Origin of the sequence: Gordonia sp. N1V, from assembly GCF_029269935.1 — a bacterium.
Taxonomy (GTDB): domain Bacteria; phylum Actinomycetota; class Actinomycetes; order Mycobacteriales; family Mycobacteriaceae; genus Gordonia; species Gordonia polyisoprenivorans.
In genome coordinates this window covers 457,398-503,602 of record NZ_JARJDD010000001.1, presented here as the reverse complement: position 1 = coordinate 503,602, position 46,205 = coordinate 457,398, and the positions used below count along the sequence as shown (strand labels likewise).

The following is a 46,205-nucleotide window of genomic DNA, read 5'->3' as shown; positions in this document are numbered from 1 at the left end:
AAAAACACCCCGGTCGGGGCGGCGACACCGAACCCGAAACGCACCAACGCACTCCACGACGTCGGGGCCACCTATGCCGACGCGCTGGCCCGTATCCGCGCGGAGTTGCATCCACCACCCGACCCGACACAGGGTGATGCCGATACCGATCTCGCCACACGCGACGACCGGGACTCGATGCTGCCCACCGACCGAATCCGCCGCACCCGAGTCCCGCTCGGGCACGGATACTACGACCTCGTCGAAATCCTCACCCCCGACCCTGGCCCGAATTCGCCGGTCGACACCCGACTCGCCCACCTACTCGGTGACCGCGGACTCTAGACCCGGGCGTGCTTCCGTTCGGGGGCGGAACCAGCAGCGGCGCAACAGGTCTCGAGGCTCGTCGCTGGCGCTCCTCGGCACCTCGACCAGCGACTAAAAGGGATCCTCCGCCCGGTAAGGAAGCCCCCTCCCGATGGTCAAGGCCTCGACACCCCCGACGGCCGAGACCGGCATCGCACGCTGCGCACATGTTTGCCGGAACGCTCGAGGAGAACTGTCGGGGTGTTTCGATACGCTCGGTGGGTGGCAGAAGCAGATCAGGTGGCAAACGACGGTCCGTCCGCCGACGTGCGAGAACAGTGGTCGACGTTGGCCGAGGAGATCCGTGAACATCAGTTCCGGTACTACGTCAAAGACGCACCGATCATCTCCGACGGCGAGTTCGACCGGCTGTTGCGGCGTCTGCAGGAACTCGAGGAGGCGCATCCGGAGCTGGCCACTGCCGACTCGCCGACCAAGCTCGTCGGCGGAGGTTTCTCCACCGCGTTCACGCCCGTCGACCATCTCGAGCGAATGTTGTCGCTGGACAACGTCTTCGACGCCGACGAGATGCGAGCGTGGGTCGCCCGGGTGGCCGACGAGGTGGGCTCGGGAACCGAGTACCTGTGCGAGCTCAAGATCGACGGGGTCGCGCTGGCGTTGGTGTACCGCGACGGCGTGCTCGATCATGCCACCACCCGCGGTGACGGTCGCACCGGCGAAGACGTCACCCTCAACGCGCGCACCATCACCGATGTCCCGCAACGCCTGACCGCCTCCGACGAGTACCCGATACCGCACGTCCTCGAAGTACGCGGTGAGGTCTTCTTCCGAGTGGAGGACTTCGAGACTCTCAACGCCTCGTTGGTGGCCGACGGTAAGCCGCCGTTCGCGAATCCGCGCAATTCCGCAGCGGGTTCGCTGCGACAGAAGAATCCCCAGATCACCGCGCGACGTCGGCTGCGGATGATCTGCCACGGCATCGGCCACACCGAAGGATGGCGCCCGGCGTCACTGCACGACGCCTACCTCGCGCTCGGTGCCTGGGGGCTGCCGGTGTCCTCGCACACCACCAAACTCGTTGGCGCAGAGGCGATTCTCGACAAGATCGCCTACTGGGGTGAGCACCGCCACGATGTCGAGCACGAGATCGACGGCATCGTCGTCAAAGTCGACGACGTCACGCTGCAACGCCGACTCGGTGCCACCTCGCGCGCACCCCGCTGGGCGATCGCCTACAAGTACCCGCCCGAGGAGGTCACCACCGAACTGCTCGGCATCGAGGTCAATGTCGGACGCACCGGCCGGGTCACCCCGTTCGCGGTGCTCGCGCCGGTGCTCGTCGCCGGTTCCACCGTGTCACGGGCCACCCTGCACAACGGGTCGGAGGTCAAGCGCAAGGGCGTGCTCATCGGCGACACGGTCACCATCCGCAAGGCCGGTGACGTGATCCCCGAGGTCCTCGGTCCCGTCGTCGACCTGCGTGACGGCAGCGAGTACGCCTTCGAGATGCCCGACACATGTCCCGAGTGCGGTTCGGTGCTGCGGCCGGAGAAGGACAGCGACGCCGACATCCGTTGTCCCAACGCGCGGTCGTGCCCGGCGCAGCTGCGTGAGCGACTGTTTCACCTCGCCGGACGCAGTTCCTTCGACATCGAGGCCCTCGGGTACGAGGCGGCCGGCGCGTTGCTGAGTGCCGGGGTGATCACCGATGAGGGCGACCTGTTCTCGCTCAACGCAGATGATCTTGCGAAGACCGCATTGTTCACCACCAAGAAGGGCACGTTGTCGGCGAACGGTACGCGCCTGCTGGCCAATCTCGACAAGGCGAAAGAGGTGCCCCTGTGGCGGGTGCTCGTCGGCCTGTCGATCCGCCACGTCGGCCCGCCCACGGCTCGTGCGCTGGCGACCGAATTCGGCTCCTTGCAGGCGATCGAGGACGCCGACCCGGAACGCCTGGCCGCCGTCGAGGGGGTCGGTCCCACCCTCGCGCAGAGCATTCACGATTGGTTCACCGTCGACTGGCATCGCGAGATCGTCGAGAAGTGGCGTGCTGCAGGCGTTTCCATGGAGGACGAGCGAGACGAGTCGATCGAGCGCACATTGGAGGGCAAGACGATCGTCGTCACCGGGTCATTGCAGGATTTCTCGCGCGACGGCGCCAAGGAAGCGATCCTCGTCCGCGGCGGTAAGGCATCGGGATCGGTGTCGAAGAAGACCGACTTCGTGGTGGTGGGGGATTCGCCCGGCTCCAAGGCCGACAAGGCCGAACAACTCGGGGTACCCATCCTCGACGAGGACGGCTTCAAGCACCTTCTGGAGACAGGCGAGCCGGCGCCGAATTGAGAATCGCGGTCCGGAAATCGGAGACCGTGTGCGGCAGCCACAGTGCCTGGATGGGAGACAGCGGAGGGTCGGTGAACTCCTTGACCATCACCCGGCCGCCGTGCGCCGGGCCTGCAGGCGCGGTCACGAAGGCGCACGCCGTGGTGTCCACGAGCACAGCGGTGGTCGGTGGCGTGCCCTGGACCCGATTGATCCGCAGGATCGGTTCGAACCCCGACCGCCGACAATGCGCGACGAGGAAATCGGTGTAATACGAGTGACGTTCGGGTGCCCAGACGATCACCGGGTGTTCGGCGACGTCGGACATCGAGATCCGATCGAGGGTGGCCAGTGGGTGATCGATCATCACCGCCAGACGGAGTTCCTGATAGCCGATCACGGCTGAGATCAGTTCGGATGGGGTGTCGATGCCGCGGCGCAGGACCAGATCGACCCGGTTCTGCAGCAGATCATCGACGAACTGTGCCGGAAACACCGGTCGGGCGGTCACCGGGATGTCCTCGTGACGCTGGACAGCGGATTCGACGATAGAGAAGACCTCGGCGCCGGAGAGAGCCGGCGAATGTCCGACGACGAAAACCGGTGGACGCTGCTGCGCCACGGCCCGCACCGAGCGGGTGAGATGGCGCGCGCCGGTGAGGATCGCACGTGCATTGCGCAGGAGATCCTCGCCGGCCGGGGTCAGCGTCAGCCCGCGATGCTCCCGATTGAACAGGGATACGCCCAACTCGTTCTCGAGCCGTCGGATGGCGGTCGACAGGGCCTGCTGGGTGACGAAGACCCTGGTCGCCGCGTCCGCGAGGGTATCCGATTCGGCTACCGCGACGAATTGTTCGAGTCGACGAATGTCCGGCAATGGCAGGGAAAACTCCGAAGCGTCGGGCATATACAAATGGTAGTTGATCGAATACCAATACAAATCGATGGTGTTTGTGTATCGCTGCTCGTAGCGTGAATGACCACAGGCGAGAGGCGACATGCCGATCGCGTAGGGACGAGACAACGAAATGGGGGCGCATGACCGGCACCGTCACGCACTCGGCGATCACACATGAGGATATGTCCGGCAAGACCGCCGTCGTTGCGGCCGGCGCCAAGAATCTCGGTGGACTGATCTCGACCGAACTCGCGCGATCCGGCGCCAACGTGGTCGTCCACCATCACGGTGACTCCTCACGTGCAGATGCCGAGCGCACCGTCGCCGAGATCGCGGCGCTGGGCGCCGAGGCGATCACGGTCGCCGGCGATCTCACTCGTCCGGCCGCGGTCACCGCGCTCTTCGACGCCGCCATCGACGCCTTCGGCAGCGTCGATCTGGCGGTCAACACAGTCGGCAAGGTACTGCGGAAACCGCTGGTCGAGGTCACCGAGGCCGAATACGATTCGATGTTCGACATCAATGCCAAGAGCGCCTTCTTCTTCCTCGCCGAAGCCGGTAAACGGTTGTCCGACAACGGATCGGTGGTCACCATCGTCACCTCGCTGCTGGCCGCATTCACCGACGGGTACTCGACCTATGCCGGCAGCAAGAGTCCCGTGGAGCACTTCACCCGCGCGGCGGCAAAGGAATTCGCCGACCGCGGGATCTCGGTCAACAACATTGCGCCCGGGCCCATGGACACCCCGTTCTTCTATCCGCAGGAGACCCCCGAGCGTGTCGAGTTCCACAAGTCGCAGGCCATGGGTGGGCGGCTGACGGAGATCTCCGATATCGCACCGATCGTGAAATTCCTTGCCACCGATGGGCATTGGATCACCGGACAGACTCTGTTCGCCAACGGCGGCTACACCACCCGGTGAGTGCCGATCGAGCCGCAACGAACCCGAGGAGGCGACACCCATGACCGACGCCCCGCCCATCAGCTCCCTACCCGCACCTGTCCGCGCGTCGATCGAGGCAACCAATGCGGGTGATCTCGCCACATTCACACCCGATGGGGCGGTGGATGATTGGGGTCGCACCTTCACCGGTCGGGAGCCGATCGCCGCATGGAGTGACGCCGAGTACATCGGCAAGAACATGACACTCGAGGTGCTCTCGGCCGAGTTCCCCGACGTGCGCACGGTCGTCGTCAAGGCCTCCGTCGGTGGCGACGGGTTCAACGGTCCGTCGACGTTCACCTACCGAATCGACGGTGACGAGGGCGCCGCGGTGACCCTCATGCAGATCCGCGAATAGGGCGGATGCGCGAATGGCGGCCTGGCTCAGCCCAGGGCGGCGTCGAAGGCTCGGTGGGCGATATCGTCGAAAACCACGAATCGCACGGATCGCACCGCCGTCGACGATTCGCGGACGGTCTGCACGGCGATCCGTGCGCCGCCCTCGACGGGCCATCGGTAGATCCCGGTCGAGATGGCTGGGAAGGCCACCGTCTCGGCGCCGAGATCGTCGGCGACACGTAGGGATTCGCGATAACACGAAGCGAGTAGTGGCGAGCGGTCGTCGGAGGTGGAGTACACCGGCCCGACGGTGTGGATGACCCATCGGGCGTCGAGGTCGCCGGCGGTCGTCGCCGCTGCCGCGCCGGTCGGCAATCCGTCGGGATAGGTGCTCGCGCGCAATTCCCGACAGGCGGTGAGAATGGCCGGGCCACCTCTGCGATGAATCGCTCCGTCGACCCCGCCGCCACCGAGGAGCGAGGAGTTGGCGGCGTTGACGATCGCATCCACCGACTCGTCGGTGATGTCGCCGCGTACCACGGTGATCTCGGGCACGGGCGCTCAGGACTCCGCGCGCAACACCGTGGACACGATCCCGGCGAGATAACCGAGTCGCGCGATCTCCGACGGACGGAAGTCCGGTCCGCCGATGCGTCCCAACAGAATTGCCTTCGATCCGTCACCGAGCGGAGCGGCCGCCAACCGGGTGTCCATCTCCTGCCAACCCTCGGGTACCCAGTCGGCTTCGGAGTCGAGCCGGACGGCGCTCTGCAGCGGGAGCCAGTCCACAGTTGTCGCATGCGTCTCGGGCGCACCGGAACTGCCGAACAACTGCAGCACACCACCCGCGGCCCGGGTCAGCACCGTCGCCCACGACACCCGCAGCACGCGAGGCGCATTGTCGACCAGTACCTGCAATCGGTCATCGAGTGCGGTGGCGACCTGATCGACCAACTCCAGCTCGCGATGGGTGTCGAGCACTCCGGAGTACGGGCGGATCGAGTCCACCCGGACGCCCTTGACCTTCTCTGCGGCGGTGATCAGCGTGTCCGGCAGTGAGCCGGGCGCCACCTCGACCACGAGGTCATCGACCGCATAGCCGTCCGCACGTTCGACGACCTCGAGGGACAAGATGTCGGCGCCGACCGAGCCGAGCTGGACGGCGAGCAGACCGAGACTTCCCGGCCGGTCTTGGAGGTACACCCGAAGCAGGTAGGACACGGCCGCCATTGTCGCACCGGCCCAGCGGTGCTGCCGAGGACGGGCCGCCGGTGCCCGGGTGCGGTCGGCGACGATGCCGGTCACGCGAATCCCCGAGCACGGTCATCGGCGATGGCGAATGCGGTGTGGGCGCACGTTCGGCAGCATGCGAGCGACGCGCTCGTGACGATGATCACGCCGGCGATCCTACGCCCGTCTAATCACTTCCCGACGCGGCGACGCTGCACGGTGACCGAACCGACGCCACGATGGAACCGTGGCCGACACCAACGACGACACAGAACCCGGCGACCGGTCCGGCGCGCACGCACCCGACCGTGAGGCGGCGCATGTGACCACATCGGTGGCCCGGCGCATCGAGCCGGGCCGAGAACATGACTTCGTCACGTGGACCGACGCCGGAATCGCGTTGGCGCGAACCTTTCCCGGATTTCTCGGGGGCGGCTGGCTACGGTCGGCAAAACGGCCCGACGAGTACTACGTCGTCTATCGGTTCGCCGACGGGTCGGCGCTCGACGACTGGGACAGGTCTCCGGTTCGCCGGGCATGGCTGACGCGAGGCGAGGGCGTGGCGGTCGAACACGCCACGCATCGACTCTCGGGTATCGAGCGATGGTTCGAACCGCAATCCCATCTGACGCATGCGGTCCGCGTGCTCGGTGCGCCGCCGCCGCGCTGGAAGCAGGCGATCACCATCTGGCTGGGATTCTTCCCGTTGTCGGTGCTGATCAATTATCTGGTGGTTGCCCATCTCGGTGATCTGCCGCTGGTGCTCAAGACGCTGATCGCCACGCTGATCAGCACCCCGGTGATGGTGTACGTGCTGCTGCCGTGGATCACCGCCCGCCTGGCGCGATGGCTGCGCTGACCGTGGCCTAGGCTTGACGGGGTTGCCGGTCGGTAGACCGACCGCAGCGACATCGGGCCCGGCGACGCATCGGGCCCGGCGAGATCCGGCACGGAAGGACACGATCGACATGGCAGGGGACTCAGAGTCCGCGAGCACGGGGTCTGTGGACACCGGATCCGCGGCCACCGGATCTGCGATCACCCGCGACGAGGTTGCGCATCTGGCCCGGCTGTCGCGGCTGGCGCTGAGCGAGGACGAACTCGACGTCTATGCGCAGCAACTCGATTCGATTCTCGCCCATGTCGCGCAGGTGTCGGAGGTGGCCGCCGACGACGTGCCACCGACCGCCCATCCGGCGGCGCTGGCCAATGTGCTGCGTCCCGATGTGGCCGTACCGGGGCTGACCACCGAGCAGGCGCTGTCCGGGGCGCCCGCCGTCGAGCAGGATCGTTTCGCGGTCCCGCAGATCCTGGGGGAGGAACAGTGAGCGCGCCGTCGACCCGTACGTCCACCGAGATCACCGGCCTGACCGCCGCCGAACTGGGCGCCAAGATCGCCGCCCGCGAGGTGTCCTCGGTCGAGGTGACCTCGGCGCATCTCGATCGCATCGCCGAGATCGACAACCAACTGGGCGCATTCCTGCACGTCAGCGGTCCGCAAGCGCTGGTGGCGGCCAAGGCGGCCGACGACGCCATCGCCGCGGGCGAGGCGCGGTCGCCGCTTGCCGGTGTACCGATCGCCCTCAAGGACGTGTTCACCACCACCGATGCGCCGACCACCTGCGGGTCGAAGATCCTCGAAGGCTGGGTGCCCCCGTACGACGCGACCGTCACCGAGCGGCTGCGCTCGGCGGGTCTGCCGATCCTCGGCAAGACCAACATGGACGAGTTCGCGATGGGCAGTTCCACCGAGAACTCCGCCTACCAGGTGACGCGAAATCCCTGGGACGTCACCAGGATTCCCGGCGGCTCGGGCGGCGGTAGTGCTGCGGCACTCGCCTCGTTCCAGGCCCCGCTGGCCATCGGCACCGACACCGGTGGATCGATCCGCCAACCCGCCGCGGTCACCGCCACCGTCGGCGTCAAGCCGACCTACGGCACCGTCTCCCGGTACGGGCTTGTCGCGTGCGCGTCGTCGCTCGACCAGGGTGGGCCGTGTGCGCGCACCGTGCTCGACACCGCGCTGCTCCACGAGATCATCGCCGGTCACGACCCGCGCGACTCCACCTCGATCGACGCCCCGGTCCCGGATGTGGTCGGCGCGGCCAAGGCCGGTGCGGCGGGCGATCTGAGTGGCGTGCGCGTGGGCGTTGTCCGCGAACTCCAGGGGGAGGGCTACCAGTCCGGGGTGCTCGCCTCCTTCGAACAGGCCGTTGCCGAGCTGACCGCGCGCGGGGCGCAGGTCGTCGAGGTGTCGTGCCCGCACTTCACCTACGCGCTCGGCGCGTACTACCTGATCCTGCCCAGCGAGGTGTCGAGCAACCTCGCGCGCTTCGACGCCATGCGCTACGGACTGCGCGTCGGCGACGACGGCCACCACAGCGCCGAAGAGGTCATGGCGCTCACCCGGGAAGCCGGTTTCGGCCCGGAGGTCAAGCGCCGCATCATGATCGGCACCTACGCACTGTCCTCGGGCTACTACGACGCCTACTACGGTCAGGCCCAGAAGGTGCGAACCCTCATCGCCGCCGACTTCGACGCCGCTTTCGAGAAGGTCGACGTCCTGGTCTCACCGACCACCCCGACGACCGCGTTCCGGATCGGCGAGAGGGTCGACGATCCGCTCGCGATGTATCTGTTCGACCTGGCGACGCTCCCGGTGAACCTCGCCGGTGTCGCGGCGATGTCGGTGCCGTCCGGTGTCTCCGCCGACGACGGGCTGCCCGTCGGGTTGCAGATCATGGCTCCGGCACTCGCCGACGACCGGCTTTACCGTGTGGGGGCGGCCTACGAAGCCGCCCGCGGGCCGATCGCGTAACTTCCCGGCATCACGGCAGCGCGCCCTGTTCGGGCCCGTAGCGGTGCCCGGTCCCGGCGGGGCCGTCGAGGGCGCCGAGCAGATCCACCGACGTCTGCACGAACGACACCACCGGCAGCCACGGCGGGGTGTGCATCCGCGCACCCACGATCCGGGTCTGCGCCGGGCGTGTCGGTGGGCGCCACACCGCTGCCGTCGACCATCGGGTGACCGGGTCGGACGAGTTGGCGAACACGATGCGCGACGACCCGCCGCCCCGCGGATCGACGGTGTCGGCGGGGACCCCGGCCAGCACGGTGCCCGCCACCGCACCCGGATGGCGGGTATTGGCCCACTCCCGCGCACGGTCGGCGCCGAGGGCGCCCAGACTCTGTCCGTAGAGGTACACCCGCGGTCGAGCGACACCCGGCGGCAGCGAGTCGCGGGCGTCGAGGACGTGGCGTAACAGGGCCACGGTTGCGGTTGCGGCCGAACCGCGGTCGGAGACGAAGACCCGCCAGGACGAGGCCGATGCGTACGGCAACGACAAGAACTCCACATCGTCGTGCAGACGTGCGCGCATCGCCGTCGTCGCCTGCGGGTCGACCCACCCCGATCCGGTGGGTACCGCGATCACCACCGCGCCGCGGCGCAAACCGCCCTCGCGAACCCACGTGTCGGTGAGAACGGTTGCTGTTCGGTCGATATCGGCAGCCGTGGGTGTGGCATCGATCGATGCGGCAGCCGAGGTCGCGGGCGTGGCGAACAGTACGACCGTGGCGAGTGCTGCGGTTGCCGCCATCGCAGCGCGGCGCCCGAACCATGCGACCGCGACGAACCCCGCACATCCGGCCGCGGCCGTCGCCGCAGGGTATGCGGGCCCCACGCCTGCGATTCCGATATCGCTGCGGAGAATGTTCTGCCACAACGTGTTTGCAATCGACCCGGCCATCAGGACGGCGACCGCGAGAGCGGCAACCGCCCACGAGGTGATGAGGCGTTCGGGCCGTGCCGACCCGAGTGCACGACCCACCGCCGTCATCACCGCCACGCACACGCCGGTCAGGACGGCTGCGGTGACGACATCCCGTGGCAACGAGCCCGGCCACAAGGCGATGAGCGCGCCGATGAGCCCGCCGACCACGGTGAGCGAACCCGGTGGGGAGAGTCGGCCCAGTGCTCGTCGGACCAGCGCTCGTCGGCCCAGTGCTCGTCGGTTCGGTGCGACGGTGTCGACGGCGGAGGTCATCGCGCCACCCCGCTGTGGCCACCGACCTCGGCGATGACCCGAACGGCGGTCGACGCCGCGATCGTCGTCATCGACTCCGACGGTGCCGGCGGGCCGGAGTACTGCCGCCACGTGTTCAGGGCCAGGCCGGCGCGACTGAGCTCGGCGGCAGCCGAACACACGGGATCGTGGCACGCCGCGTGCATCCGCTCGATGAGCATGTGATCGAGGGCCGGTCGGGCCCACGGGCCCAGCGGGCGGCCGGTGCGCTGCGCGTAGCGCAGCAGATCATAGCCGAAATCGTGTGTGCGGCAAGCATTCTCAAACCGCTCGGGTAAGGGGATCGGCGATGAGCAGCCGCCGTCGGGGTTGGCCGGGTAGCCGTTCTCGAGCACTGGTCGATAACCCATGACGGCCGCGAAATCCGTGGGGAGAACACGCTGCACGCTCTCCGGATGGGGGCCGACGAGCACGCGAACCGTCTGCTCCGCGGCGGTGGCGTCGGTCGGGGAGTGATCGAGCACCGCCGATGCCCTTCCGGCGGCCATCACGTGCAACGCCATCACGGTCAGGCCGATCAGAATCCACATCACCGGACGGAAGCCACGTCGCCGCCGTGTTCGTCGAGCATCGTCAGAAGTCATGCCGCTGACGCTAGGAACGATGATCACGTGGGCACATCGCCCGCGCGAGCCGATCGGTGTCGGCTCCGTAGAGGGTGACTGTGGACCGGTCTGGCTCTTGGGTAGCGTGCGGATCCCACTCCGCAGTATGAGGACTTCGACCGATACGCCGCCTAGCGTGGAGGTCGAGGTGATCACATGATGGGACGGATGGTCCGAGCGGCGCGCGATGCGGCCGTGGATGAACTGCGCACGTTGCCGGTTGTTGCGCACCCGGGCGTGCGTGCCTGGGTGCGGTCTCCGGGTAACTGGTTCTTCGTGATCTTCGCGGGGGTGCTGTTCGCGGTGTCGTGGCCGACAATGCCTCTGACACTGGATGTTCCGGCGTACGTCTGGCCGATCCTGGCTGCGGTGGCGGCGTGGCCGGTGGCGATGGCGTGGAGTGCGCCGATGCTGGGCTGGGCGATCTCGGTGATCGGGGCGCAGCTCATCGGGCTGTTCATCCCCGCGGCACCGGGGTGGCCGTGGACGATTCAGGTCACCCACATCATCGCGTTCCTGATCCTGACGTTCATGGCGTATCTGCGCTGCCCGTTGCGGTTGCTCGCGCCGGTGTGGATCTGCGCGTCGCTGGTGATGGCGTTCGCGGCACCGCCGGGCGCGCGGGTCGGCTGGGTGGTCGGACTGACCTTCATGGCCGTCGTCGTGGCCCTGCTGCGCGGGTTGCTCACCTCGCGCAGGCAACTCGCCGTGCGCACCGAGGAGACCAAGGTCGCCGAGTCGACCAGTGCGGTGCTGCAGGAACGTGCCCGGATCGCTCGAGACCTGCACGACGTTGTGGCACATCGCATGTCGATGGTCGTCGTGATGGCCCAGACCGCGCGGTACCGGCTGCCCGACGTCGACGAGGTCTGCGCGGCCGAGTTCGAGGCGATCGCGCAGGCCGCGCGCACCTCACTCGACGAGGTGCGGCAATTGCTCGGCGTCCTGCGGGTGTCGGGAGCCGGCGATGGAGGGGAGGCGGCGCCCGCCCCGAGTCCCGGCCTCGCCGACATCGACGCGCTGATCAGCCAGACCCGCCGGGCCGGCGCGCGAATCGACTTCACCGACGAACTCGACCACCCGGTGTTCGCCGAGTCGTCGGCGCTGGTGATCTATCGCATCGTCCAGGAATGCCTGGCCAACGCGACGCGGCATGCGCCGGGCGGCGACATCGAGGTGCGTCTGACCCCGGTCGTCGGCGAGCCGTACGCGGGTCCCGCCGCACAGGTCAGCGTCGTCAACACCGCCCCGACCGAACCTCCCCTGCACCTGTCCGGGGCCGGGGTGGGTATCGCGGGCATGGGCGACCGGGCGCGGGCGGTGGCCGGATCCCTGACCGCCACACCCACATCCGACGGCGGATTCGCGGTGCGCGCCCACATCCCCGCCTCGGCACGGACTCCGGTGATGTCGTCGCGAGCGGTGTCGCATGGTGCGGTGCCGGAGCTCCCCGCCAACGGGTAACGTTGCGGCCGTGCCGATCACGCTCGTCGTCGCCGATGACCAGGCGATGGTCCGTCAAGGATTCTCGGCCCTGCTCGCCGCTCAACCCGATCTGTCGGTGCTCGGTGACGCCGCCGACGGCATCGAGGCCGTGGAATTGTGTCGCCGGGTCCATCCCGATGTGGTCCTGATGGATGTGCGGATGCCGCGCCGCGACGGGTTGTGGGCGGCCGCACAGATTCTCGGTGCGCGTGGCGCCGACGAGGTGCAACTACCCGCCGACGGCGTCGCAGGCCGCACGAAGGTGCTGATGTTGACCACCTTCGACATCGACGACTATGTGTACGAGGCGTTGCGGATCGGTGCGTCGGGTTTCTTGTTGAAGGACGCCCCCGCCGACGAACTCGTCCGGGCGGTTCGGGTGGTCGCCGCGGGCGAGGCACTGCTGGCGCCGTCGATCACCCGCCGCCTCATCCGTGAGGTCACCGGGCGCCGGGCGCGCCCCCGTTCCGACGCGGCGGTGGAGACGTTGACCCCGCGGGAGCGTGAGGTGCTCGATCTCGTCGCCGATGGCAAATCGAACCAGGAGATCGCCACCGACCTGTTCGTCGCCGAACAGACCGTGAAAACCCATGTGAGCAGCGTCCTGACCAAGTTGTCGTTGCGCGATCGCGCCCAGGCGGTCGTCTTCGCCTACGAGAACGGGCTCAAGTGAGGACCGCGAGCCCGCCGCGCGGGTCCCGACGGCGGGCACGAGGGCGCCGTCGGCACTAGATTGTGTGCAGACGCGGGGTCGCGCGGAATTCCGGCGATCCCGGCTCCAACGGGCAGGAGGCTCACAGCGGTATGGCCAAGAGATTCGGGATTCTCACATCCGGCGGCGACTGCCCCGGACTGAACGCGGTGATCCGCGGCGCAGTACTCAAGGGTGAGACGGTCTACGGCCACGAGTTCGTCGGCTTCCGCGACGGCTGGTACGGCCTCGTCTATGGCGACATCATGGAACTCGACCGCTCGGTGGTGCGTGGCCTGTCCAACCAGGGCGGCACCATCCTCGGCACGAGCCGGTTCGGCCCGTACTCCGAACCCGACGGTGGCCCCGACGCCATCAAGAAGGTTCTCAAGAACCTCGGGATCGACGGTGTCATCGCCATCGGCGGTGAGGGCACCGCATCGGCGGCCAAACGTCTCTACACCGACGGCATCAACATCGTCGGCGTCCCCAAGACGATCGACAACGACATCAACGCCACCGACTACACGTTCGGCTTCGACACCGCGGTCAACATCGCCACCGAGGCGATCGACCGGCTGCGGACCACGGGCAACTCGCACAAACGCTGCATGGTGCTCGAGGTGATGGGACGCCACGCGGGCTGGATCGCCCTGCATTCGGGGATCGCCGGCGGCGCGCACGCGATCCTGATCCCGGAGCAACCCGAGAGCATGAATCAGATCTGCGCGTGGGTGACCAGCGTCAAGAATCGCGGCCGCGCGCCGATGGTCGTCGTCGCCGAGGGCTTCAAGTTGCCCGACATGGGAGAAGCCCACTCCACCAAGGGGCTCGACGGTTTCAACCGTCCGCGCCTCGGCGGTATCGCCGAGGTGCTGGCACCGATGATCGAGGAGCGCACCGGCATCGAGACCCGCGCGACCGTGCTCGGACACATCCAGCGCGGCGGCACGCCCACCTCGTTCGACCGGGTGCTGGCCACTCGCATGGGTATGGCCACCGCCGACCTCGTCGCCGACAAGTACTGGGGTCACATGATCGCGCTGCGCGGCACCGAGATGCACCGGATCACCTTCGACGAGGCGCTGGCCAACCCCAAGACGGTGCCGCTGGACCAGTATCAGGAGATCCGGGTCATCTTCGGCTGAGGTGCGGCCCGGTTCACGCCGGGTCGCGGGGGATCACGATCCACAGCAGCAGATACAGCAGCACCTGCGGACCGGGCAGAAGGATCGAGGCGACGAACGCCGCGCGGACCAGCGTCGCGTCCCATCCATAGCGTGCGGCGATGCCGCCGCACACCCCGCCGAGCCAGGCGTCGCCGCGTGAGCGGGTGAGCCGGCGTGCGGTGGGAACCGGTGTGGTGTGCGGTGTCTGGTGAATGGTCATCGGGCGTCCTTTCGCCGGGGCATCTGACACCTGAAACGCTAGGTGTCTGCGGCGCCGGTGGCATCGGGGACGTCCCTGCTTTCGTCCCCGAGATTTGTCCCGACCCGCGGCCGCATAAACTGGTGGCCATGACTGCCGCAGCTGCCGAATTGATGGACTACGACCAGGTCATCGACGAATTCGATCCGGTGATGGGACTCGAGGTCCACGTCGAACTCGGTACCACGACCAAGATGTTCTGCGGCTGCCCCACAGCGTTCGGGGCCGACCCCAACACCCAGGTCTGCCCGGTGTGCATCGGCCTGCCGGGCTCACTCCCGGTGGTCAACGCCACCGCCATCGAATACGCGATCCGTATCGGTCTCGCACTGAACTGCTCGATTCGTCCCTCGAGCGTGTTCGCCCGCAAGAACTACTTCTATCCCGATCAGCCGAAGAACTACCAGATCAGTCAGTACGACGAGCCGATCGCCTACGAAGGTCACCTCGACGTCGCACTCTCCGATGGCACCACCTGGCGCGTGGAGATCGAGCGCGCACACATGGAGGAGGACACCGGCAAGTCGCTGCACATCGGTGGCGCCGGGCGCATCCACGGGGCCGATCACTCCTTGCTCGACTACAACCGGGCCGGGGTGCCACTCGTGGAGATCGTCACCAAACCCATCGTCGGTGCCGGAGCGCGCGCGCCCGAGGTGGCCCGCGCCTATGTGACCGCGCTTCGGGATCTGCTTAAGTCGCTCGGGGTCTCCGACGTGCGGATGGATCAGGGGTCGCTGCGTTGCGACGCCAACGTGTCCCTGATGCGCAAGGGCGCAAGCGAATTCGGTACCCGTACCGAAACCAAGAACGTCAACTCGCTCAAGAGTGTCGAGACGGCGGTGACCTTCGAGATGCGCAGGCAGGCCGCGGTGCTCACCGCCGGCGGACAGATCGTGCAGGAGACCCGGCACTACCACGAGACCGACGGCACCACCTCGCCCGGACGACGCAAGGAGACCGCCGAGGACTATCGCTACTTCCCCGAGCCCGACCTGCCGCCGGTGCAGCCGGCCGCGGAGTGGATCGAGGAGATCCGCGCGACCCTGCCGGAGTTGCCGTGGGTGCGCCGCGCCCGTATCCAGCAGGAGTGGGGCGTGTCCGACGAGGTCATGCGTGACCTGGTCAACGTCGGGGCGGTCGACCTGATCATCGCAACCGTCGACGCCGGCGCCGCACCGGAAGCCGCACGCGGGTGGTGGGTGTCGTTCCTGGCCCAGCAGGCCAACAGTCGCGGTAGCGACCTCGCCGATCTGCCCATCACCCCCGAGCAGGTCGCCGAGATCATCGGACTCGTCGACGAGGGCAAGCTGACCACCAAACTCGCCCAGCAGGTGGCCGTCGCGGTACTCGACGGCGAAGGCCAACCGGCACAGATCGTCGCCGATCGCGGGCTCGAGGTGGTACGCGACGACTCGGCGTTGCAGAAGGCCATCGACGACGCATTGGCCGCCAACCCCGACATCGTCGAGAAGATCCGCGGGGGCAAGGTGAAAGCGGCCGGCAAGATCGTCGGCGATGTCATGAAAGCTACGCGGGGACAAGCGGATCCGGCGCGCGTTCAGGAGCTCGTGCTGGCCGCCTGCCAGTAGGGGCCAGGGGCGGCTCGACTCAGGTGTTGCTCTCCGACCCCGCCGGCGGGATGAACCGTACGACGCGATCGTCGGTGCTCACCGGCTGCCCGTAGGCGCGGTTCACCGTCGCGAATTGCACGACCCCGTTGTCCAGCGCGGTGATCCGGCCCAGCGCTCCGTAGCGTTTCTCCAGCACGACGGTCGGCGGAGTGATGGTCGGGCGCTGCCTGGTGGGTTCGTTGATCGCTTCGATGCGCTGGGTCCGCGTCTCGGTGACGAAGATCTGTCCGCCGGTCGCGGCGCAGCCGGCGATCTGCGGTTTGTCGGGCCAGGTCCACAGCACCGTCGTCGCCCCCGACTCCTCGACCGATTGCAGGCGGTCCTCGGTCGGACCCTGATCCGTCATGTACAGACCACCGGAGGCGCTGGGACACAACGCGACATTCGCGCCGAGTCCGGAGGCCAGGATCTTCGGCCGGGTGGTCGACCCGGAGGATAGGTCGGTGACCGCGAGGAGTTTGCCGGCGAGCGATCCGGGATCGCCGGCGGCCGCGGGGTTGCCGGCGTTTCCGGTCGCCACCAGCAACTCCGAGGGCGAGGCGAACAGCAGCGCGCCCATGTTTCCGGTGGCGCCCTTGGGGATTCCGGTCAGAATCGGTTTGGCGACGTCACCGGGGGCGAGGCGTACCACCCGATTATCGGTGGGCGTGGTGATCAACGCGTAGATCAGCTGATCCTGCTGATAGGTCGGGGAGAAGGCGAAGTCGATCAACCCTCCGTCACCCGATCCGTCCACGTCGAAGGACGCCACGACCCGTTGTGGCCCATACCTTTTGGTGGTGATGATCTTGCCGGTCGTGCGTTCGGCGACGACGGTGACCGCGCCCTCGTCGTCGCCCGCGCGCACGCCGCCGGTGGAGGCGAGGCACGTCGCGATCACGGCGGGATCGGGATCGACGCAGGGTCCCGGCGGGGGAGGGCTCTCCTGTCCCGGGTTGTCCGGTGTCGACTGCGGAGGCTGGGTCGACTGCACTTCGAACGACTCGTTGTTCGGGCTGAACGGACCAGCGGCCTGATCACGATCCTGCTGCGAGAAATCCGCACAGGCGGCGACGGTCAGCATCACTGCGAGGACACCGATCAGCACGGTCACCCGGTGGCGACACGCGACGAGCGTCCGACGACGCCGACCGGGCCCGGCCCCTCGTCGCTGCATTCGCCGCCCCTCTCGCATGCCCACCACAGTAGGCGATTGCGATGCGCCGACCGCGCGGCGATCGGCCGCCCGAGGGTCGGAAACCTCTAGCATCGGCCATGTGACCGATCGCGAACATCCCGACGCGCCGGACAAGACGTTCCAGCCACCGAGCCCCTACGACGAACCGACGGGAGCGTTTCGCCGACCCGAGGGCGCCAGACCCGAGAGCGCCACACCCGAGATCAGCGACGCCGACCGCGACGCCTTCTATGAGCGGCACCATCGTCGACCCGGACGGTTGTCGCGGGTGGATTCGCTCGACGACCTCGACCCGGGTGAGGTGGAGACCCGGCCGATCGGCATACCGCAGCAGCGCCCACCGCGCCGCAATCCCGTGCCGATCCCACCCGTGATGGCTGAAAACCCGGGGGCTGCAGCGGACGCGGAGACGGCGGCCATCGAGAAGCCGACCGGCGCGACATCGACTGGTGCGACATCGACCCAGCCGGAGCCGGCGACCGAGAAACTTCCCGCGACACCGATCCCGTCGGTGGAGGAGACGTTCCCCGAGCTGTCGCGCAAACGCGCGCAGCCGGCGGAGACGCCCACCCGAGCACTCCTGCACGGTGAGGAGCCGTTGCCGACCACCCGGGCGCTGGGTGAGCAAGAGCCGGCCGGCGACGATCTCGACGGCGACGTCGCGGGTACCGACGATGATGCGCGGGCCGGTACCGATCGCGACGATCAGCCCGAGACCGGCCGCCGGCGCCGGGGTCTGTTCGGCCGGCGCGCCGCCGACCTCGATGCCGCCGACCTCGATGCTGCCGACGCCGACCATGCCGACGATGCACCCACCGTCGAGGCCGCCCGTGCCGAACCGATCACCGTGACGGCCCCGCGCGGCACCCTCGATCTGGGCCTGCTGCTGCTGCGGGTGGCCATCGGCATCGTCGCCGTCGCGCATGGTCTGCAAAAGCTGTTCGGGCTCTGGGGTGGTCCGGGATTGTCGGGGTATCAGGAGATGCTCGCCAACAATCCCAACCCGACGATCGGGTTCCACTCCGACGTCACCCGGCCGCTGGCGATCGTCGGCGCGCTGGCCGAGACCATCGGCGGCGCGATGGTCGTCCTGGGCCTGTTCACCCCGATCGGAGCGTGTGCGATCGTCTCGGTGATGCTCCTGGCCGCGGCCTACAAGACGACGCTGGCCGGTGGATTCGCCTTCTTCGCCGCAGCCGGTGGCATCGAGTACGAGCTCGTCCTCGCGGTGGCGGCCGCCGCCCTGGTGCTGACCGGTCCGGGGCTCTACGCCTTCGACGCCTCCCGAGGCTGGGCGCGTCGGCCGTTCCTCGGGTCCGTCGCCTGGCTGATCGTGGGCATCGCCGCCGCGGTCGCGGTGTGGATGCTGTTCAACGGGACCAACCCGCTCAACTCCGCCGGCAACCCGCGGTAGCGCGAACGACACGTTCGTCCCCGAGCAGTCGGTTCTTCCCCGGGAAATCTCCCGAGGAAGAACCAAATGCTTCGGGAAGAACTGGATTCAGTCGACCTGACGGACCGCGCCCTTGTCGGCCGAGGTGGCCAGCTTGGCGTAGGCGCGCAACGCCGTGGTCACCGTGCGCTGCCGGTCCTTGGGCTGCCACGGCCGTTCGGAGGCCTCCATCTTGGCGCGGCGCTCCGCGAGCACCTCGTCGTCGACGAGAACGGCGAGCTGTCGCGTCTTGACGTCGATGACGATCGGGTCGCCGTCCTCGATGAGCCCGATGACGCCGCCGGCGGCCGCCTCCGGGGAGATGTGACCGACCGACAGACCCGACGAGCCGCCGGAGAACCGGCCGTCGGTGATCAGGCCGCACTTCTTGCCCATCCCGGTGCCCTTCATGAAGGCCGTCGGGTGCAGCATCTCCTGCATGCCCGGCCCGCCGGACGGCCCTTCGTAGCGGACGACGAGCACCTCGCCGGCCTGCAGCGTCTTGGACAGGATGACCTGCACGGCCTCCTCCTGGGATTCCACGACGCGCGCCGGGCCCTCGAAGTGCCACAGATCGTCGTCGATCCCCGCGGTTTTGAGGACGGCACCGTCCTGCGCGAGGTTGCCGCGCAGCACACAGAGCCCACCCTCGACGGTGTAGGCGTGGTCCTTGTCGCGGATGCAGCCGCCGTGGGCGTCGGTGTCGAGCTCGTCCCACCGGTTGGCGGTCGAGAACGGGGTGGTGGTACGCACCCCGCCCGGCGCGGCATGGAACAGTTCGATGGCCTCGTCGGTCGCCTTGCCGCCGCGGATGTCCCAGTCGTCGAGGAACGCCGCGATACTCGGGGAGTGCACGGTCGGCGCCGAGTCGTCGATCAGCCCGGCACGACGCAGTTCGCCGAGGATGGCCGGGATGCCACCGGCCCGGTGCACGTCTTCCATGTGATAGTCCGAATTGGGCGCGACCTTCGACAGGCAGGGCACCCCGCGGCTGATCTCGTCGATGACAGACAGATCGAAATCGGCGACCTCACCCTCCTGCGCGGCGGCGAGGATGTGCAGCACGGTGTTCGTCGACCCGCCCATGGCGACGTCGAGGGCCATGGCGTTGCGGAAGGCGGTCGGGCCCGCGATGTTGCGGGGCAGCACCGAGGCATCGTCGTCGCGGTACCACTTCTGGGCGGCCTCGACGACGACTCGACCGGCTCGGGAGAACAGCGCCCGACGGGCCTCGTGGGTGGCCAGGGTCGAACCGTTGCCCGGCAGGGCCAGACCCAGCGCCTCGGTGAGGCAGTTCATCGAGTTGGCGGTGAACATGCCCGAGCACGACCCGCAGGTCGGGCACGCCGAGCGCTCGACCTCGCCGAGCCCGGCCTCGTCGACGTCGCTGTTGGCCGACGCCGAGATGGCGGTGATGAGGTCGGTGGGCGCATGCGCGACGCCGTCGACGACGACGGCCTTGCCCGCCTCCATCGGTCCACCGGAGACGAAGACCGTCGGGATGTTCAGGCGCATCGCGGCATTGAGCATGCCCGGGGTGATCTTGTCGCAGTTGGAGATACACACCAGGGCGTCGGCGGTGTGGGCGTTGACCATGTATTCGACGCTGTCGGCGATGATCTCGCGGCTCGGCAGCGAGTAGAGCATGCCGCCGTGGCCCATCGCGATCCCGTCGTCGACGGCGATCGTGTGGAACTCGCGGGGCACCCCGCCGGCGGCGCGTACGGCCTCGGCCACGATCTCACCCACGTCCTTGAGATGAACGTGCCCGGGGACGAACTGCGTGTAGGAGTTGGCGATCGCGACGATCGGCTTGCCGAAGTCGTCGTCGGTCATTCCGGTGGCGCGCCACAGGGAGCGGGCGCCGGCGGCTTCGCGTCCGACGGTGGTGGTTCGGGACCGCAAGGGTGGCATGGGGTTTCCTCGATCGGGTTCGCTTGGGCGCCCGCATTGCGGACGCACACGGCACTGACGTGGGGTCAGCGCGCGAACCGCTCGAGGGTGTTCGCGAGCGGGTCCGACTCAGGAGGTGGTGGTGGGCTTGTTTCCTCGCCGCCGGCGCTGACCGCGACCGTCGACACGATGGCGTGGACGATCAGCCGCGTCCACGGTACTCCTCGCTGACGTGCGCGAACAAAACAGTTCCCGCTCGCCTCAGCGTGCGTCGCGGGCGGCGGCGAAGGGGTCGGGAATCCGGCCGGCGCTGGCCGCCGAGAGTCGCGGCATGTCCTGGAAGGTGATGGCGGGCAGGCGGACACGATCGCCGTCGGTGAGCACCGCCCGCACCGGGCCCCACCGGCTGAACTGCAGGCCCTCGATGTCGGGCCAGGCGACCTCCCTGGAACCGAAGGTGCCGACCGCGCGCAGCCCGTCCTCGGTCACCACGGTCTTGATGCGCCAGATCCACACCGCGAGCAGGACCGGGACCGCGAAGGTCCAGCCGAACCACGCGAGGCTGGTGCCGGCCAGGATCAGCACCACCAGGAAGGTCGCGGGCACGGCGAAATAGGCGAGCTTGCTGACCTTGAACTCCTGCGGCAACGCGACGGCGTCGGACGTCTGCTCCGACGATGTTGCCGTGGTCGACTCCGCCGGGGTCGACCGTGCCGAATCGGACGAGGACGGGGTGGACGACCGAGCGCCGGAGGAAGAACGAGTCACGATCCCATTGTGGCATCCGGGCGTCGGTGCTCTTGACGTGCGGGGGTGCCGAGGACCAGTGATTTCCCAGGATCTGGGACGCGGGGGAGACGAGTTTGACTCTGCACTATCTGCAGTCCTACCGTGATTGACGTGATGCACAACGAGCTTCTCGTAGTAATCGGCCGGCGCGTCGTCGCCTGACCGGTCACTTCATCGACCTCCAAGCATCGACGCGCCACCCTCGAACAGCAACCGCTGTCGGGGGTTTTTTGTTGCCCACCCCCATTGACCCCGAATCCCCGGTTGAGCGGTAGTACAGACCAGTACGGCAGTCCACCTGCGACTGAGAACGACGACCGTCGACCATGAACACGAAGGACCGTGCAGTGAGCGCACCAACAGCACGTACGGACACGACCACTCCGGGCGCCGGGTCGCGTCAGGAATCGCCGGCGGCGGGCAGCCTCCGCGCGGTACGGCAGAACACCGTCGCCCCCGAGCGCGTCAGCGGCGCGCAGTCGGTGGTCCGTTCGCTGGAAGAACTCGGTGTCGAGGTGGTCTTCGGTATTCCCGGCGGTGCGGTGCTCCCGGTGTACGACCCGCTGCTCGATTCGCGCAAGGTCCGCCACGTGCTCGTCCGTCACGAGCAGGGGGCGGGACACGCGGCCACCGGTTATGCACAGGTCACCGGCCGCGCCGGGGTGATGATGGCGACGTCGGGTCCCGGCGCCACCAACCTCGTCACCCCGCTCGCCGACGCGCAGATGGACTCGGTGCCCGTCGTCGCGATCACCGGCCAGGTCGGTCGCGCGCTCATCGGCACCGACGCCTTCCAGGAGGCCGACATCTCCGGTATCACCATGCCGGTCACCAAGCACAACTTCTTGGTGTACAACGCGATCGACATCCCGCGGGTCATCGCCGAGGCCTTCCACATCGCCGAGAGCGGTCGTCCCGGTGCGGTGCTGGTCGACATCCCCAAGGACATCCTGCAGGCCCAAACGACCTTCTCGTGGCCGCCGCAGATCGACCTGCCCGGCTACCGGCCGGTGACCAAGCCGCACGGCAAGCAGGTGCGGGAGGCGGCGCGGATGATCAACGCCGCCAAGAACCCGGTGCTCTACGTCGGCGGCGGGGTCATCAAGGCCAACGCCTCGGCGGAGTTGCTCGAACTCGCCGAGCTCACCGGCATCCCCGTCGTCACCACCCTGATGGCGCGCGGCGCGTTCCCCGACTCGCATCCGCAGCACCTGGGCATGCCGGGGATGCACGGCACCGTCGCGGCCGTCGCCGCGTTGCAGCGCAGCGACCTGCTGATCACGCTCGGCGCCCGCTTCGATGACCGGGTGACCGGCCAGCTTTCGTCATTCGCCCAGGGCGCCAAGGTCATTCACGCCGACATCGACCCGGCGGAGATCGGCAAGAACCGCCACGCGGACGTGCCGATCGTCGGCGACTGCAAAGCGGTCATCCTCGATCTGCTCGACACACTGCGTGCCGAACGGGCCACCACCGGCACCACGCCGGAGCTCGAGGAGTGGTGGGACTACCTCGACGGCATCCGCCGTACCTATCCGCTGAGTTATGACCGTCCCGCCGACGGCTCGATGTCGCCGGAGTTCGTGATCTCCCAGATCGGCAAGCTCGCCGGCCCCGACGCCGTGTACTGCGCAGGCGTCGGTCAGCACCAGATGTGGGCGGCGCAGTTCATCTCCTACGAGAAGCCGCGGACCTGGCTCAACTCCGGCGGACTCGGCACGATGGGGTACGCGGTGCCCGCCGCGATGGGTGCCAAGATGGCAGCGCCCGACACCGAGGTGTGGGCCATCGACGGCGACGGCTGCTTCCAGATGACCAATCAGGAGCTGGCCACGTGTGCGATCGAGGGCATCCCGATCAAGGTTGCCCTGATCAACAACGGCAACCTCGGCATGGTGCGGCAGTGGCAGACCCTCTTCTACGAGGAGCGCTACTCCAACACCGACCTGGCGACCCACTCGATGCGCATCCCCGACTTCGTCAAGTTGGCCGAGGCGCTGGGCTGTGCGGCGTTCCGGGTGGAGAACGAGGCAGAGGTCGACGAGGTCATCGCCAAGGCCCGCGAGATCAACGACCGTCCGGTCGTCATCGACTTCATCGTCGGTGCCGACGCACAGGTGTGGCCGATGGTCGCCGCCGGAACCGGCAATGACGAGATCATGGCGGCCCGCGACATCCGGCCGCTGTTCGACGACGATGCGTCGGCCTCCGATCCCGCCGACATCCACGAAGTGGTCAATCAGAGCACCAATCTCGGCCAGGAGGGCGAGCAGAAGTGAGTACCCATACCCTCAGCGTCCTCGTCGAGGACCGTCCGGGCGTCCTGGCCCGCGTGTCGGGATTGTTCTCCCGGCGCGGATTCAACATCGAGTCTCTCGCCGTGGGGCCCACCGAGCTCAAGGGTGTCTCGCGGATGACGATCATGGTCTCCGTCGAGGACTTCCCGCTCGAGCAGGTCACCAAGCAGCTCAACAAGCTGATCAACGTGATCAAGATCGTCGAGCAGGACCCGTCTAGCTCGGTCTCACGTGAGCTGATGATGGTCAAGGTGCGCGCCGACTCCACGGTGCGCTCGGAGGTCATCGAGGTCGTGAATCTGTTCCGCGCCAAGGTGATCGACGTCTCCCCGGAGTCGCTGACCGTGGAGGCGACCGGCACCGCCGAGAAACTCGAGGCGCTGCTGCGGATGCTCGATCCGTACGGCATCCGGGAGATCGCGCAATCCGGCGCGGTCACCCTGGGACGCGGCCCGAAGAGCATGTCGGCCAACCGCTGACGCACGCAAGTCACAACGCGCCCCACGCGGGATAACCGATTCGTTTGGGGCACAACACATATCGAAGGGAAGTCAACTGTGGCGATCGAATTGTTCTATGACGACGACGCCGATCTGTCGCTCATCCAGGGCCGCAAGGTCGCGGTGATCGGCTACGGCAGCCAGGGGCATGCGCATTCGCTGTCGCTGCGTGATTCGGGTGTCGACGTCGCGATCGGCCTGCGCGAGGGCAGCAAGTCGCGGGAGAAGGCCGCCGAGCAGGGCCTGAAGGTGATGACCGCCGCCGAGGCCGCCGCCTGGGCCGACGTGATCATGATGCTGGCCCCCGACACCAGCCAGGCGCAGATCTTCACCGAGGACATCGAGCCCAACCTCAAGGACGGCGACGCGCTGTTCTTCGGCCACGGTCTCAACATCCACTTCGGTCTGATCAAGCCGCCGGCCAACGTCACCGTCGGCATGGTCGCCCCGAAGGGCCCCGGTCACCTCGTGCGCCGGCAGTTCGTCGACGGCAAGGGTGTGCCCTGCCTGATCGCGATCGACCAGGATCCGAAGGGTGAGGGTCAGGCGCTGGCGCTCAGCTACGCGAGTGCGATCGGTGGCGGCCGTGCCGGCGTCATCAAGACCACCTTCAAGGAGGAGACCGAGACCGATCTCTTCGGCGAGCAGGCCGTGCTGTGCGGCGGCACCGAGGAACTGATCAAGACCGGCTTCGAGGTGATGGTCGAGGCGGGTTACGCCCCGGAGATGGCGTACTTCGAGGTGCTGCACGAGCTCAAGCTCATCGTCGATCTGATCTACGAGGGCGGCATCGCCCGCATGAACTACTCGGTCAGCGACACCGCCGAGTTCGGTGGTTACCTCTCGGGTCCGCGGGTCATCGACGCCGACACCAAGGACCGGATGCGCGCCATCCTCTCCGACATCCAGGACGGGAGCTTCGTCAAGCGTCTCGTCGCCAACGTCGAGGGCGGCAACAAGGAGCTCGAGGACCTGCGTAAGAAGAATGCCGAGCACCCGATCGAGGTCACCGGCAAGAAGCTGCGCGACCTGATGAGCTGGGTGGATCGCCCGATCACCGAAACCGCCTGAACACAAGCGTGATTCGTGGCCCCGTTCCCGATGGGAACGGGGCCACGTTCGTCTCGGGCGGCAGGCGAGTGGGCTGTGGATGAATTCTCGGCCCGTCGATGCATCTGTTCTACGCTTGGCCCATCGGTGTCGATCGTGATGGGGGAGAGTCATGGATGTCAATCCGGAAGCGTTGCGGCAGTTCGCCACTCGGGTCGACGAGGTAGGTGCACAGTGCTCCGCGTCGCCCATGCCGCACCACTTCGACGCCCTCGCGGCCCTGATGCCCGGCTCCACCACGGCGTACGCCGCACAGACCGCCGCCTCGGCGATGCGGCCGTTGTTGGCCGGTGTGGGCCACTACTTCGAGCAGGTGTCGGCGGCCGTGTACACCGCGGCCGGTGAGTACGAGACCTCCGATGCCGCACTGGCCGACCGGTTCGGTCGCGTCCCTGCCCCCGGGAGGGCGTGATGATTCCCAGCCGCACGGTGTTCGACACCTGGCGGACCGAATCGGTGGGGGCTGCCGGCCACACGCTGGGAGACAGCGGCGAAGCACTCGACGACGAGGTCTCGGGCGCCCGGTACGCCATCTCGCGTGTGGCGCAAGACGGTCTGTGGTCCGGCGTGGCCGCGCAGTCCGGTGAGACGGCGACCGACGTCGGCTGCCGCCGGGCCACCGCGCTGAGCGCCGTCGCGCGCAACTCGGCGATCGGTGTCGCCCGGTCCGCTCCGGACCTCACCGCGGCGGCGTCGAGGATTCGAAACCTGTTGACGGTCATCGAATCCGGCGATCTGTTCGTCACCGACGACTGGCTCGTGCTGCCGCGCGTCAAGAACTACCCGGCGACGTTGGCCGCCACGCTGGCGACCGTCGCCGACACCTTTCAGGTGCAACTCAATCCCGCCCTGGTCGACCTGAGCCGAGCCGATCACGACATCGGCGCGTTTGTGCGCCGAAAACTGATGGGCGATGGTCTCGGCCTGGCCCTTCCCGAGATCGACGCGGATCCCCACGCGCCCAAGGACTTCACCGAAGCCCCGCACGGTGACAACACCGGAGGCACCAACCCCGAGTTCGGCCGCGGCCTGCAACGTGCGCGACTGCTCGAGCACATGACCGGTACGGTCGTCGAGACCGAGACCACCACCGCCGGTGACACCACGACGACGACGGTGAGGATGCTCGACGGCTCCCGGCAGACCTACACCAGCGGTCCCGGAGTGAACCGGACCGAATTCCGCAGTCCGGAAGGTGTTCTGACCGCCACGCGCACCGTCGCGGGCGATGGCACGGCAACCGTGTCGTTGACTCGTCCGGGCAAGTCGCCCGCCGTCGTGACCGAGCGCCCCGACGGTACGACCGAGGCGGTCGTCGACGGGATCACCTTCCCCATCCCGTCCTCCCGTGACTATGCGATCGCCCTGGCCGCGGGTGGCATGTCCGCGACCGAATCCGCCGTGGCACGCGGGCTTCCCTACCTCACCCAGGCCCAGGTTGCGCGCCTGGAGATCGGTGCGAAAGCGGCCGGGCCGGGTCTGACGCTGCTCGGTACGGCGATGGGGGTCGCCACGGCGGAGAACGGCTACGAACGGTGTGTAGCAGGGGTGGCCGGCGGTGTCGGGTTGGGCGCCGATCTGGCACTGCTGGCGTTGGCCCCGGAGATGAGTCCGCTGCGGGCCTTCTGGACCGGCGCAATCGTGAGTCTTGGGGGGTCCACGGTGGGCAACATCGTGGGTCAGGTGCTGTGTCGATGAGGAATCTCGAGGTGGTCGGCATGCGGCCTGCATACCATCGATGCCCACGTGCCTGGCAGGGAGCGCGGTGGCGCCTGTGGGTGGGCAGGGTCTTCTGGGCTGTTGTCTGCTCGATCTTCGCGGGGGCGTCGGTGATGTCGGCTTTCGGCGGCAGCGTCGTCGTGGCGGTGGCGGCCGCGTCCGGCGCCGCGGGGGTCGCCCTGCTGCTGTTGTCCGAAGAACTCCGGTGGATGCGCACGGGCGCGACCCGACCGGGCCTCCGCGGTGTGCGAATCGCGGGGGCGGCATTGGTGATTCGTGTCGATGACCGCGAACGTGCGGTGGACATTGCGTTGCCGGCGGCGTTCGCCCTCGGCGGTGCCGGGGCGTTCTACGCCGTGTGCTCCGGAGAACTCGATCTCTCCTTCGTGCAACACTCGCCGCGGCCGGTCTCGCCGTTCACCTTTCTGGCCGTCGCTGTCACCGGTGCGGTCGGTCTCGTCTGGGAAATGGTTCGGCGCCGGCCCGACCCTCTGGTGCTGACCCCGCACGCCCTGGTCGTCGGCAAGAGACTCGGTCCACGGGGCGCGATCGCCTGGACCGACCTCGAACGCACCGAGCCGATGCCCACCGATGTGGGCAGACGTCGCAGGGGTGCCGACGCATGGCTGGCCATCGGCGCGGACGAGGAACCGCGGCTACGCCTGAACGTCGTGCGGCTCGGAGCGCCGACGACCTTCTGGCTTCTGGACTTCTACCGGCGGCATCCGGAACTGCGCGATGAACTCGCCGACGCCCGGGTGTTGCGGCGCCTGCGTGACGGATCACTCGTCGACGACGGTCGAGCCGATGTCTGATCGGGCCCACTCACAGTTGCCTCCGGAATACGTTGCGGTGCTGCGAGATCTGGCGCACGAGCCCGAACGCACCGAGGAGATCCGGAGCATGGTCGCCGGACTCGACGGCGTCACAGGGGTCGAAGCGGGCCTGATCGACGCCGTCCTTCCGTTGCCGAGCACCTGGCGCCCCGATGACCATGCACTGTTCTGGCGTGACCGGCGAGTCCGTGACGCGGAGCTGCGCCGGCGCATCGACGCCGCTCTCGACGACTGGATCGAGAATGGTGGATGGTCGTGGAGATCAGGCGGAATCGACGCCGAGGACCATCGGCGCATCGCCGAGCTGACGCGGCGCGAATTCGACGCCGAGATGGCCGATCATCGCCGACGACACGGTACCGGCGGATGAATCGGCGAGATCTGCACGCACGCCCGACCCCACAGACGAGTGCGCCCCCTCCCGAGGTGGGGAGGGGGCGCACTCGATGGAGCGAGTTCAGGGTCAGTAGACCGAGAAGCCCTTGTACTTGGTGTGGTTCACGTAGTTGAGGATCGGCCCGATGTTGGTGCCGGTCTCGGGGCCGAGGCAGCCGAGGAAGTAGTAGGCGTTGACCATGCCCACGAGTTTGTCGCCGACGACCACCGGGCTGCCGGAATCACCCTCGATGACGCACATCTGGGAGAAGTGCACGTCGCCGTCGGAGAACCAGGCGACACCGCAGGTGCTGCCGGTGGTGCGGCCTTCCTTGCACGCCACGGTCGGGAAACCGATCGGGCGGGTGTCGATCCCGCGGATCGTCACCGACCGCACGGTGCGCAGCGGTACGACGCGCGACGGGTCGAACTCGATGATCGCGACATCGTCCTTCGGGTCGGAATAGGTCACCACACCGGCCTGACCGCGATCCTGGAACGTCTCGGAGAGGACCTGCTGCCCGGGCTGGCCGCAGTGTCCTGCGGTGATGCCGATCAGTTGACCGGTCTTCGCATGACCGATCGTGGTCAGGGTGCACGCCTTGGCGGAGTCACCGCCCTGCAGGATCAGGATTCCTGATCCACCGCCGAGGAAGATCTTCGCCGGTGCCGCCTGTGCGGCGCCGGGAGCCCCCCAGCCGGCGAGTACCGTCGCTGCCAGGACAGCCAACAGTACTGTCAGCTTCTTCTTCATCCATACTCCACTCTGCTACCCGACCGGCGCGGCTTCTCGACCGCCGAATCGATTGTTGACACATCACCCGAAGCGCCACCGTACCGGCGGATTCGACGGGTGCCGCGGTTCGGCGACACTCTGCCGCCGCATCGCAACACTTCCGTAATGCCGCTCACAATGTACACGTCCACCCTGTGCCGCTCGGTCGCGTCGACGCCCGGCTGTTCGCCGCATCAGGAGAGGTCTCTAAGCTGACTTGCGGATGCCGTTACGGCATCGCGCCCGATCTCGCCACCGATTCTGGAGAAAAACTGTGACCTCAGCTGGCCTGCCGGTCGTTCTCATCGCCGACAAACTGGCCCCCTCGACCGTGGAAGCCCTCGGCGACGGGGTCGAGGTGCGCTGGGTGGACGGACCCGATCGCCCGAAACTGCTCGAAGCCGTCGTCGACGCCGACGCGATCCTGGTGCGTTCGGCCACCACCGTCGACGCCGAGGTCCTCGACGCGGGCAAGAAACTGAAGATCATCGCGCGCGCAGGCGTCGGCCTCGACAATGTCGACGTGCCGGCCGCCACCGAGCGCGGCGTGATGGTGGTCAACGCGCCCACCTCCAACATCCACACCGCCGCCGAGCACGCCATCTCGCTGATGCTCTCGGCGGCCCGTCAGATCCCGGCCGCCGATGCGACCCTGCGTGAACACACCTGGAAGCGTTCGTCATTCAACGGCGTCGAGATCTTCGACAAGACCGTCGGCGTGGTCGGACTCGGCCGGATCGGTCAGCTCGTCGCGGCTCGCCTGGCCGCCTTCGAGACCCACGTGATCGCCTACGACCCCTACGTGTCGCCGGCGCGCGCGGCCCAGCTCGGCATCGAATTGGTCTCGCTCGACGAGCTTCTCGAGCGCGCCGACTTCATCACGGTGCATCTGCCCAAGACGCCCGAGACCCTCGGCCTCATCGGCGCCGACCAGCTGGCCCGCACCAAGAAAGGCGTGATCATCGTCAACGCCGCCCGTGGCGGGCTCATCGACGAGCAGGCGCTGGCCGACGCGATCGTCGCCGGACAGGTCCGCGGCGCCGGCCTCGACGTCTTCGCCACCGAACCGTGCACCGACTCGCCGCTGTTCGAGCTACCGCAGGTCGTGGTGACACCGCACCTGGGTGCCTCGACCAGCGAGGCCCAGGACCGCGCGGGTACCGATGTCGCCAAGAGTGTGCGGCTGGCACTGGCCGGCCACTTCGTCCCGGACGCGGTCAACATCGTCGGCGGCACGGTCGACGAAGAGGTCGCCCCGTGGCTGGAGATGGCCCGCAAGCTCGGTGTGCTCGTCGGGGCGATCAGCTCCGAACTGCCGACGTCACTGGTCGTCGACGTGCGCGGCGAACTCGCCGCGAGCAACGTCGACGTGCTGGGGTTGTCGGCGCTGCGCGGCCTGTTCGAGGCCGCCCTGACCGAGCCGATCACCTTCGTCAACGCCCCGAAGGTGGCGCAGGAGCGCGGTGTCACCAGCGAGGTGACCACCGCCACCGAGAGCCCCAATCACCGCAGCGTGGTCGACGTCAAGGCGGTCTTCGCCGACGGCTCGGTCCACAACGTGGCCGGGTCGCTGTCGGAGCCGCGGCAGGTGGAGAAGATCGTCAACATCAACGGACGCAACTTCGACATGCGCGCCGAGGGCCTCAACCTCCTGGTGAGTTACACCGATCAGCCGGGCTCGCTGGGCAAGATCGGTACGCTGCTCGGCGACGCGGGCATCGACATCCTGGCCGCAGCGCTCTCCCAGGACGCCGCAGGTGCCGGTGCCACCATGATCTTGCGGGTCAGCCGCGAGGTCGACGACTCGGTGGTCGAGGCCATCGAGTCCGCAGTCGGTGCAACTCTGATCGAACAGGTGGATCTGTCATGAAGCTCGCCGTCATCGCCGGGGACGGAATCGGCCCCGAGGTCATCGCCGAGGCACTCGAGGTGCTGCGGGTGGTGACTCCCGACGTCGAGACCACCGAGTACGACCTCGGTGCCCGGCGCTATCACCGCAACGGTGAATTGCTGACCGAGGCCGATCTGGATTCGTTGCGCGAGCACGACGCGATCCTGCTCGGCGCGATCGGTGATCCGTCGGTGCCGTCGGGGGTCCTCGAACGCGGACTGCTGCTCTCCATGCGTTTCGCGCTCGATCACCATGTGAACCTGCGGCCCTCGCGCCGGCTACCCGGAGTGAGTTCGCCGCTCGCCGGGGACCCCGACATCGATTTCGTCGTCGTCCGTGAGGGCACCGAAGGCCCCTACACCGGCAACGGTGGCTCGATCCGTGTGGGCACCCCGCACGAGGTCGCCACCGAGGTCAGCGTCAACACCCGCTTCGGCGTCGAGCGCGTCGTCCGGGATGCCTTCGAGCGGGCGAGCCGCAGGCGCAAACACCTCACATTGGTCCACAAGACCAATGTGCTGACCTTCGCCGGATCGTTGTGGAGTCGGGCGGTCGCGGAGATCGGTGCCGAGTACCCCGATGTCACCACCGACTACTGCCACGTCGACGCCGCGACGATCTACCTCGTCACCGACCCCGGACGGTTCGATGTGATCGTCACCGACAACCTGTTCGGCGACATCATCACCGACATCGCGGCCGCGGTCTCCGGTGGGATCGGGCTCGCCGCGTCGGGCAACATCGATGCCACGCGGACCAATCCGTCGATGTTCGAACCGGTGCACGGCAGCGCCCCCGACATCGCCGGTCAGGGCAAGGCGGACCCCACCGCCGCCATCCTGTCGGTGGCGCTGCTCCTCGATCACCTCGGCGATGCCGAGGGCGCTCGACGTGTTGAACAGGCCGTCGCCGACGATCTGCTCGACCGCGACGGCCAGGAGCTGTCGACCTCGGAGATCGGTAAGCGTATTCGAGAGCGCTTGTAGCGCATAGGATTCTGCACTTGCCCGGTGGCCCGGTCCGGTGGTGTGGTGGTCGAGGAGACCCCACCCCCGGACCGGGCCACCGTCATCTGTGGTCGGCGTGAGGGGTCTCCGACGGGGACCGTGGAATGGGGATCTCGGGCGTCACTTGTTCTAGTTTCAATAGAACTATACAATCAGAGCGTGTTCATCCGAGTCGATCCCACCGATCGTTCGCCGATCTTTGCCCAGATCGCGGCGTCGGTTCGCGGCGCCATCGTCCGCGGTGACATCGGCGCCGGTGAACGGCTGCCCGCAGCACGGGAACTGGCCGCCTCGTTGGACGTGAACGTCCACACGGTGCTGCGCGGCTATCAGATCCTGCGGGATGAGGGGCTCGTCGAACTGCGTCGCGGGCGGGGCGCGGTGGTGTCCGATCACGCGCCGGAACAGGCCGAGATCGGTGAGGCCCTCGATCGGCTCATCGGGGTGGCGCAGCGGTGGGGACTCGGACCCACGGAATTGTCGGCAGAGATCACCAGGAGGATGTCATGACCGCGACAGCGTCGAAACCCACTCGGGAACAACGATTTCGGTGCGCGCTGGTGGGCGTGGTCCCGTCAGTCGTCATGCTGGGTGTCGCAGTGTCGTTGCTGTCGGCATGGCGTGGCGATCTTCCCGATCCGATGGCGTCACATTGGGGTACCGGGGGAGTCGACGGCACGAGCAGCATCGCCGGCGCGATCGTGACGGTGGTGGTCGTGTGTGTGCTCGCCGCTGCGCTGAACACCGTGGCGTCCCTCGCGATGTCACATCCCCGGCAGGTCCGGGCGAGCGTGGCGCTGATCAACTTTCTCGTGGTCGCGATCGCCGGGGTGATCCCCGCGGTGGCGGCAGGTCAGCGGGGAGTGGCCGCCGTCCACGACGTTGCCACACCGGTGGTGCCGATCCTGCTCACCCTTGCGATCGCGGCGGTCGTCGCGGCGGCGAGTTGGGTTCTCATCCCGCAGTGGGCCACCGCGGTCGGCGGGCCCGTGGGTGCGGTCCCCGCCGAAGACCTCGCTTCCGGAGAACGCTTCTATTGGCAACGCTCGGTGGGGAATTCGGTGGTCGCCGACGTCCTCTTGGCCGCCACCGCGGTGGTGCTGGTCATCATCACCGCGGTGACCGGGGTGTGGTGGCTGCTGGTGGTTCCCGCCCTGATCGTCCTCGGCGCCGTCCTGATGGGAACCGTGCGGGTGCGGATCGATCGCAGTGCGATGACGGTGCGCGGCGCGCTGCCGTGGCCGCGCCAGGAGATTGCCATGGCCGACATCGTCCGTGCCGAGGTCATCACGGTGCACGCGTTGCGCGACACCGGCGGTTACGGCCGCCGTCTTGCCATCCGGGGAGAGGGCAAGGGCGCGTGGGGATTCGTGGTGCGCTCCGGTGAGGCCGTGATGGTGACTCGCACCGACGGCCGGCGCGACTTCGTCGTCGTCGACGATGCCGCGACCGCGGCCGGCCTGATCAATGCAGTGCTCGCCCAACGTCTGCCGGGCTGAGCGACTCTCAGCCGGGCGTGTCGACCGACACCGGCTCCGGCTGCGGGAGCTGGTCGCGCGGAACCAACGGTGCCGCGATCACCGGAGCCACCGCACTCGCGGCGAAGGCCAGCGGGAAACCGACCGCGGTGATGAGGGCGCCGAACAGCGGGGTGGTGGCGGCGGTGGCCAGATACTGTGCGGTGTTCTGGATGCCGAGACCACGTCCGCTCCAGCGCGGCCCGGCGAATTCGGCGATCGCGGTGAAGGCCAGGCCGTTGTCGGCGACGGAGACGATCGAGGCCACCATCATGACAACCACGCACACCGGACTGTCGGCCCAATCGGTCAGTGCCAGAACGCCCATCGCGACACCGGCGACCACGGCGATCAGCCGGATCGGCCGCATGCGGGACAACCATGCGTCCGACCATCGCCCGGCCGCGATGCGCCCCAGCGCGCCGAGCGTCTGAGTGATCGTCACGAGGACACCGGCCGTGGCCGGAGACCAGTGGCGGGCCACGATGAGCCAGGTCGGCACGAAGGTCCACAGCATCGACTGCGGGATCACCAGGAGCACGCTGACGGCGTGTACGCGTGCCAGGAACCAGCTGTCGCGGTACGGGTTTCGTGCTGGTGCGGCGGCGATCGAGCGAGCCGACGGCGGGTCGACGATGCCCAGGACGCACGCGAGCAACCCGAGCGCGGTCACCACGATGGGGACCACCAGCGCTGCGGCGATACCGCGGTGTTGGGCGATCGCGGGCATGCTCAACGCGCACACCGCGATTCCCAGGGGTTGGGCCATCTGCCGGACGCCCATGGCCGTGCCGCGTTGGGCCGCGGGGAACCAGCCGACCACGATCCGGCCGCTGGCGCCGTTGGCGGCACCGGAGCTCAGGCCGCCGAGGAAGAGCAACGCCGCCAACACGGTGAACGGGGCCGATCGCCATGCCGCCACTGCCGTCGCGATCGCCGCCATCAAGGTCAGCGACAGCGAGATCGTCAGGATCACGCGTTCGCCGTGGCGATCGAGCAGGCTGCCCCAGCCGATGATGGCCATCATCAATCCGACCGTGGGAACCGCGGCGAGCACCGACGCCCGCGACACGCTCATGCCCTCGGCGTGCAGGGCGGGGATGAGGTAGGCGATCCCGGACACCACACAGGTCGTGGTCATCGCGGCGATCAGCGAACACGCGAGCATCGCCCACCTGCGGGTGGTGCCGATGGTGTCGGGGGAATTCATGTCGCCTCCTCGAAGCTCTCTCGGGTCTGGTCGTGTCTCATAATATGAGAAATGACTCCCATATTTTAGAACCCGTGATCTTCGGGATGCCAATCGACGTCCCGAAGTGTGGACAATGCCGGTGCGATACCCTCGGGCCATGCGTCTTGGTCGAATCGCCAGTCCCGATGGTGTCGCCTTTGTCTCGCTCGAGGATTCCGGTGACGGTGTCGTCGCCAAGGAGATCGCCGAGCATCCCTTCGGCACCCCGACGTTCACCGGTCGGAGTTGGCCGCTGGCCGATGTCCGATTGCTCGCGCCGATCCTGGCGACGAAGGTCATCTGCATCGGCAAGAACTACGCCGCGCATGCGGCCGAGATGGGGGGCTCGGCTCCCGAGAACCCGGTGATCTTCCTCAAACCGAACACCTCGATCATCGGGCCGGAGGTCCCCATCGTGCGCCCGCCGTCCTCGGACCGTGTCGATTTCGAGGGTGAGCTTGCCGCGGTGATCGGTCGTCCGTGCAAGGACGTCAAGGCCTCCGAGGCGGCCGGGGTCATCCTCGGATACACCGTCGCCAACGACGTGACCGCCCGCGATCAGCAGCAGGCCGACGGACAGTGGACACGCGGCAAGGGGTATGACACCTTCTGCCCGCTGGGGCCGTGGATCGACACCGCCTTCGATCCGTCGGATGCCGAGATCCGCACCGAACTCGACGGCGAGGTGCGCCAGCGCAGCCGAACCTCGTTGATGCTGCACGACATCGGCGCCATCGTCGAGTGGATCTCCCGGGTGATGACGCTGCTGCCCGGTGACGTAATCCTCACCGGCACCCCAGAGGGGGTGGGTCCGATGGTTGCCGGACAACGGGTTTCGGTGACCGTCGAAGGTCTGGGCACACTGAGCAATCCGGTGGTGGACAAGCCGTGACGGCACCGGTGAGCACCGCACGGATCAACGGGATCGACCTGTCCTACGAGGTCGCCGGCGAGGGTCCGCTCGTCGTGATGGTGATGGGCACCGGCAGCCCGGGCCGGGTGTGGAAGGCAAATCAGGAGCCGGCCCTGCGCAAGGCCGGCTATCGTGTCGCCCTGTTCGACAACCGTGGCATCGCCCCGTCCTCGGAGTGCGCCGCCGGGTTCACGCTCGAGGACATGGTGGCCGACACCGCCGGACTCATCGAGCATCTCGGTGGACCGGCTTTCGTCGTGGGGACCTCGTTGGGTGCCCGCATCACCCAGGAACTCACCCTGGCGCGGCCCGACCTCGTCCGCGGCGCGGTGATGTTGGCCACCTACGGCCGCAGCACGCCGCTGCAGGAAGCGATCTCGGCCGGCGAGCGCGCGCTCTACGACCAGAAGATCACCCTGCCTCCGGAGTACGAGGCCGCCATCACCGCGCACCTCAACCTGTCGCCGCACACCCTCGACGACGATCGGGCCGCACAGGACTGGCTCGACATCATCGGGTTCTCACCTCAGACCGTGACCCCCGGGGTGCGTGCTCAGCTCGGACTGCACCACCGGGAGGCCAATCGTCTCGACGCATACCGGCGCATCACCCGGCCCGCGCTCGTCGTCGGATTCGCCGACGATCGCACGTTGCCGGTCAAGCTGGCACGCGAGGTGGCCGAGGTGATCCCGGGAGCCGAGTACGCCGAGGTGGCCAAGGCCGGGCACTTCGGTTATCTCGAACAGCCGGCCGAGGTGAACCGGCTCATCGTCGACTTCTGCGACCGCCACCGGGACTGACTCCCCGGGTGGTCGGTTCGATACGCTGAGCCGCATGGCCAGTACCGATTCCGCCCGCCCCGATCCCGCAGGCTCCGACGCCGTGCGCGTCCGATTCTGCCCGTCCCCTACGGGTACCCCGCACGTCGGGATGGTGCGCACCGCGCTGTTCAACTTCGCGCAGGCGCGACACGACAAGGGCACCTTCGTCTTCCGCATCGAGGACACCGACGCCGCCCGCGACAGCAAGGAGTCCTACGACGCGATCCTGGAATCGTTGCGATGGCTCGGACTCGACTGGGACGAGGGCCCCGAGGTCGGCGGACCGTACGGTCCGTACCGGCAATCGGAGCGTCGTGGAATCCACCTCGACGTGGTGGCGCGTCTGTTGGCGGCGGGTGAGGCCTACGAGGCGTTCTCGACCCCGGAGGAGGTCGAGGCACGGCATCGCGCGGCCGGCCGGGACCCTAAGCTCGGTTACGACAACTTCGATCGCGACCTCACCGACGAACAGCGTGCCGCCTATCGCGCCGAGGGCCGCAATCCCGTTGTGCGCCTTCGCATGCCCGACCGTGACATCACCTGGGACGATCTCGTCCGCGGCGCCACGACGATCAAGTCGAGTACCGTTCCCGACTTCGCGTTGACCCGTGCGAACGGCGATCCGCTCTACACCCTCGTCAATCCCGTTGACGACGCGATGATGCGGATCACCCATGTGTTGCGCGGCGAGGACCTGTTCTCATCCACCCCGCGCCAGATCGCGTTGTACGAGGCGCTGATCCGGATCGGGGTGGCCGAGGCGGTGCCCGTCTTCGGGCATCTGCCGTTCGTCATGGGGGAGGGCAACAAGAAACTCTCCAAACGCGATCCGCAGTCCAACCTGTTCCATCACCGGGACCGCGGATTCCTGCCGGAGGGTCTGCTGAACTACCTCGCGCTGCTCGGCTGGGGGTACTCGCACGAGACCGATGTGTTCACCCTGGAGCAGATGATCGACAAGTTCGATGTCCGCGACGTCAACTCCAATCCCGCGCGCTTCGACCAGAAGAAGGCCGACGCGATCAACGCCGAGCACATCCGGATGCTCGAACTCGGTGACTTCGCCGCGCGGCTCAAGGCCTACCTCATCGAGCGCGGTCACCTGTCGGAGCCGATCGACGACGCCACCTTCACCGCCCTCGCCGAACTCGTGCAGACCCGAATCCAGGTGTTGGGCGACGCGTGGGCATTGATGTCGTTCTGCTACGTCTCCGACGCGGAGTTCACCATTGACGAGAAGGCCGCCGCCAAGAATCTCGGTGCCGACGCGGTGCCGGTCCTCGACGCCACCATCGCCGCCGTGGAGGGTCTGTCGTCGTGGCAGACGCCCGCACTGCACGACGCCCTCGACGCCGCGCTGGTGGACGATCTGGGCCTCAAACCGCGCAAGGCGTTCGGTCCGGTGCGGGTTGCGGTGACCGGGTCGCAGGTCTCGCCGCCGCTGTTCGAGTCGATGGAACTGCTGGGCCGCGACGTGAGCCTCGCGCGTCTGCGCGCGGCCCGGGAGTTGGCGGCAAAGTAGCCACTGACCAGGCGATTTGTGGTCCAGGGGTAGTGCTCTGCTAATCTATCGCAGGTTCTTTTCCGAGAGGAAAAGAGAAAACCTTGGGGTATGGTGTAATTGGCAACACAGCGGTTTCTGGTACCGCCATTCTAGGTTCGAGTCCTGGTACCCCAGCGACCACCAAGGTCTATGGCCCCGTCGTCTAGCGGCCTAGGACGCCGCCCTCTCAAGGCGGTAGCGCGGGTTCGAATCCCGTCGGGGCTACAACGAAGAAAAGACCCTCTCACCTGCACGCAAGCGGGCGAGGGGGTCTCTTCGTTGATGCCGAGTTCTGGTGCCGTGGACACGATTTGGACACACGCCCCCGAACGAACTTCACGCCGCCGGCAGCACCCAGCGCCACGACCCTGGCGTGCCTTGTTCGCGCAGTTCAAGTTCTCGCGAGCCAGCAGGAAGCGCGAACAGAATGGTGCCGCGCCCTTTCTGGCCAACATCGAGAGGCTGATAGAACGGTCCGGGATCGAAGTCCCCACACCCAATGGCGACGTCGGCCTTCGTGCCGTAGCCGTCCGCGTCGATCGCGTACCAGTTGTCTGAGGAGATGACGAACCCCGGAGGCAAGGTTGCGTTGGGCGCTGGGGTCGAATGGTAGGCCTGCGCATCGATGGCCAGTCGGTAGATCTCGGAACCCGCAGGCGGAGGCGCGCTGTCGGAGCAGTTGGCCGAGGGCACTTTGTCGAGTGCGGTGACAGTGAAGGCGAGTGAACAGCTTTCGTCGGAGGCGTCAGCACAGTTCCATCCGGCCGACTGGCCGACCGCCTTGTTGAGGACGTCCGCGGTCTCTGGCGCGGTCGATGCTGATGTGGCCGATGAGCTGTGTCGGCTGGCGGCGGTACTCGAATCTGAACTGGTCCCGCAACCGGCTGCACAACCGATGGCCAGGAGAACGACGATTGCGCCGATTGCCTTCTTCACACGTCATGTTCTATCCCACCTATAGGTGCTGACGCGACGTGAATCCCTGAATTTCCGTCAATCGATTGCGTGTCACATCCCGGATCTACGCTCACCTCATGACCGACCGCGCCCTTCTCTCCGCCGCCGCCCACGCCATCCGCAACCAGATGAAGCGCCGTCAGGTCACCGAGCAGGCCGCGATGCTCGAGACCGACCCGTCAGCGTGGGCGCGGCCAGACCCCGAGCTCGAGACGCTGGCGGTCGAGATCGACGAGGTGATGTACGGGCGCCGGCGGGAGACGCCGGGGCTGATGGAGCGGATCGCCTCGGTGTTGGGGGATGACTGGGAGCCGAGTTCATAACTTTTATTTGTTATGAACTCGGCCCGATTGAAACACCCACCAACGCCGAAAGCCGCCCCCGATCCGTGTGGACCGGGGGCGGCTTCGTCAGTGTGGCGTCACTGATATCAGTGACGGGTGTCAGTGAGGTTAGGGGCAGGCTGCTTACTTCGCGTTATGGGCGGGGTCGGATCACACGGCAGACTGTGACAAGAGCGGCACTCTCCATTGATGGCTGTGGAGATAGCCGCCTGCGATCCGCATACACTGACCGCCGTACACCTCGGAAGTCAGCAGTCGCAGATCGTCGCCGGGTCGCGGGCAGTAGAAGAGGCCGTACTTGTTGCCGTAGTTGCTGGTGTCGTGAGCTACGCAGTAGTAGATTCCCGTCGCGGGATCGACGATCCCGTAGAAGGCCCCGTGGTACCACCGATCCCCCATGACAGTCACCTTCGATGCGCCCGTAGATGCATGCGCGGCATTTACCGGCGCGGTCAGGACGACCTCAGTGGCCGAGTTGACCGTCTTGATGTAGGCCCCGGTGCGCACTCGTCCCGCCGTGGTGTACCTCGCTTCGTCTAGCACTCGCCGTCCAATGTCATTGGAGGTGAAGTTGCCTGTCGGGGATTGCAGGGTACTCGGTGCCACCAGGGTCACGTCCGTCAGATATCGAGAGCCCAGCCCACCAGGGACGGGAATGTTGTAGTGCCAGTTCTTTGCTGCACTCCGCTTTGTCCAGCTCGCCTTGTCCCACACCCATGCCGTCACATCGGCGGTGTCGCACGCCCCGTACACGTAATCCGGCGTGAAGCTGATCTGGACTACCTGACTGTTCGCGTCGGTGGCCACCGTCAGCCATGTGGCCCCGTAGTCGGTGGATCGCAGAATCTCAAACCCTTGGCCATCGCCGCCTGCCAGCCATAGGTGACCAGGAAGATATGGGTCGCACGCGATGGTGTGGATATGCCGGGTGCTCGCGCCCGTCCACTTGGTGACCCAATTCGTCCCTGCGCCAGCGGCATCCGCCAGTGTGATCGCCCATAGCTTGGGAGTCAGCCCCGAGGGGTCGGCGTACTCACCGACATAGAGATACTTGTCGTCACAGTCCATCGACGTGCCGATCCCCCCGGACCCCTGAGTGAGGGTGAGGACTTCCGCCCAACCGAAGTCCCCCGATGTTGGAATGGTGGATCGGTAGATCTTGTACCGGCTCGCCGTCGCGTCATACCCACCCAGCCAGTAGTACCCGGCGAAGCGCACCAGGTAGGCGACCGACGTCACGTCCGTGATCGCGGCAGGCAGCGACTTATTCGCGGATTTTGTTGCTCCCGCATCGTCTGACCACTGGAGATATGTGGACCCAACGTAGAAGATGCGGCCGGTGACTTTGTCCGCGCCAATGCAGAGCGGAGTGCCAGTCAACGCGGCGCTGAACCCCGCTAGACCCACAGTGGTCCTGGGCGTAAACGCATTGGATGCGTCGATCGTACCGACCGCCGCGTTGAGTCTCGTCAGCCTGCTCACGCGAACACCACCCCGCTCATGACGAGGGTGACAGCGCTGGCGGTGCCAGCGAGTGTGGACACGAAATCGCCCGGGCCGAGGAAGTTTCCCTGCAACTCATCGACGATGATCGAGTCACCGGCGATCAGAGTGTAGGGCGCAATCACACGATTGGCCGCCCCAGCCGTGCCGCCCGACTTCACCATCGACACTGACACGGTGACCGCCGATCCCGAGGTGTTGGTGAGCACCGCCCGAGCGATCTTCGCCGCCGACGCGGCAGGGCAGGTGTACTGCGTGGTCTCAGTCGCCGCGAGCTGCTGGCTGACGAGGACTTGCGGGAGCGCGCTGGTCGCGCCCATGAGATTCTGGGTCATGGGTCTCTCCTATCCGAGGGCGATGGCGAAGGCGATGGCCCTGCCGGTAGCGGTGGTCAAGGTGGCGGCGTCCCCGGAGTCGGCATGGGCGGCCGCCAAAGTCACTGCCGCAGCCGGTGATCCAGCACCCGAGACCGGGGCATAACTGGCGTCGGCGACCGCTTGGGTGAGGAGGCCGTTGGGATGGCTGGCGAGGTAGGCGTTGACGGCAGCGGTGATCGTCGACGCTGGCGCGGTGGCCGGCACCCCGAACAGGATCAGGTCCTTCAGATCGCCGCCGCCAGCGGGCACGTCGAACGCGAACCAGTCGACGCCGATCCGTACCCGCCACGGTCCGGTATCGAGGGTGACCGACTGCGCGGTGTTGCGCGGATAGAGCGCGCCGAAGCCGTCGGGTGTGACGACTTGTCCGGATGTGTTGACCCACGGCGCATTACGCGGCTCGAAGCGTAGCGACTTGGAGTCTTTGCCGGGTAAGGCGTTGAGGGTGAAAGTGATTGCTGGCATCAGGCCTCCTATGGTCCAGCGAATCCGAGTTCGCACACGGTGATCGGCGCCGGGTCGGGATCATCCTCGGTGGGTTCATCCGGCCGGGTGGCGGTGATCGTGATCCAGTTGCCGGGCTGGTTTTCGTCGACGCCGCGCGCGACCGTGAACGTCACGTCTGGCAGATCGTCGAGGGTGAATGTTGTTGCTGCCATGTGATTCTCCTAGCTCGCGGTCTGCATGAGGAAGCCGCCGAAGTGTAGCGACCCGCCACCAGGGCCGCCATCGCGGAACGGTTGCGAGGTCGTCGCGCCACTGGGCCGCATCCACCCGATCTGGCAGGTGTCCCCGGCGTTGAGGTACAGCCACGTGGCAGTGTCGTTGGCGACCATGTCGGTTGCGCGGGAACCGTTGACGAACACGACGTATCCGATGGCCTGAGTGCCTGAGCCCCACGACAACGCCCCGATGATCTGATAGAAGCCGGACCGCTGAATCGTGACCGTGCCCCGCGCCTGGTTCGTGACGGTGACCTGTGAGGTGTTGACCGTCGTGTCGAACACGTCGACCGGGAGGGTGTTGTAGGACAACGCAGTTCCAGAGCCACTCGACGAGGTGGTACTCGTCGCCGCCCGATGTAGTCGCCAGCCGATTCCGATCACAACAGAGCCCGCCTTGTCCGAGAGTGAGAAGGACGCCAATCGGAAGGCGTCGTTGACGATGCCCAGCAGCGGGACCGTGTACCGCGACATCGCGAACCCGCCATAGAGGGTGGTGGTGCCGTAGCTGAGGGTGGCCGACGAATCGGTGTAGGTCAGGACCAGCACCCGGTTCACGTGCACGTAGTAGGTGGCGTCGATGCAGCAGTACTCGATCATGTCGCCCGGATTGATCGCCCGCGACTGCGACGCCCACGCCGTCCACGAATAGGTGGTGCCCGATTTCGCGAACCGACCGAGCGTCACCCCCGATTCGTCGTAGCGCACATAGCCGCCGCGGGTGAACCCGGCATCGATGCGGCACAAGAGGTACTCGTCCTGGGGGTCGTTGACCTTCTCGCCGACGACCACGATGATCGACTGATTCGGTGTGGCGGTCGGGTAGTTGAACTGTTTGCCGTAGGTGCCGTCAGCCGCGCCCGACTTGATGCCCGCGCGCCCCGCGCTACCCCGGATGACGATGTTGCCACTGCCGTCGTCAGTCCAGTCCACCGTGGGGAGCGCGGCCCCGTCAGAACCGAAGAACACCACCGAGTTCGACACACCCTTGGCGGCGTTCGCGTTTTGCTGCGCCGCTGACTGTGCGGCCTGTGTCGCCACCGCCGTCGCGGTCGCCGACGCGGCGCCGGCCAACCCGAAGATTGACGCCACCGTGTCGAAGGCCTGCGCAATCGCCCCCGTGCCCGCCGCGGCGCCACCGGAGATCGCGTTGTTGATGTTCTGCGCGATCTGATTCGACGCCGTCTGTGCTGCCGATGCCGCCGAGGATGCTGACGCCGCATTCGACGTCGCGGTCGCCACGTTCGTGTCCGTTGTCGAGCGCCACCCCACCAGACCGGCGAACCAATCCTTCACGCCCTGGACTGCCGAGTTGATCGGCGTCACCACAAGGCCGTTGAGAATGTCGGCGATCTGCTGGAGCATCGTTTGCAGGCCACCAAGATTCAGCGCACCACCGAGAGTCGGTAACCCGGTGACGGTACCGCCGGACAGGATGGTTTTCAGACCGTTGATCCACGTACCGAGGTCGTCGGTGTCGCCGTCCTCGATGCCGGTGATGATCTCGATAAGGTCGCCGAACCCGGGCAGCTTCGACAATCCCTCGAAGAAGCCTGCACCCCCGGTGACCGTGCCGCCGGAGAGTAGCGTCTTGAGGTTGTTGATCCAGGTCCCCAGGTCGTCAGTGTCACCGTCTTCGATCCCGGTCAGGATCTCGATGATGTCGTCGATGACATCGGGGAAGATCTTGTACAGCGCCGCCACGATGTACCCGGCGACCTCTTCGGTGATCTCCGGTTTGCTGCCCGGGTATCTCACTGCGCCACCGCCACGATCTGTCGAGCCAGCCGGTCGACCTGCCCGCCGGTGAGGTAGTTGAGGGTGTGGGCGGTGCCGAGGTATCCGGCGGCGTATTGGCCGGCCGAGGCGAGATCAGGCCAGCGCCATGGTGCCCACCACGCCTGCGCGCGCTGCTCGGCGAGGCGGGTCACGAGATCGTTGGCCCACCGTTTCCCCGCCTCGGGTGAGCGCAGCGACATCCATTCGGTGGCGTCGGCGATCGACCGTAGCGGGGACCCGAGTGGCAGATCAGCGATCGGATCGCCGGGGGCGTAGACGCTGAGCAGGGTACGCGGTACCGACAGTGCGCCCGCGATGCCCGCGCGCCCAACGTGCACCGGCTGGTGCGGGTTGCCGAGCGCGGCGACGGCGAGCACGTCGAGATCGACAGCGCGCGGCAGGACCTCGCGAGCAAACGCCACCGCGACGGCCGCGCCCTGCGAGTAGCCGCCGACGATCGCCTGATATCGGCTCGCGCGCACCGCATCCCGCAGCGCCACCATGCCCGCGGCCACCGAGTCTCCGTACGACTGATCGGCGGCGCCGGTCGCGGGGCCGAATGTGGCTGGGTAGTCGACGTAGGTGAAGCGCACCGCGGTACCGGCCAGCGCGCGCCGCAGTGCCTCCGACACGGCCGAGCGCGCCGACGGGCGGGTCCAGGTGCCATCGCACCAGAGGAGGTCGACGGTCATCGACGGTCCTTCCGCTGCATCTTCACCAGCAGGATGAGCATGATCAGCGCGCCCACGACGCCGCAGTAGTAGGCGATCGGGCGGATGATGTCACGGGCGTAGTACCCTGAGTCGGTCAGCAATGTCACCGACACCTGCGTGAGGGCGACAGAGAATCCGAAACTCTGACCGAACAGGATGCGCCCGGCCGGCGAATCGATCCACCGCGACCGCAGGCCGTAGAGCACGGTGAACACGATTTGCAGAATGGTCCACGCGAAGATGGCATAGTCGCCGGGATCGAGATCCGCGAGGGTCACGGCTTCCTCCTCATGCTCTTGGTGATGGCCTCGGCAAAATGGTTGCGGCGCTCAGCCTCTCGGGACTGCGCCAGGAGGTCGGCCGCTTCGGCGCGGCGCGCGTCGACCTCGCGACGGGAGCGACGCACCTGCTCGGTTTGCGCCTCGAATCGCGACCGGCGAATCTCGGCGTCGACGACGACCGGATCGGGGCCGAGGGGACGGGGCCGGCGAAACAGATGGCACATCACCGCTCACCCGCCTCGGTCACTTGATGTAATGCCGCCGCGACCCGTACCTGCAACGCCTGGGCCTCGCCGAAGTCGGAGATACTGTCGGCCTGCGCGGAGATGGTGCGGGCCTGCTCGGTCGTCAGCTCGGTCGCGGCGTCCAGGGCTCGGGACTGTGCCGCGATCCGCTGATCCCGCTCCACTGTCATCGCGTCGAGCACCCGCCGCGGCACCAGGTCGCCCCGTACGATCGCCCGAATCACCAACCCCAGCACGGAGATGAGGAGCAGGGCCAGCGCACCGACGACGTAGAGGGCAACGTTGTCGGTGATCGGCGGACCGGTGATCACTCGCCCGGGTATGCGTCTCGCGCCGAGAGCACCTGGCCGTCAACAACCTTCGGTGTGACCTGCGGGCGAGTGAACACGAAGCCGAGTGTCACGGAGGCGACGGCGAGGATCGCGCCCTGCTGTGCGTCGGTCAGGTGCAGGCCGAAGGCGACGAAGAGCGGGACCGCGGTCTGCACGACGGCGACCAGCGCGGGGTAGACGGACTCCTTCACGGCAAGCACGACGACGAGGCCGAGGACCGCGTTGGCTGCGGCGATGATCACGCCCTGGGTTTCGGTCGAGATCGTGATGCCGAAGGTGGTCAGCAGCACCAGTGCCGCCGAGATCAGCGAGGTCCAGGCGGCGGGTTCGCGGCCGAGGACGAGGCGTGCGGGAGAGGTGGTGGTCATGTCGATCCTCACTTCTTGGTTGCGGGGTCATAGCAGCCCTCGACGCCGGCCTTGGCGCACAGGGCGGCGAGGGCGTCCACGAGGGTGCGGTTGCCCAGTTGCGGCCATCCGGGGTACTGGCCCTTGTCGCGGCCGCCGGTGAGCTGCTGGCGCACGTCCTTCACATCCGAGCCGATGGGCCCGTTGAAGTCGGCGGTGAACTTGTTGATTGCGTCGACGTCACTCATGCTGAGTCCTCCTTGATTGGTTGCCTGACGGAGCAATTCGTCCATCGGGTAGTTCGGTCCCGGGTCGGTGTGGTCCGACTCGTGGAATGCCGCCGAGATGTCCGCGTGCGTGCAGATACCTCGCTTGCCCGCCCGCACATCAGCGGGAGAGAGCCGAACGATCGGGATGCCGTACATCTGGGAGAAGTACGCGATCCGCTTCGCCAGCGTGGACACCTGGGCACTGTTGCCCAGCCATCGACTACGCGGCCATGCCGCTCGCCCGGCGGCGCAGATGTGCAGTCCTCGCGCGTTGCCCATCGACATTGCCGCCCAGGCTTGCCGGTCGTACGGGACGAGTTGCCACTCGTCGCCGTTGACGTCCACCAGGTTGTGATACGAGCCGTTCTGTTGCGATTCCATCCAGTTGATCGCGGGCATGGCGCGGTCGGATTCGGTGGAGTGCACGGCGATGAACTGGTAGTTCGTCAGCTTCTTGTCCCACAGGCCTGCGCCCATGCGCTGGTAGAACGTCATCGCTTCATCAGCTCCCCGATGGCCTCGATGACTGTGCGGCCGCCGAGT

50 protein-coding genes, 2 tRNA genes and 1 pseudogene (1 of these 53 only partly in view) are annotated in these 46,205 nt (G+C 67.3%); 29 read left to right on the top strand and 24 right to left on the bottom strand.

Annotated elements, in window-relative coordinates:
- Positions 1-324 (top strand): annotated as a pseudogene (locus P3L18_RS02415) (HNH endonuclease); the annotation flags it as partial.
- Positions 325-567: 243 nt separating this feature from the next.
- A complete protein-coding gene (ligA, locus tag P3L18_RS02410) occupies positions 568-2,649 on the top strand; it encodes an NAD-dependent DNA ligase LigA (RefSeq protein WP_020170767.1) in 2,082 nt (693 codons plus the stop codon).
- Here the strand turns inward: ligA and P3L18_RS02405 are convergent.
- Positions 2,609-3,628: a LysR family transcriptional regulator gene (locus tag P3L18_RS02405; RefSeq protein WP_094600765.1), complete on the bottom strand. Its 1,020-nt coding sequence runs from the start codon at positions 3,626-3,628 to the stop codon at positions 2,609-2,611. The two genes, ligA and P3L18_RS02405, sit on opposite strands and share 41 nt — an antisense overlap.
- A gap of 38 nt (positions 3,629-3,666) precedes the next feature.
- Between P3L18_RS02405 and P3L18_RS02400 the strand changes: the two genes are divergently transcribed.
- On the top strand, positions 3,667-4,449 hold the full coding sequence (locus P3L18_RS02400; RefSeq protein WP_014360540.1) for an SDR family oxidoreductase: 783 nt from the start codon (positions 3,667-3,669) through the stop codon (positions 4,447-4,449).
- Positions 4,450-4,489: 40 nt separating this feature from the next.
- Positions 4,490-4,828 carry a nuclear transport factor 2 family protein gene (locus tag P3L18_RS02395; protein WP_276113127.1) on the top strand — a complete coding sequence of 113 codons (339 nt, stop codon included), beginning with the start codon at positions 4,490-4,492 and terminating at the stop codon, positions 4,826-4,828.
- A gap of 26 nt (positions 4,829-4,854) precedes the next feature.
- Here P3L18_RS02395 and P3L18_RS02390 read toward each other — a convergent pair whose 3' ends face one another.
- Both P3L18_RS02390 and P3L18_RS02385 read right to left on the bottom strand, forming a co-directional pair.
- Complete coding sequence (locus P3L18_RS02390) at positions 4,855-5,364, bottom strand: O-acetyl-ADP-ribose deacetylase (RefSeq protein WP_014360539.1); 510 nt, start codon at positions 5,362-5,364, stop codon at positions 4,855-4,857.
- A gap of 6 nt (positions 5,365-5,370) precedes the next feature.
- Positions 5,371-6,039: a hypothetical protein gene (locus P3L18_RS02385; RefSeq protein ID WP_006371000.1), complete on the bottom strand. Its 669-nt coding sequence runs from the start codon at positions 6,037-6,039 to the stop codon at positions 5,371-5,373.
- A gap of 247 nt (positions 6,040-6,286) precedes the next feature.
- Between P3L18_RS02385 and P3L18_RS02380 the strand changes: the two genes are divergently transcribed.
- From P3L18_RS02380 to gatA, 3 genes are all read left to right on the top strand, one after another.
- Positions 6,287-6,898: an antibiotic biosynthesis monooxygenase gene (locus P3L18_RS02380; RefSeq protein ID WP_276113126.1), complete on the top strand. Its 612-nt coding sequence runs from the start codon at positions 6,287-6,289 to the stop codon at positions 6,896-6,898.
- Positions 6,899-7,043: 145 nt separating this feature from the next.
- Positions 7,044-7,367: an Asp-tRNA(Asn)/Glu-tRNA(Gln) amidotransferase subunit GatC gene (gene gatC, locus P3L18_RS02375; protein ID WP_014360537.1), complete on the top strand. Its 324-nt coding sequence runs from the start codon at positions 7,044-7,046 to the stop codon at positions 7,365-7,367.
- Complete coding sequence (gene gatA / locus P3L18_RS02370; protein ID WP_014360536.1) at positions 7,364-8,857, top strand: Asp-tRNA(Asn)/Glu-tRNA(Gln) amidotransferase subunit GatA; 1,494 nt, start codon at positions 7,364-7,366, stop codon at positions 8,855-8,857. The genes gatC and gatA overlap by 4 nt, the downstream gene beginning before the upstream one ends.
- A gap of 10 nt (positions 8,858-8,867) precedes the next feature.
- Here the strand turns inward: gatA and P3L18_RS02365 are convergent, their stop codons facing one another.
- Both P3L18_RS02365 and P3L18_RS02360 read right to left on the bottom strand, forming a co-directional pair.
- Positions 8,868-10,085 carry an alpha/beta-hydrolase family protein gene (locus P3L18_RS02365; RefSeq protein WP_265076661.1) on the bottom strand — a complete coding sequence of 406 codons (1,218 nt, stop codon included), beginning with the start codon at positions 10,083-10,085 and terminating at the stop codon, positions 8,868-8,870.
- Positions 10,082-10,708 carry a hypothetical protein gene (locus tag P3L18_RS02360; protein ID WP_265076660.1) on the bottom strand — a complete coding sequence of 209 codons (627 nt, stop codon included), beginning with the start codon at positions 10,706-10,708 and terminating at the stop codon, positions 10,082-10,084. Before P3L18_RS02360 ends, P3L18_RS02365 begins: the two co-directional genes overlap by 4 nt.
- A 177-nt stretch (positions 10,709-10,885) precedes the next feature.
- Here P3L18_RS02360 and P3L18_RS02355 point away from each other — a divergent pair, with 177 nt between their 5' ends.
- The 3 genes from P3L18_RS02355 to P3L18_RS02345 all read left to right on the top strand — a co-directional run bounded on the left by P3L18_RS02355 (position 10,886) and on the right by P3L18_RS02345 (position 14,053).
- On the top strand, positions 10,886-12,193 hold the full coding sequence (locus tag P3L18_RS02355; protein ID WP_276113125.1) for a histidine kinase: 1,308 nt from the start codon (positions 10,886-10,888) through the stop codon (positions 12,191-12,193).
- Between the two features lie 10 nt (positions 12,194-12,203).
- Positions 12,204-12,887: a response regulator transcription factor gene (locus tag P3L18_RS02350; RefSeq protein WP_006371008.1), complete on the top strand. Its 684-nt coding sequence runs from the start codon at positions 12,204-12,206 to the stop codon at positions 12,885-12,887.
- A 131-nt stretch (positions 12,888-13,018) separates the two neighbouring features.
- Positions 13,019-14,053 (top strand): 6-phosphofructokinase, encoded by a 1,035-nt coding sequence (locus P3L18_RS02345; protein WP_006371009.1) that lies wholly within the window; start codon positions 13,019-13,021, stop codon positions 14,051-14,053.
- Positions 14,054-14,066: 13 nt separating this feature from the next.
- Here the strand turns inward: P3L18_RS02345 and P3L18_RS02340 are convergent, their stop codons facing one another.
- Positions 14,067-14,294, bottom strand: coding sequence for a PspC domain-containing protein (locus P3L18_RS02340; protein WP_276113124.1), 228 nt, complete (start codon positions 14,292-14,294; stop codon positions 14,067-14,069).
- A 128-nt stretch (positions 14,295-14,422) separates the two neighbouring features.
- Between P3L18_RS02340 and gatB the strand changes: the two genes are divergently transcribed.
- Entirely contained in the window at positions 14,423-15,925 is a 1,503-nt protein-coding gene (gene gatB, locus P3L18_RS02335) for an Asp-tRNA(Asn)/Glu-tRNA(Gln) amidotransferase subunit GatB (protein WP_026920012.1), read from the top strand.
- Between the two features lie 19 nt (positions 15,926-15,944).
- Here the strand turns inward: gatB and P3L18_RS02330 are convergent, their stop codons facing one another.
- Positions 15,945-17,030, bottom strand: coding sequence for a PQQ-dependent sugar dehydrogenase (locus tag P3L18_RS02330; RefSeq protein ID WP_346348417.1), 1,086 nt, complete (start codon positions 17,028-17,030; stop codon positions 15,945-15,947).
- 193 nt (positions 17,031-17,223) lie between these two features.
- Between P3L18_RS02330 and P3L18_RS02325 the strand changes: the two genes are divergently transcribed.
- Positions 17,224-18,558 (top strand): DoxX family protein, encoded by a 1,335-nt coding sequence (locus tag P3L18_RS02325; protein WP_079930279.1) that lies wholly within the window; start codon positions 17,224-17,226, stop codon positions 18,556-18,558.
- A gap of 87 nt (positions 18,559-18,645) precedes the next feature.
- Here the strand turns inward: P3L18_RS02325 and ilvD are convergent, their stop codons facing one another.
- Together ilvD and P3L18_RS02315 are read right to left on the bottom strand one after the other, a co-directional pair.
- Positions 18,646-20,490: a dihydroxy-acid dehydratase gene (gene ilvD / locus P3L18_RS02320; protein ID WP_276113122.1), complete on the bottom strand. Its 1,845-nt coding sequence runs from the start codon at positions 20,488-20,490 to the stop codon at positions 18,646-18,648.
- Positions 20,491-20,730: 240 nt separating this feature from the next.
- Positions 20,731-21,237 carry a PH domain-containing protein gene (locus P3L18_RS02315; RefSeq protein WP_014360527.1) on the bottom strand — a complete coding sequence of 169 codons (507 nt, stop codon included), beginning with the start codon at positions 21,235-21,237 and terminating at the stop codon, positions 20,731-20,733.
- Between the two features lie 368 nt (positions 21,238-21,605).
- Here P3L18_RS02315 and P3L18_RS02310 point away from each other — a divergent pair, with 368 nt between their 5' ends.
- The 7 genes from P3L18_RS02310 to P3L18_RS02280 all read left to right on the top strand — a co-directional run bounded on the left by P3L18_RS02310 (position 21,606) and on the right by P3L18_RS02280 (position 28,090).
- Positions 21,606-23,537 carry an acetolactate synthase large subunit gene (locus P3L18_RS02310; protein ID WP_170320224.1) on the top strand — a complete coding sequence of 644 codons (1,932 nt, stop codon included), beginning with the start codon at positions 21,606-21,608 and terminating at the stop codon, positions 23,535-23,537.
- Positions 23,534-24,034: an acetolactate synthase small subunit gene (gene ilvN, locus P3L18_RS02305; protein ID WP_006371017.1), complete on the top strand. Its 501-nt coding sequence runs from the start codon at positions 23,534-23,536 to the stop codon at positions 24,032-24,034. The genes P3L18_RS02310 and ilvN overlap by 4 nt, the downstream gene beginning before the upstream one ends.
- A 78-nt stretch (positions 24,035-24,112) precedes the next feature.
- Positions 24,113-25,126, top strand: a complete 1,014-nt coding sequence (ilvC, locus tag P3L18_RS02300) for a ketol-acid reductoisomerase (protein WP_006371018.1) — start codon at positions 24,113-24,115, stop codon at positions 25,124-25,126.
- 151 nt (positions 25,127-25,277) lie between these two features.
- Positions 25,278-25,577, top strand: coding sequence for a hypothetical protein (locus tag P3L18_RS02295; protein WP_006371019.1), 300 nt, complete (start codon positions 25,278-25,280; stop codon positions 25,575-25,577).
- A complete protein-coding gene (locus P3L18_RS02290) occupies positions 25,577-26,863 on the top strand; it encodes a hypothetical protein (RefSeq protein WP_014360525.1) in 1,287 nt (428 codons plus the stop codon). The genes P3L18_RS02295 and P3L18_RS02290 overlap by 1 nt, the downstream gene beginning before the upstream one ends.
- A 20-nt stretch (positions 26,864-26,883) precedes the next feature.
- Positions 26,884-27,699: a hypothetical protein gene (locus tag P3L18_RS02285; protein ID WP_276113121.1), complete on the top strand. Its 816-nt coding sequence runs from the start codon at positions 26,884-26,886 to the stop codon at positions 27,697-27,699.
- The gene (locus tag P3L18_RS02280) at positions 27,692-28,090 is read left to right on the top strand and encodes a hypothetical protein (RefSeq protein ID WP_276113120.1); all 399 of its coding nucleotides are present in this window, start codon (positions 27,692-27,694) and stop codon (positions 28,088-28,090) included. Before P3L18_RS02285 ends, P3L18_RS02280 begins: the two co-directional genes overlap by 8 nt.
- A gap of 93 nt (positions 28,091-28,183) precedes the next feature.
- Here the strand turns inward: P3L18_RS02280 and P3L18_RS02275 are convergent, their stop codons facing one another.
- Entirely contained in the window at positions 28,184-28,849 is a 666-nt protein-coding gene (locus P3L18_RS02275) for a hypothetical protein (RefSeq protein WP_006371022.1), read from the bottom strand.
- A 295-nt stretch (positions 28,850-29,144) separates the two neighbouring features.
- Here P3L18_RS02275 and serA point away from each other — a divergent pair, with 295 nt between their 5' ends.
- From serA to P3L18_RS02255, 4 genes are all read left to right on the top strand, one after another.
- Complete coding sequence (gene serA / locus P3L18_RS02270; protein ID WP_006371023.1) at positions 29,145-30,740, top strand: phosphoglycerate dehydrogenase; 1,596 nt, start codon at positions 29,145-29,147, stop codon at positions 30,738-30,740.
- The gene (locus tag P3L18_RS02265; RefSeq protein ID WP_020170780.1) at positions 30,737-31,747 is read left to right on the top strand and encodes a 3-isopropylmalate dehydrogenase; all 1,011 of its coding nucleotides are present in this window, start codon (positions 30,737-30,739) and stop codon (positions 31,745-31,747) included. Before serA ends, P3L18_RS02265 begins: the two co-directional genes overlap by 4 nt.
- 180 nt (positions 31,748-31,927) lie before the next feature.
- The gene (locus P3L18_RS02260; protein ID WP_276113119.1) at positions 31,928-32,278 is read left to right on the top strand and encodes a GntR family transcriptional regulator; all 351 of its coding nucleotides are present in this window, start codon (positions 31,928-31,930) and stop codon (positions 32,276-32,278) included.
- The gene (locus tag P3L18_RS02255) at positions 32,275-33,267 is read left to right on the top strand and encodes a hypothetical protein (RefSeq protein ID WP_276113118.1); all 993 of its coding nucleotides are present in this window, start codon (positions 32,275-32,277) and stop codon (positions 33,265-33,267) included. Before P3L18_RS02260 ends, P3L18_RS02255 begins: the two co-directional genes overlap by 4 nt.
- 7 nt (positions 33,268-33,274) lie before the next feature.
- Here the strand turns inward: P3L18_RS02255 and P3L18_RS02250 are convergent, their stop codons facing one another.
- On the bottom strand, positions 33,275-34,495 hold the full coding sequence (locus P3L18_RS02250; RefSeq protein WP_014360518.1) for an MFS transporter: 1,221 nt from the start codon (positions 34,493-34,495) through the stop codon (positions 33,275-33,277).
- Positions 34,496-34,634: 139 nt separating this feature from the next.
- On the opposite strand from P3L18_RS02250, the gene P3L18_RS02245 reads away from it, so the two are divergent.
- From P3L18_RS02245 to P3L18_RS02225, 5 genes are all read left to right on the top strand, one after another.
- Positions 34,635-35,408, top strand: a complete 774-nt coding sequence (locus P3L18_RS02245) for a fumarylacetoacetate hydrolase family protein (RefSeq protein WP_006371028.1) — start codon at positions 34,635-34,637, stop codon at positions 35,406-35,408.
- On the top strand, positions 35,405-36,229 hold the full coding sequence (locus P3L18_RS02240) for an alpha/beta hydrolase (protein ID WP_006371029.1): 825 nt from the start codon (positions 35,405-35,407) through the stop codon (positions 36,227-36,229). Before P3L18_RS02245 ends, P3L18_RS02240 begins: the two co-directional genes overlap by 4 nt.
- Before the next feature lie 34 nt (positions 36,230-36,263).
- Entirely contained in the window at positions 36,264-37,772 is a 1,509-nt protein-coding gene (gltX, locus tag P3L18_RS02235; RefSeq protein WP_276113117.1) for a glutamate--tRNA ligase, read from the top strand.
- Positions 37,773-37,856: 84 nt separating this feature from the next.
- A tRNA-Gln gene (locus tag P3L18_RS02230) sits at positions 37,857-37,928 on the top strand.
- Positions 37,929-37,945: 17 nt separating this feature from the next.
- Positions 37,946-38,018 (top strand) — tRNA-Glu (locus P3L18_RS02225).
- A gap of 111 nt (positions 38,019-38,129) precedes the next feature.
- Here the strand turns inward: P3L18_RS02225 and P3L18_RS02220 are convergent.
- Complete coding sequence (locus P3L18_RS02220) at positions 38,130-38,729, bottom strand: hypothetical protein (RefSeq protein ID WP_276113116.1); 600 nt, start codon at positions 38,727-38,729, stop codon at positions 38,130-38,132.
- Between the two features lie 98 nt (positions 38,730-38,827).
- Here P3L18_RS02220 and P3L18_RS02215 point away from each other — a divergent pair, with 98 nt between their 5' ends.
- Complete coding sequence (locus P3L18_RS02215; protein ID WP_276113115.1) at positions 38,828-39,073, top strand: hypothetical protein; 246 nt, start codon at positions 38,828-38,830, stop codon at positions 39,071-39,073.
- A 171-nt stretch (positions 39,074-39,244) separates the two neighbouring features.
- Here the strand turns inward: P3L18_RS02215 and P3L18_RS02210 are convergent, their stop codons facing one another.
- The 12 genes in view from P3L18_RS02210 to P3L18_RS02155 are tightly spaced (at most 9 nt apart) and all read right to left on the bottom strand, a layout consistent with a single transcriptional unit that may run on beyond the window.
- The gene (locus tag P3L18_RS02210) at positions 39,245-40,576 is read right to left on the bottom strand and encodes a hypothetical protein (protein ID WP_276113114.1); all 1,332 of its coding nucleotides are present in this window, start codon (positions 40,574-40,576) and stop codon (positions 39,245-39,247) included.
- Positions 40,573-40,932 carry a hypothetical protein gene (locus tag P3L18_RS02205; protein WP_276113113.1) on the bottom strand — a complete coding sequence of 120 codons (360 nt, stop codon included), beginning with the start codon at positions 40,930-40,932 and terminating at the stop codon, positions 40,573-40,575. The genes P3L18_RS02210 and P3L18_RS02205 overlap by 4 nt, the downstream gene beginning before the upstream one ends.
- Before the next feature lie 9 nt (positions 40,933-40,941).
- Positions 40,942-41,439, bottom strand: a complete 498-nt coding sequence (locus tag P3L18_RS02200) for a hypothetical protein (RefSeq protein ID WP_276113112.1) — start codon at positions 41,437-41,439, stop codon at positions 40,942-40,944.
- An 8-nt stretch (positions 41,440-41,447) separates the two neighbouring features.
- Complete coding sequence (locus P3L18_RS02195; RefSeq protein ID WP_276113111.1) at positions 41,448-41,633, bottom strand: hypothetical protein; 186 nt, start codon at positions 41,631-41,633, stop codon at positions 41,448-41,450.
- A gap of 9 nt (positions 41,634-41,642) precedes the next feature.
- The gene (locus P3L18_RS02190; protein WP_276113110.1) at positions 41,643-43,454 is read right to left on the bottom strand and encodes a hypothetical protein; all 1,812 of its coding nucleotides are present in this window, start codon (positions 43,452-43,454) and stop codon (positions 41,643-41,645) included.
- Positions 43,451-44,167: a PE-PPE domain-containing protein gene (locus P3L18_RS02185; RefSeq protein WP_276113109.1), complete on the bottom strand. Its 717-nt coding sequence runs from the start codon at positions 44,165-44,167 to the stop codon at positions 43,451-43,453. The genes P3L18_RS02190 and P3L18_RS02185 overlap by 4 nt, the downstream gene beginning before the upstream one ends.
- A complete protein-coding gene (locus P3L18_RS02180) occupies positions 44,164-44,466 on the bottom strand; it encodes a hypothetical protein (RefSeq protein ID WP_276113108.1) in 303 nt (100 codons plus the stop codon). Before P3L18_RS02180 ends, P3L18_RS02185 begins: the two co-directional genes overlap by 4 nt.
- Positions 44,463-44,693 carry a hypothetical protein gene (locus P3L18_RS02175; protein ID WP_276113107.1) on the bottom strand — a complete coding sequence of 77 codons (231 nt, stop codon included), beginning with the start codon at positions 44,691-44,693 and terminating at the stop codon, positions 44,463-44,465. The genes P3L18_RS02180 and P3L18_RS02175 overlap by 4 nt, the downstream gene beginning before the upstream one ends.
- Complete coding sequence (locus tag P3L18_RS02170) at positions 44,693-45,025, bottom strand: hypothetical protein (protein WP_276113106.1); 333 nt, start codon at positions 45,023-45,025, stop codon at positions 44,693-44,695. The genes P3L18_RS02175 and P3L18_RS02170 overlap by 1 nt, the downstream gene beginning before the upstream one ends.
- Positions 45,022-45,414: a hypothetical protein gene (locus tag P3L18_RS02165; RefSeq protein ID WP_276113105.1), complete on the bottom strand. Its 393-nt coding sequence runs from the start codon at positions 45,412-45,414 to the stop codon at positions 45,022-45,024. The genes P3L18_RS02170 and P3L18_RS02165 overlap by 4 nt, the downstream gene beginning before the upstream one ends.
- An 8-nt stretch (positions 45,415-45,422) precedes the next feature.
- Positions 45,423-46,157, bottom strand: coding sequence for a peptidoglycan recognition family protein (locus P3L18_RS02160; RefSeq protein ID WP_276113104.1), 735 nt, complete (start codon positions 46,155-46,157; stop codon positions 45,423-45,425).
- On the bottom strand, positions 46,154-46,205 hold the end of the coding sequence (locus P3L18_RS02155; protein ID WP_276113103.1) for a C39 family peptidase. It continues 653 nt past the right edge of the window; 52 of the gene's 705 nt are visible here — the last part of the coding sequence; the start codon falls outside the window, past its right edge; the stop codon is at positions 46,154-46,156. The genes P3L18_RS02160 and P3L18_RS02155 overlap by 4 nt, the downstream gene beginning before the upstream one ends.

Excerpts from the sequence above, each read along its gene's own strand:
- P3L18_RS02405 (WP_094600765.1), bottom strand. The coding sequence starts at position 3,628 with ATGTCGCCTCTCGCCTGTGGTCATTCACGCTACGAGCAGCGATACACA.
- P3L18_RS02400 (WP_014360540.1), top strand. The coding sequence starts at position 3,667 with ATGACCGGCACCGTCACGCACTCGGCGATCACACATGAGGATATGTCC.
- P3L18_RS02395 (WP_276113127.1), top strand. The coding sequence starts at position 4,490 with ATGACCGACGCCCCGCCCATCAGCTCCCTACCCGCACCTGTCCGCGCG.
- P3L18_RS02385 (WP_006371000.1), bottom strand. The coding sequence starts at position 6,039 with ATGGCGGCCGTGTCCTACCTGCTTCGGGTGTACCTCCAAGACCGGCCG.
- P3L18_RS02365 (WP_265076661.1), bottom strand. The coding sequence starts at position 10,085 with ATGACCTCCGCCGTCGACACCGTCGCACCGAACCGACGAGCACTGGGC.
- P3L18_RS02360 (WP_265076660.1), bottom strand. The coding sequence starts at position 10,708 with ATGACTTCTGACGATGCTCGACGAACACGGCGGCGACGTGGCTTCCGT.
- P3L18_RS02355 (WP_276113125.1), top strand. The coding sequence starts at position 10,886 with ATGATGGGACGGATGGTCCGAGCGGCGCGCGATGCGGCCGTGGATGAA.
- P3L18_RS02345 (WP_006371009.1), top strand. The coding sequence starts at position 13,019 with ATGGCCAAGAGATTCGGGATTCTCACATCCGGCGGCGACTGCCCCGGA.
- P3L18_RS02340 (WP_276113124.1), bottom strand. The coding sequence starts at position 14,294 with ATGACCATTCACCAGACACCGCACACCACACCGGTTCCCACCGCACGC.
- gatB (WP_026920012.1), top strand. The coding sequence starts at position 14,423 with ATGACTGCCGCAGCTGCCGAATTGATGGACTACGACCAGGTCATCGAC.
- P3L18_RS02330 (WP_346348417.1), bottom strand. The coding sequence starts at position 17,030 with ATGCTGACCGTCGCCGCCTGTGCGGATTTCTCGCAGCAGGATCGTGAT.
- ilvD (WP_276113122.1), bottom strand. The coding sequence starts at position 20,490 with ATGCCACCCTTGCGGTCCCGAACCACCACCGTCGGACGCGAAGCCGCC.
- P3L18_RS02295 (WP_006371019.1), top strand. The coding sequence starts at position 25,278 with ATGGATGTCAATCCGGAAGCGTTGCGGCAGTTCGCCACTCGGGTCGAC.
- P3L18_RS02290 (WP_014360525.1), top strand. The coding sequence starts at position 25,577 with ATGATTCCCAGCCGCACGGTGTTCGACACCTGGCGGACCGAATCGGTG.
- P3L18_RS02285 (WP_276113121.1), top strand. The coding sequence starts at position 26,884 with ATGCGGCCTGCATACCATCGATGCCCACGTGCCTGGCAGGGAGCGCGG.
- P3L18_RS02280 (WP_276113120.1), top strand. The coding sequence starts at position 27,692 with ATGTCTGATCGGGCCCACTCACAGTTGCCTCCGGAATACGTTGCGGTG.
- P3L18_RS02275 (WP_006371022.1), bottom strand. The coding sequence starts at position 28,849 with ATGAAGAAGAAGCTGACAGTACTGTTGGCTGTCCTGGCAGCGACGGTA.
- P3L18_RS02265 (WP_020170780.1), top strand. The coding sequence starts at position 30,737 with ATGAAGCTCGCCGTCATCGCCGGGGACGGAATCGGCCCCGAGGTCATC.
- P3L18_RS02255 (WP_276113118.1), top strand. The coding sequence starts at position 32,275 with ATGACCGCGACAGCGTCGAAACCCACTCGGGAACAACGATTTCGGTGC.
- P3L18_RS02250 (WP_014360518.1), bottom strand. The coding sequence starts at position 34,495 with ATGAATTCCCCCGACACCATCGGCACCACCCGCAGGTGGGCGATGCTC.
- P3L18_RS02245 (WP_006371028.1), top strand. The coding sequence starts at position 34,635 with ATGCGTCTTGGTCGAATCGCCAGTCCCGATGGTGTCGCCTTTGTCTCG.
- gltX (WP_276113117.1), top strand. The coding sequence starts at position 36,264 with ATGGCCAGTACCGATTCCGCCCGCCCCGATCCCGCAGGCTCCGACGCC.
- P3L18_RS02215 (WP_276113115.1), top strand. The coding sequence starts at position 38,828 with ATGACCGACCGCGCCCTTCTCTCCGCCGCCGCCCACGCCATCCGCAAC.
- P3L18_RS02205 (WP_276113113.1), bottom strand. The coding sequence starts at position 40,932 with ATGACCCAGAATCTCATGGGCGCGACCAGCGCGCTCCCGCAAGTCCTC.
- P3L18_RS02200 (WP_276113112.1), bottom strand. The coding sequence starts at position 41,439 with ATGCCAGCAATCACTTTCACCCTCAACGCCTTACCCGGCAAAGACTCC.
- P3L18_RS02195 (WP_276113111.1), bottom strand. The coding sequence starts at position 41,633 with ATGGCAGCAACAACATTCACCCTCGACGATCTGCCAGACGTGACGTTC.
- P3L18_RS02185 (WP_276113109.1), bottom strand. The coding sequence starts at position 44,167 with ATGACCGTCGACCTCCTCTGGTGCGATGGCACCTGGACCCGCCCGTCG.
- P3L18_RS02175 (WP_276113107.1), bottom strand. The coding sequence starts at position 44,693 with ATGTGCCATCTGTTTCGCCGGCCCCGTCCCCTCGGCCCCGATCCGGTC.
- P3L18_RS02165 (WP_276113105.1), bottom strand. The coding sequence starts at position 45,414 with ATGACCACCACCTCTCCCGCACGCCTCGTCCTCGGCCGCGAACCCGCC.
- P3L18_RS02160 (WP_276113104.1), bottom strand. The coding sequence starts at position 46,157 with ATGACGTTCTACCAGCGCATGGGCGCAGGCCTGTGGGACAAGAAGCTG.